The 57,671-nt window shown below is 62.7% G+C and carries 48 protein-coding genes and 1 pseudogene (2 of these 49 running past the window's edge); 21 read left to right on the top strand and 28 right to left on the bottom strand.

The window, feature by feature from the left end:
* The 7 genes from ureC to P3T17_RS01590 all read left to right on the top strand — a co-directional run.
* On the top strand, positions 1-435 hold the final stretch of the coding sequence (ureC, locus tag P3T17_RS01620; RefSeq protein ID WP_429405473.1) for an urease subunit alpha. It extends 1,269 nt beyond the left edge of the window; 435 of the gene's 1,704 nt are visible here — the last part of the coding sequence; the start codon falls outside the window, past its left edge; its stop codon occupies positions 433-435.
* Between the two features lie 30 nt (positions 436-465).
* On the top strand, positions 466-1,161 hold the full coding sequence (gene ureG, locus P3T17_RS01615) for an urease accessory protein UreG (protein ID WP_074264036.1): 696 nt from the start codon (positions 466-468) through the stop codon (positions 1,159-1,161).
* The gene (locus P3T17_RS01610; RefSeq protein ID WP_429404293.1) at positions 1,151-2,077 is read left to right on the top strand and encodes an urease accessory protein UreD; all 927 of its coding nucleotides are present in this window, start codon (positions 1,151-1,153) and stop codon (positions 2,075-2,077) included. The genes ureG and P3T17_RS01610 overlap by 11 nt, the downstream gene beginning before the upstream one ends.
* A 10-nt stretch (positions 2,078-2,087) precedes the next feature.
* A complete protein-coding gene (locus tag P3T17_RS01605; RefSeq protein WP_429404291.1) occupies positions 2,088-2,228 on the top strand; it encodes a hypothetical protein in 141 nt (46 codons plus the stop codon).
* The gene (locus P3T17_RS01600) at positions 2,225-3,055 is read left to right on the top strand and encodes a CbbQ/NirQ/NorQ/GpvN family protein (protein ID WP_074264034.1); all 831 of its coding nucleotides are present in this window, start codon (positions 2,225-2,227) and stop codon (positions 3,053-3,055) included. The genes P3T17_RS01605 and P3T17_RS01600 overlap by 4 nt, the downstream gene beginning before the upstream one ends.
* On the top strand, positions 3,052-4,851 hold the full coding sequence (locus P3T17_RS01595; RefSeq protein ID WP_429404289.1) for a nitric oxide reductase activation protein NorD: 1,800 nt from the start codon (positions 3,052-3,054) through the stop codon (positions 4,849-4,851). Before P3T17_RS01600 ends, P3T17_RS01595 begins: the two co-directional genes overlap by 4 nt.
* 120 nt (positions 4,852-4,971) lie before the next feature.
* Positions 4,972-6,168 (top strand): mechanosensitive ion channel family protein, encoded by a 1,197-nt coding sequence (locus P3T17_RS01590; protein ID WP_429404287.1) that lies wholly within the window; start codon positions 4,972-4,974, stop codon positions 6,166-6,168.
* A 45-nt stretch (positions 6,169-6,213) separates the two neighbouring features.
* On the opposite strand, the gene P3T17_RS01585 is transcribed toward P3T17_RS01590, so the two are convergent.
* From P3T17_RS01585 to P3T17_RS01560, 6 genes are all read right to left on the bottom strand, one after another.
* Positions 6,214-7,623: a dienelactone hydrolase family protein gene (locus P3T17_RS01585; protein ID WP_429404285.1), complete on the bottom strand. Its 1,410-nt coding sequence runs from the start codon at positions 7,621-7,623 to the stop codon at positions 6,214-6,216.
* Between the two features lie 214 nt (positions 7,624-7,837).
* Positions 7,838-9,289 carry a dihydropyrimidinase gene (gene hydA, locus P3T17_RS01580; protein ID WP_429404283.1) on the bottom strand — a complete coding sequence of 484 codons (1,452 nt, stop codon included), beginning with the start codon at positions 9,287-9,289 and terminating at the stop codon, positions 7,838-7,840.
* 99 nt (positions 9,290-9,388) lie between these two features.
* The gene (locus tag P3T17_RS01575) at positions 9,389-10,900 is read right to left on the bottom strand and encodes an NCS1 family nucleobase:cation symporter-1 (protein ID WP_429404281.1); all 1,512 of its coding nucleotides are present in this window, start codon (positions 10,898-10,900) and stop codon (positions 9,389-9,391) included.
* Between the two features lie 135 nt (positions 10,901-11,035).
* A complete protein-coding gene (gene preA / locus P3T17_RS01570; protein WP_429404279.1) occupies positions 11,036-12,355 on the bottom strand; it encodes an NAD-dependent dihydropyrimidine dehydrogenase subunit PreA in 1,320 nt (439 codons plus the stop codon).
* Positions 12,356-12,435: 80 nt separating this feature from the next.
* A complete protein-coding gene (locus P3T17_RS01565; RefSeq protein ID WP_429404278.1) occupies positions 12,436-13,782 on the bottom strand; it encodes an NAD(P)-dependent oxidoreductase in 1,347 nt (448 codons plus the stop codon).
* A gap of 159 nt (positions 13,783-13,941) precedes the next feature.
* Positions 13,942-15,222 carry a Zn-dependent hydrolase gene (locus P3T17_RS01560; protein ID WP_429404276.1) on the bottom strand — a complete coding sequence of 427 codons (1,281 nt, stop codon included), beginning with the start codon at positions 15,220-15,222 and terminating at the stop codon, positions 13,942-13,944.
* A 331-nt stretch (positions 15,223-15,553) separates the two neighbouring features.
* On the opposite strand from P3T17_RS01560, the pseudogene P3T17_RS01555 reads away from it, so the two are divergent.
* The 4 genes and pseudogenes from P3T17_RS01555 to P3T17_RS01540 all read left to right on the top strand — a co-directional run bounded on the left by P3T17_RS01555 (position 15,554) and on the right by P3T17_RS01540 (position 19,906).
* A pseudogene (locus P3T17_RS01555) lies at positions 15,554-16,295 on the top strand (TetR family transcriptional regulator C-terminal domain-containing protein).
* 14 nt (positions 16,296-16,309) lie between these two features.
* On the top strand, positions 16,310-17,164 hold the full coding sequence (locus P3T17_RS01550; protein WP_429404274.1) for an alpha/beta fold hydrolase: 855 nt from the start codon (positions 16,310-16,312) through the stop codon (positions 17,162-17,164).
* Between the two features lie 278 nt (positions 17,165-17,442).
* Positions 17,443-17,685 carry a hypothetical protein gene (locus P3T17_RS01545; protein ID WP_143787484.1) on the top strand — a complete coding sequence of 81 codons (243 nt, stop codon included), beginning with the start codon at positions 17,443-17,445 and terminating at the stop codon, positions 17,683-17,685.
* A 79-nt stretch (positions 17,686-17,764) separates the two neighbouring features.
* On the top strand, positions 17,765-19,906 hold the full coding sequence (locus P3T17_RS01540; protein ID WP_429404272.1) for a phosphocholine-specific phospholipase C: 2,142 nt from the start codon (positions 17,765-17,767) through the stop codon (positions 19,904-19,906).
* 96 nt (positions 19,907-20,002) lie between these two features.
* Here the strand turns inward: P3T17_RS01540 and P3T17_RS01535 are convergent, their stop codons facing one another.
* From P3T17_RS01535 to P3T17_RS01500, 8 genes are read right to left on the bottom strand one after another with little or no spacing between them, the layout of a single operon-like run.
* Positions 20,003-21,304 (bottom strand): MSMEG_0569 family flavin-dependent oxidoreductase, encoded by a 1,302-nt coding sequence (locus tag P3T17_RS01535; RefSeq protein ID WP_429404270.1) that lies wholly within the window; start codon positions 21,302-21,304, stop codon positions 20,003-20,005.
* Between the two features lie 25 nt (positions 21,305-21,329).
* Positions 21,330-21,614 (bottom strand): MSMEG_0570 family nitrogen starvation response protein, encoded by a 285-nt coding sequence (locus tag P3T17_RS01530; protein WP_074264022.1) that lies wholly within the window; start codon positions 21,612-21,614, stop codon positions 21,330-21,332.
* Positions 21,615-21,638: 24 nt separating this feature from the next.
* Positions 21,639-22,817 carry an MSMEG_0565 family glycosyltransferase gene (locus P3T17_RS01525; RefSeq protein WP_429404267.1) on the bottom strand — a complete coding sequence of 393 codons (1,179 nt, stop codon included), beginning with the start codon at positions 22,815-22,817 and terminating at the stop codon, positions 21,639-21,641.
* Positions 22,814-23,800 (bottom strand): sll0787 family AIR synthase-like protein, encoded by a 987-nt coding sequence (locus P3T17_RS01520; protein WP_429404265.1) that lies wholly within the window; start codon positions 23,798-23,800, stop codon positions 22,814-22,816. The genes P3T17_RS01525 and P3T17_RS01520 overlap by 4 nt, the downstream gene beginning before the upstream one ends.
* On the bottom strand, positions 23,797-24,372 hold the full coding sequence (locus P3T17_RS01515) for an MSMEG_0567/Sll0786 family nitrogen starvation N-acetyltransferase (protein ID WP_429404264.1): 576 nt from the start codon (positions 24,370-24,372) through the stop codon (positions 23,797-23,799). Before P3T17_RS01515 ends, P3T17_RS01520 begins: the two co-directional genes overlap by 4 nt.
* Positions 24,373-24,374: 2 nt before the next feature.
* Positions 24,375-25,445: an MSMEG_0568 family radical SAM protein gene (locus P3T17_RS01510; RefSeq protein WP_429405471.1), complete on the bottom strand. Its 1,071-nt coding sequence runs from the start codon at positions 25,443-25,445 to the stop codon at positions 24,375-24,377.
* On the bottom strand, positions 25,438-26,493 hold the full coding sequence (locus P3T17_RS01505) for a Nit6803 family nitrilase (RefSeq protein ID WP_429404263.1): 1,056 nt from the start codon (positions 26,491-26,493) through the stop codon (positions 25,438-25,440). Before P3T17_RS01505 ends, P3T17_RS01510 begins: the two co-directional genes overlap by 8 nt.
* 18 nt (positions 26,494-26,511) lie before the next feature.
* Positions 26,512-26,994: an MSMEG_0572/Sll0783 family nitrogen starvation response protein gene (locus P3T17_RS01500; RefSeq protein ID WP_074264016.1), complete on the bottom strand. Its 483-nt coding sequence runs from the start codon at positions 26,992-26,994 to the stop codon at positions 26,512-26,514.
* Between the two features lie 345 nt (positions 26,995-27,339).
* Between P3T17_RS01500 and P3T17_RS01495 the strand changes: the two genes are divergently transcribed.
* From P3T17_RS01495 to P3T17_RS01485, 3 genes are all read left to right on the top strand, one after another.
* Positions 27,340-28,731, top strand: a complete 1,392-nt coding sequence (locus P3T17_RS01495; RefSeq protein WP_429404261.1) for a PLP-dependent aminotransferase family protein — start codon at positions 27,340-27,342, stop codon at positions 28,729-28,731.
* 379 nt (positions 28,732-29,110) lie between these two features.
* Positions 29,111-30,691 (top strand): methyl-accepting chemotaxis protein, encoded by a 1,581-nt coding sequence (locus P3T17_RS01490; RefSeq protein ID WP_429404259.1) that lies wholly within the window; start codon positions 29,111-29,113, stop codon positions 30,689-30,691.
* Positions 30,692-30,801: 110 nt separating this feature from the next.
* Positions 30,802-32,517 (top strand): hypothetical protein, encoded by a 1,716-nt coding sequence (locus P3T17_RS01485; protein ID WP_429404257.1) that lies wholly within the window; start codon positions 30,802-30,804, stop codon positions 32,515-32,517.
* Between the two features lie 80 nt (positions 32,518-32,597).
* Here P3T17_RS01485 and P3T17_RS01480 read toward each other — a convergent pair whose 3' ends face one another.
* Both P3T17_RS01480 and P3T17_RS01475 read right to left on the bottom strand, forming a co-directional pair.
* Positions 32,598-32,978, bottom strand: coding sequence for a DUF5594 family protein (locus P3T17_RS01480; RefSeq protein WP_429404255.1), 381 nt, complete (start codon positions 32,976-32,978; stop codon positions 32,598-32,600).
* Between the two features lie 80 nt (positions 32,979-33,058).
* Complete coding sequence (locus P3T17_RS01475) at positions 33,059-34,270, bottom strand: dienelactone hydrolase family protein (protein ID WP_429404253.1); 1,212 nt, start codon at positions 34,268-34,270, stop codon at positions 33,059-33,061.
* Positions 34,271-34,579: 309 nt separating this feature from the next.
* Between P3T17_RS01475 and P3T17_RS01470 the strand changes: the two genes are divergently transcribed.
* From P3T17_RS01470 to P3T17_RS01455, 4 genes are read left to right on the top strand one after another with little or no spacing between them, the layout of a single operon-like run.
* A complete protein-coding gene (locus P3T17_RS01470) occupies positions 34,580-36,679 on the top strand; it encodes an FUSC family protein (protein ID WP_429404251.1) in 2,100 nt (699 codons plus the stop codon).
* Between the two features lie 34 nt (positions 36,680-36,713).
* Positions 36,714-36,923 carry a DUF1656 domain-containing protein gene (locus tag P3T17_RS01465; RefSeq protein ID WP_074264010.1) on the top strand — a complete coding sequence of 70 codons (210 nt, stop codon included), beginning with the start codon at positions 36,714-36,716 and terminating at the stop codon, positions 36,921-36,923.
* A complete protein-coding gene (locus tag P3T17_RS01460) occupies positions 36,920-37,960 on the top strand; it encodes an efflux RND transporter periplasmic adaptor subunit (RefSeq protein ID WP_429404249.1) in 1,041 nt (346 codons plus the stop codon). Before P3T17_RS01465 ends, P3T17_RS01460 begins: the two co-directional genes overlap by 4 nt.
* Positions 37,957-39,432: an efflux transporter outer membrane subunit gene (locus P3T17_RS01455; protein WP_429404247.1), complete on the top strand. Its 1,476-nt coding sequence runs from the start codon at positions 37,957-37,959 to the stop codon at positions 39,430-39,432. Before P3T17_RS01460 ends, P3T17_RS01455 begins: the two co-directional genes overlap by 4 nt.
* A gap of 61 nt (positions 39,433-39,493) precedes the next feature.
* On the opposite strand, the gene P3T17_RS01450 is transcribed toward P3T17_RS01455, so the two are convergent.
* The 9 genes from P3T17_RS01450 to ansP form a co-directional block, all read right to left on the bottom strand.
* Positions 39,494-39,940 carry a PRC-barrel domain-containing protein gene (locus tag P3T17_RS01450; protein ID WP_429404245.1) on the bottom strand — a complete coding sequence of 149 codons (447 nt, stop codon included), beginning with the start codon at positions 39,938-39,940 and terminating at the stop codon, positions 39,494-39,496.
* 69 nt (positions 39,941-40,009) lie between these two features.
* Positions 40,010-40,438: a DUF3331 domain-containing protein gene (locus P3T17_RS01445; RefSeq protein ID WP_429404243.1), complete on the bottom strand. Its 429-nt coding sequence runs from the start codon at positions 40,436-40,438 to the stop codon at positions 40,010-40,012.
* A 126-nt stretch (positions 40,439-40,564) separates the two neighbouring features.
* Entirely contained in the window at positions 40,565-41,386 is an 822-nt protein-coding gene (locus tag P3T17_RS01440; RefSeq protein WP_429404241.1) for an alpha/beta fold hydrolase, read from the bottom strand.
* Between the two features lie 234 nt (positions 41,387-41,620).
* Complete coding sequence (poxB, locus tag P3T17_RS01435) at positions 41,621-43,342, bottom strand: ubiquinone-dependent pyruvate dehydrogenase (protein WP_429404240.1); 1,722 nt, start codon at positions 43,340-43,342, stop codon at positions 41,621-41,623.
* Between the two features lie 158 nt (positions 43,343-43,500).
* On the bottom strand, positions 43,501-44,958 hold the full coding sequence (locus tag P3T17_RS01430; protein ID WP_429404238.1) for a mechanosensitive ion channel domain-containing protein: 1,458 nt from the start codon (positions 44,956-44,958) through the stop codon (positions 43,501-43,503).
* Between the two features lie 152 nt (positions 44,959-45,110).
* Entirely contained in the window at positions 45,111-45,941 is an 831-nt protein-coding gene (locus P3T17_RS01425; protein WP_429404234.1) for a transglutaminase family protein, read from the bottom strand.
* An 8-nt stretch (positions 45,942-45,949) separates the two neighbouring features.
* A complete protein-coding gene (locus tag P3T17_RS01420) occupies positions 45,950-46,891 on the bottom strand; it encodes an alpha-E domain-containing protein (RefSeq protein WP_074264002.1) in 942 nt (313 codons plus the stop codon).
* A 104-nt stretch (positions 46,892-46,995) separates the two neighbouring features.
* Entirely contained in the window at positions 46,996-48,411 is a 1,416-nt protein-coding gene (locus P3T17_RS01415) for a circularly permuted type 2 ATP-grasp protein (protein ID WP_429404233.1), read from the bottom strand.
* Between the two features lie 92 nt (positions 48,412-48,503).
* Positions 48,504-50,000: an L-asparagine permease gene (ansP, locus tag P3T17_RS01410; RefSeq protein ID WP_429404231.1), complete on the bottom strand. Its 1,497-nt coding sequence runs from the start codon at positions 49,998-50,000 to the stop codon at positions 48,504-48,506.
* Positions 50,001-50,377: 377 nt separating this feature from the next.
* Between ansP and P3T17_RS01405 the strand changes: the two genes are divergently transcribed.
* Both P3T17_RS01405 and P3T17_RS01400 read left to right on the top strand, forming a co-directional pair.
* Positions 50,378-51,331 carry a LysR substrate-binding domain-containing protein gene (locus P3T17_RS01405; RefSeq protein WP_074264000.1) on the top strand — a complete coding sequence of 318 codons (954 nt, stop codon included), beginning with the start codon at positions 50,378-50,380 and terminating at the stop codon, positions 51,329-51,331.
* 49 nt (positions 51,332-51,380) lie between these two features.
* On the top strand, positions 51,381-52,343 hold the full coding sequence (locus P3T17_RS01400) for a substrate-binding domain-containing protein (protein WP_429404229.1): 963 nt from the start codon (positions 51,381-51,383) through the stop codon (positions 52,341-52,343).
* Between the two features lie 110 nt (positions 52,344-52,453).
* Here P3T17_RS01400 and P3T17_RS01395 read toward each other — a convergent pair whose 3' ends face one another.
* The 3 genes from P3T17_RS01395 to P3T17_RS01385 all read right to left on the bottom strand — a co-directional run bounded on the left by P3T17_RS01395 (position 52,454) and on the right by P3T17_RS01385 (position 56,516).
* Positions 52,454-54,649 (bottom strand): FUSC family protein, encoded by a 2,196-nt coding sequence (locus tag P3T17_RS01395; RefSeq protein WP_429404227.1) that lies wholly within the window; start codon positions 54,647-54,649, stop codon positions 52,454-52,456.
* Positions 54,650-54,897: 248 nt separating this feature from the next.
* A complete protein-coding gene (locus P3T17_RS01390) occupies positions 54,898-55,590 on the bottom strand; it encodes an HAD family hydrolase (protein ID WP_429404225.1) in 693 nt (230 codons plus the stop codon).
* Positions 55,591-55,703: 113 nt separating this feature from the next.
* The gene (locus P3T17_RS01385) at positions 55,704-56,516 is read right to left on the bottom strand and encodes a hypothetical protein (RefSeq protein WP_429404223.1); all 813 of its coding nucleotides are present in this window, start codon (positions 56,514-56,516) and stop codon (positions 55,704-55,706) included.
* Between the two features lie 98 nt (positions 56,517-56,614).
* Between P3T17_RS01385 and P3T17_RS01380 the strand changes: the two genes are divergently transcribed.
* Positions 56,615-57,671: the 5' portion of an ABC transporter substrate-binding protein gene (locus P3T17_RS01380; RefSeq protein ID WP_429404221.1), read on the top strand. It continues 710 nt past the right edge of the window; the window shows 1,057 of its 1,767 coding nt (coding positions 1-1,057); the start codon lies at positions 56,615-56,617; the stop codon falls past the right edge of the window.

Raw genomic sequence — 57,671 nt, 5'->3', positions numbered from 1 at the left:
CTCGAGGACGGCAAGCTCGCCGATATCGTGCTGTGGCGGCCCGCATTCTTCGGCATCAAACCTGAGGTCGTCATCAAGGGCGGCTTTATTGCGTGGGGAGCGATGGGCGATTCCGCCGCTTCGCTGATGACCTGCGAGCCGCTCGCCATGCGGCCGCAATGGGGAGCGTTCGGACGCGCACCTGCCTCGCTTGCAGTCAACTTCGTGAACCGGCTGGCACTCGATGCGGATCTGCACGGCCACTTAGGCATCACGCGCAAGCTGGTCGGTGCGCACGGCACACGAAACCTGAGCAAGCGCGACATGCTGCACAACGACGCGTGCCCTTCCATCTCCGTCAATGCGCAGACGTTCGAAGTGTCCGTGGACGGCCAGGTGATCCGCTGCGACCCGGCGCGCGAAGTCCCGCTTAGCCGACGGTACATGTTGCGTTAGACGCATCGCAGGGCATACAGGAGTGTTTCGATGAGCACCGAGTTTAATTTCTCCAGCGGCGAGCCGTTTGCAACAACGCCGTTTGATAACGCCGCGCAGTCCACTGGCCATGCTGCACGCGCGGCCCGCGTCGGCATAGGCGGCCCTGTGGGATCGGGTAAAACGCGCCTGCTCGAACGGTTGATTCCGCGCTTCGCGGCACGCGGTGTCGACCTCGCGATCATCACCAACGATCTCGTCACGCGCGAAGACGCCGACCGGGTGCGCCGTAGCGGTCTGATCGATCCGGCACGCGTGCTCGCTGTCGAAACGGGTGCGTGCCCCCATACTGCGATCCGCGAAGACCCAACCCTCAACCTGCAGGCCGCGGACGAACTCGACGCACGTTATGCCGGCTTGCGGCTGGTTCTGATCGAATCGGGAGGCGACAATCTCGCGTCATCGTTCTCGCTCGATCTGGTGGACTACTGGATCTTCGTCATCGACGTCGCAGCCGGTGACGATATCCCGCGCAAACGCGGACTCGGCGTGCTGTCCTGCGATCTGCTGGTGATCAACAAGTTCGACCTCGCGCCGTACGTGGGCGTGGATCTGGAACGGATGGTCGGCGAGGCGCGCGAGGTGCGCAGCGGACGGCCCGTGCTGTTGACTAACTGTGCGACAGGCGCTGGAGTGGATGCGGTCGCCGATGCCATCGTCGAAAACGTGCTCTTCGATGCGCTCTGAGACGCTACCGGGGTACGTCGACACGGAACCAGCGCAACTCGATCTGTGTTTCGAGCGTGCGGCGTCCGGCAAGACCTGGCTATCACGGCAGCGCGGCGGTTATCCGTTTCATGTCGGGCGTGTCTTGCCGCTAACCCGGCGAATCGCCTCTTCTTCATGTCGCTCCCATGCCAACGCGGAAGTAATCGTGCAATCCTCGTCGGGAGGCCTGTTCGAAAACGACCGCGTGTTCCAGCGCTTCGTAGCAATGCCGCGCGCGCGGGCCACCGTTCGCACAGCAGCGGCAACCATCGTCCACACGATGACACACGGCATCGCACATTCGCGGGTCGCCATCGAAGCCCATCCGGAATCGCGTTTCGACTATCTGCCGCAACCGACCATCCTGTTTCCCGCTGCCTGCCTTCTGAGCACCATCGACGTCGTGTTGCACCGGGCTGCAACGGTTCTCATCGCCGATACGTGGCTCACGCACGACCCGACGCACCGGGCCGCGCGCTTCGGTGTGCTGGATGCAACCCTCAACGTCCGCAACGCCGACTCGCAACTGCTGGCGCGCGACCGCTTTCGCCTCGAACCCGGCGCTGCGCGCGGCTCGCTTACCGGGGTGCGGCAGACGTATGGTGCGCACGGTGGCCTGCTCGTGCTCAGACTCGACGACAGCGATGCAGGCAACGAAGCACTGACGCGCGCCATCAATGCAGCACTCCAGAAGCTCGACATGCCCCTCACGACCGCTTATGCCGCAGCGGGTGTGCTGCCAGGCGCATGCGGCACGTTCGTCAGGATGCTGGCCGCCGACAGCATCGCCTTGCGCGCGATCTTTTCCACCGCTGTCGAGGCCGTCCATCTGACGCTCGACAGTTTCCACGAAGGGGCGCCGCGCGCGTCCCACGCGTCCCAGAACCGCAACTGAGAGGTATGCCGTGACACTTCGCCGTCCGTCCAGGGCCGATCTGATCGATTTCAGCCAGGCCCGTCATCTGTCTCTGACCGAAGTCGAACTCGACCGGTATCCTGAACCCGTCCTGCGAGCCGCGCACGCGTACGAGCAGGGAGGCGCATGACGAGAGCGCCACTTACGCCGGCCGGCGCGCCGTTGGACGCGTGGCGTGTCGCGCAGGAGCCCTGGTATCAGCCGGTCGATCACGAACTGGCATGGTTCGAAGCCGCTTACCATGCGCGATTGCCGATCATGCTCAAAGGTCCGACCGGCTGCGGCAAGACGCGGCTGGTCGAACACATGGCGTGGCGGCTCAAGCGCCCGCTCGTGACGATTGCCTGTCACGAAGACATGAATGCCGGCGATCTTGTTGGCCGCTACCTGCTCGACGGCAACGGCACTTACTGGCAAGACGGACCGCTTACTCAAGCCGTCAGGCATGGGGCGATCTGTTACCTCGATGAAGTGGTCGAAGCGCGGCAGGACACGACTGTGGTCATTCATCCGCTGACCGATTCGCGTCGAATTCTGCCGATCGACAAGTGCGGCGAGCTGATCACCGCGCATCCGGATTTCACCCTGGTGATCTCGTTCAATCCGCACTATCAGCATGTGTCGAAGAACCTGAAGCCGTCGACGCGTCAGCGCTTTGTTGCGCTCGACCTCAGCTGGCCGGATGCGCAGACCGAAGCCGCGATCGTTGCGCATGAGGGCGGTGTGCCCCACGCAGTGGCCGAAAAGCTCGTGACGATTGCAACGCGCACCCGCATGCTTGACGATCCCGCGTTGCCCGAAGGCGCTTCGACACGCATGCTGATCTACGCGGCGACGTTGATCGCGCATGGCATGGATGCGTTGGCCGCGTGCCGGATCGGCATCATCCAGCCACTTGGCGACGACGCCGATCTGTGTGCCGCGCTGATGGCCACAGCCAGTGGCGTGTTCGGATGAACGCCGGCGCGGCAATGGCGACGGCGACGGCGACGCGCCAGGGCATCGCCAAGACACCTAGCCCGATCACTACGCGTGAGGCCATTTCGCTCAACCGCTTCGAGCGGACGCTCGGTTTGTATCTGCGCGCCGCATGGCAGCTGAACGCTCCTGTGCAGGCACTCGTGCGCAATGAAGAGGCAGTTGCACAACCCTGCCCGATTGTCACCGACACCGCACTGATGTTGCCGCGTGAACATGAGGCCGAGAGTCTGGACGACGCGCGCCATTTCTACCTGGCATGTGCCGCCCATGCAGCAGCCCATCTCACCTATTCGACCGTGCGCTTCGATCCCGCCAAACTGCGGCCGTTGCAGTTGACGCTGGTTGGTGTGATCGAAGACGCACGGGTCGAGCGGCTCGCAATGGCGCGCTATCCAGGCTTGCAGCGCTGGTGGCTGCCATTTCATAGAACGGGTCCGGAGAGCGCGGGCACCGCGGCGGCTCTGATCGCAAGACTTGCGCGCGCTCTGCTGGACCCGGGATACGTCGATCGAGACGGCTGGGTCACGAAGGGCCGCGCCTTGTTCGAAGAGGCGTTCAGGAGAACAGATGGAACGGACCCCACCATCTCGCGCCATCTCGGCAACCTGCTGGGCAACGATCTCGGCCAGATGCGCATCCAGTTCAACGCGAAGACGTATGCCCCGGAAGCCGTCTATCGCGATGACAACAGCCTGCTATGGGACTTACCGCCGACACCCATCGCGCCGGCATCCGGCGATGCAACACCCGAGCGCAATGTCGTGCCACAGGAAAGCGAAGGAACCGGCGAAGTTCCACCCAAAGAGCCAACGCCGCCCAAACGGATCGCGGATACCCCCGGCGACACACCGACAGCCGCCGCTGCGCACGATGAGGAACTGGCCACGCGCGTCGTATCGTTGCATCGCTACCCCGAGTGGGACTATGTGATCCGGCGCTATCGCGGCAACTGGTGCAGCGTCGAATCATTGCGTCTCGACGCCGCCATGGCAGAGCGTCCGGTCCTTGACGATCGCACAACATCGGCACGGCGCATCAGGGCGATGCTCAATTCGACACGGGAGCGCGCCGTCACCGGCAGGACTCGCGAGTTCGAAGGCGATCTGCTCGATCTCGATGCATGCATCGCTGGGCGCATTGATGCGATGCGCGGCGAGCGGGACCGTTTCAAGGGCTTCGTCGTGCCCAGACTGCAAGCGCGCGGTGCGCCGCTCGCGGTGCTGCTGGACCTCTCGGCGTCGAACGCGTTCGACAGGCGCATCGATACTGTGCTCGACGTCGCTCGCATACTTGGACAAGCGCTGAACACGGGTGACCGGCCCTATGCGATGTACGGCTTTCATTCCGATGGGCGGCATCGCGTGCGCTTTCACGTGTTCAAAGACTTCGACGAGATGTGGAGCGCGTCGACCGAGGCCTACCTCGCGCGGATTCGTCCAGGCCTGTCCACGCGCTTCGGCGCGGCACTGCGGCATACCGGTGCAAGGGTTAGCCAGGAGGCCGCGCGCATGGGCTTCTCCAGAGCCAGCCTGTTGACGGTGTCCGACGGCATGCCGTTCGATATCGATGTCTTCGATTCACGCTATCTGCGTGAGGACACGCGGCGCGCATTGAACGAGCTTGCGGTGCGGGGCATCCGGTGCGGATGTCTTGCCCTCGATCCGCAGACACTCGATGACGCGAAAGCACTATTCGGCCGACGCCGGGTTGCACCTATCAACGACCTGCATGGCTTGCCGTCGGCGCTGGGCGCGCTTATATCTGCCACTTGATGAGCCGGCAACACTACAATACCGCTTGATACGCCAAGGCCGGCAGACAGTTCGCAGCGTGCGTATTAAGTGCATGCGGAACCGCGGCGAAGAACGGCCTGCTCACGACTGAGAGGATCTATGTTCGACGGCATCTTCCACATCGTGACGGATCGGGACGGCCACCGTCATTTCTATGTCTATACCGACAGCGCCTTCGTCGCCACGCTTCTCGTCATAGCGCTGCTGTTGTTGATCGCCATCGTCAGCACGCTCGGTTACTACCTCACACGCTTCATCATGCTGCGGATCGTCGCCCGGCTTGCGCGCGGCGAACGCCGCATGTGGCTGCGTTCTGCCGAGAAACACAAGGTATTCGACCGACTCGCGCCGCTCGTGCCGGCGTACCTCCTCTATCTGTCCGCCCCGCTGCTATCGGGTCTGTCGTTTCCAGTGGTCTACCTGCTGGGAGCACCGCTCGAAACGCTCTCCGCGTGCTACATGGTTCTGACGACGCTGCGCGCCGCGTTCGCATTCCTCGCCAGTATTGAAGACCGCTATAGCCACTACCCGCACGCAGCCGAGCGGCCCATCAAGAGCTTCCTGCAGGTCACCACGATTGCCCTGTACATCGCTGCACTGATCGCGCTCATCTCCCTGCTGCTGCATCGCTCGCCAGCCTATTTCCTCACCGGCGTGAGCGCGATGACCGCCCTTCTGATCATCATCTTTCGCGATTCGCTGCTGGGTTTCGTGGCAAGTATCCAGCTGGCTGCCTATGACATGTTGCGCGTAGGCGACTGGATCGAAGTGCCAGGCTTCGTCGCGGACGGCACGGTTATCGACATTGCCCTGAATACGATCAAGGTGCAGAACTTCGACAATTCCATCGTGACGATACCAAGCTATGTATTGCTAACCAATGGCGTCAAGAACTGGCGCGGCATGGTCGAATCGGGAGGACGGCGTCTCAAGCATCCGATTCACATGGACGTCGACAGCATCCGGTTTTGCGACGATGAAATGCTCGCAAAGCTGAGCGCAAGTACTGATCTGATGGCGCCCCTGAGCCTCACGAACGAGGGCCCGCGCCTCACCAATCTCGGCCTGTTTCGCCACTATCTGGTCGGATATTTCCGCCAGCATCCCGCGGTTCGAACCGATATGCCGCTCATCGTCAGGCTCCTGCAGGCAACGGAATTCGGCGTACCGCTGGAGGTATTCCTGTTCGTCAACGACACCGACTGGCATTCTTATGAACGCATCCAGTCGGATATGCTCGACCACGTCTACGGGATTGTGCCGCTGTTCGGCTTACGCGTCTGGCAAAAGCGCTAGCGGCTAACAGCTAACAGCTAGCTGCGGTCCAGCTTCGCAGCCACATTATTTGCCGGTCCACACCACATCGCGATTTACGGCATACAACCGGCACCCGGCGTGTCCGTTTGCGCAGTAAGCCAGTGCGTCGTTGATCGGATCGATCCCCCATGCGTAGCCCCAGGCGCCGTCCGGTGCGATCGCAAAAGCACGCGGAGTGCGCAGGCTCAGAAACTTCGTGTACATCCGGCGACCGCGTTCGCTCAGATAAGGCACGGCGGAGACGTCCGTTAGTGCAGCGAATTTCGTGCTGGGCGGTTCCGACTCGAGCCGCGGCCAGACCACCGTGTTGTCCACCGCATAGAGCTGGCAATAGCGCGTGAGCTTCCAGCACCTGTCCATTGCACTCAGGCTGGGATCGAAACCGCCCGATATGTAAACCGCGCTCGTCGAACCGATTGCGATGGCGCGTGGGAGTGGTGCGGCAAGAAAGTGGCGATACACATCGTCGCGTTGCTTTTCGGTCAGAAACGGCACCGCGTCAAGGTCGTTGATGTCCGCATATGCGCTGGCTGCACGCGCTCGATCCGGCAAGTACTCGGGGTCGACTTCCTGGCTCGGCATGCCGATGCTTGCAAGAAACGAGTCGGCCTTCTGCACCCACAACGGCAGCCCGGCCCCGGAGGCGGTCATCGCATGGGCGTCCTTCTGGAATACACCGTAGTCGACCAGTTCCGCATGGGCACCCGCTGCGGTGTACTGTTTGAACATTGCCTGCCACGTGGGCGTGGCGAAGATCTGGTCGTTCTCGCCGAAGAACCAGATCGAAGGTAATTTCGTCTGCGCGCCGAACTGCTGTGCAGCGCTAATCAGGCTCGCATCCGGGCTTTTGCAGTCGGACTCCTTCACGCCTCCAGCGAAGCTGATAAGTCCCTTGACGTCAGGTGGATTGAGCGAGCCGAACGCAAGCGTATTCCATCCGCCCATGCTCTTGCCGGCCACCACGATATGCGAAGTATCGATACCGGGTAGCTGCTTCACATAGTCGAGCACCTTGCGAATATCGCGCGCCGAATCGAGTCCGAGCGCCGCGACGTCGCAGCCATGCGGCCTCGGATAGCCCTCGGAACCGGCATAGCCACGCATCATCGGCAGCGCAACCGCATAGCCGCGTGAAAGGAAATAGTAGGGAATAAAGTTATCGGCGACGCGCGGCGTGTTGCGCAGATCGTGCGACGCGCCATGATTCACGATCACGAGCGGAAACGGGCCGCCGTGCGACGGCATGAACAGCGTCACCTGCAGATGCAGCGGCGGCGACGATTCGACCGGCACGCTCAGCAACTGTTCGTTGAGCGGCGCGCGTGGCGCGCTATCGGGCTCGATCGTGACGGACGTCGCGGCGAACCCTGGCCGCGTCGATGCCGCAAGCAGCACGCATAGAAACAAGACGAATGACGAAATCGAACGCAACATACGCGGCTGGTTTTAGTTGTTAGCGCGAGGAGGCTTGAATCAGGTTGAGACCAAGGCAGTACCTGCCTGCTCCCGTTTAACGGCAAGCGACGGCAAAACTGAATAGCCGCGAGCGCTCAGGGCGAGCGCCCGACCTCTCATAACGCTAACAACCTCAACCTGGCGAGCGCGCAGCGACATTCACACAAAACCTGCGCGCTCGCCGCGCCGACGACTACCGCTCCACCGCGTGCGGCTCCTTGAGCTTGTTGGCCACGCGGATCGCATCGAAGTAAGCCGCATTAGGCGGACGCTTCAGATACTGGCCCGCGCCGCGTACGGCCCGCAGATCGCCATCGGTCCACGCCAACGCACCGCGCGTCAGCGTGTGTGTCGCGACGCCCTGCACCGTCATACCTTCGAACACGTTGAAATCGACCTTTTGGTGATGCGTCTTGACCGAGATCGTCTTGCTGGCGGTTGGGTCCCAAACTACCAGATCTGCATCTGCGCCCACTTGCACCGCCCCCTTGCGCGGATACAGGTTGAAAATCTGCGCCGCATTGGTCGAGGTAATGCGCACGAACTCGTTAGGCGTGAGACGCCCCGAATTCACGCCGTGATGCCACAGCACCGACATGCGGTCTTCCACCCCGCCGCAGCCGTTTGGAATCTTCGTGAAGTCCTCGCGCCCCATGGCCTTTTGCGAGGCGCAGAACACGCAGTGATCGGTAGCGGTAGTGTGTAACTGACCCGCTTGCAGTCCGCTCCATAGCGCCTCGCGATGCTCGGCAGAACGGAACGGCGGGCTCATCACGTGCGCCGCGGCACGGGTCCAGTCCGGATCGCGATAGACGGCCTCGTCGATCACGAGGTGTCCCGGCAAGACTTCGCCGAATACCCGCAGGCCTTCGCTGCGCGCCCGCGCAATTGCGTCGGCCGCATCTTTCGACGACACGTGGACGATATACACCGGCACCCCCAGCACCTGGGCAATGCGAATCGCCCGGTTAGCCGCCTCGCCTTCCACTTCAGGCGGCCGCGAAAGCGGATGCGCTTCCGGTCCGGTGATGCCACGCTCAAGCAACTGACGCTGCAACTGGAACACCAGTTCGCCGTTTTCCGCATGGACGGTGGGCAGTGCGCCAAGTTCGAGCGAACGCGCGAAGCTGTTCACCAGCACTTCGTCGTCGGCCATGATGGCGTTCTTGTAGGCCATGAAGTGCTTGAAACTCGACACCCCATGCTCATGCACGAGCGTGCCCATGTCGCGATGCACGGATTCGTCCCACCAGGTCACCGCTACGTGAAAGCCGTAATCGGCCGAGGCTTTCTCGGCCCAGCCGCGCCACGCATGAAACGCCTCCATCAACGGCTGGCGCGGACTCGGAATCACGAAGTCGATGATGCTCGTGGTGCCGCCCGACAAACCTGCTGCCGTGCCCGTATAGAAGTCGTCGCTTGCAGTGGTGCCCATGAAGGGCAATTCCATGTGCGTATGCGGGTCGATGCCCCCCGGCATCACATACTGTCCATGCGCGTCCACAATCGACGCACCCGCAGGCGCCTCCAGTTCCGGGCCAACCTGCAGGATCTTGCCGCCGTCCTGCGGGTCCGCGCACAACACGTCTGCCCGCCAGCTACGGTCCGCGTCGATTACCGTGCCGCCGCGAATCAGGATCGTCATCTTGCTGCCTCCTCATTGACTGCTACGTATTCGTTGCCGTTGCTGCTGCATCGGCGAGGCACGGGTGGTTTCAACATCCGTGCCTCTTCCATGCCTGCCTTATGCGCTGGCAACCCGCGCACTCGGCCCTTTGCTGAATTTCATCCACGCGGTGTAGACGATGGACGCGAGTGCAAGACCCACGAACCACGCATACGTGTAGAGCGTATTGAAGAACGCCGGCACGTTAGGGAACGTCGCCGGAAACGCGGTATGCAGAAAACCCGGCAGATTCGGCAAGACCCCCACCAGCAGCGCCACCACGGCGCCGATATTCCAGCCACCGGTGTAACTGTACTCGCCGTTCTCGTCGAACAGTTCGCGCTGATCGAGCTCTGTACCGCGAATCAGAAAGTAATCCACCATGAGGATGCCGGCCACCGGTCCGAGCAAGGCCGAATAGCCCACCAGCCACGTGAAAATATAGCCCTGCGTCGTCGCCAGGATCTTCCACGGCATCATCACGATCGCGATGGTCGCGGTAATCATGCCGCCCACGCGATACGAAATACCCTTGGGCCAGAGGCTCGAAAAATCATACGCGGGCCCGACCAGGTTGGCCGCGAGGTTGCAGCACATCGTATCGAGCGTCAGGATCACGAGCGCAACGCCTACGCCAATGCCGGTCATGCGGCTCGTGAGATCGATAGGATCCCAGATCGCTTTGCCGTAGATCACCACGGTAGCCGAGGTCACCACCACGGAAATGACCGAGAGCAACGCCATCGGCGCGGGCAAGCCGATCGACTGGCCGATGATCTGATCGCGCTGCGAGCGGGCAAAGCGCGTGAAGTCGGGAATGTTCAGCGCAAGCGTGGCCCAGAAGCCCACCATCGCGGTAAGCCCCGGCCAGAACGTCGCCCAGAACAGGCCTTCCTTCTTCCCGCCAGCTACGAACTGCGACGGCGCCGAGAGCATCGAACCGATTCCGCCGGCCTTCGAGGTCGCCCACCACACGAGCGCAATACACATCACCACCTTGATCGGCGCCGACCAGCTTTCCAGCCAGCGGATCGAGTCGGTGCCATGCACAATGAAGTAGATCTGCAGGGCCCAGAACACAAGGAAACACGCCAGCTGCCCAAGCGAAATATCGAGGAACGGCAGCGCATCGCCGTGCAGTGCATTGCCGGTCAGGATATTGAGCAGCGTATAGATCGCGCTGCCGCCAAGCCACGTTTGAATCCCGTACCAACCGCAAGCGACAATCGCACGCAGCATGGCCGGCAATTTCGCCCCTTGCGTGCCGAACGACGAACGCACCAGCACCGCATACGGAATGCCGTGTTTCGCCCCGGCGTGCCCGATCAGCAGCATCGGCACGAGCACGATCAGGTTGCCGAGCAGCACGGTAACAACCGCCTGCCACGGCGACATGCCCTGCTCCGTCAAGCCGGCGGCGAGCATGTACGAAGCGATATTCATCACCATTCCCACCCACAGCGCGGCGAAGTGATACCACATCCATGTGCGCTGCGCGACGCCGGTTGGAGCCAGGTCGTCGTTGTAGAGGCTGCTGGCTTGCGCGCCGGCCGCTAGCTGCGGATCGACGGTTTGCGCTGTCTGCTTCATTGAAGTATCTCCACTTCGTCGTTGTGGCCTGCGCCTCTTCTCGCGATGCTTCAGGAGACGTCAGGCCGGATGGGAACCAGGTTCAGTACGAGCGCCTCGTTTGTTACGGGTTCTTCCTTGTTATGCGTTACTACGTCAGGCCGCCTTCACGGCGGCCTGCTGCCCGACCTGCGGTGCTGCCTGCTGCGCCGGCGCATTCGCGCTCGCCGGGTTGTTCGGATGCGTGGTCCAGTTGGCGTACTCACCGGCGTCGACGCGTTCCATCGTGATGCACTCGTCAACCGGGCAGACGTGCATGCATAAGTTACACCCAACACACTCGGAGTCCACCACTTCAAAATGCCGTACGCCATCCTTTTCGCGCATGATGGCCTGATGCGCGGTGTCTTCGCAGGCGATATGGCACAGTCCGCACTGGATGCACTTGTCCTGATCGATGCGCGCCTTGATGTCGTACTTGAGATTCAGGTACTTCCAGTCGGTCACGTTGGGCACCGCGCGGCCGCGAATGTCCTCGAGCGTGGCGTAACCTTTTTCGTCCATCCAGTTCGACAGACCGTCGGCGAGGTCGGAGACAATTCGGAAGCCGTAGTGCATTGCCGCCGTGCAAACCTGCACGCTGCCTGCGCCCAGCACGATAAATTCCGCCGCATCGCGCCATGTCGAAATGCCGCCGATACCGGAGATCGGCAGATCAGGCGTTTCGGTATCGCGCGCGATTTCGGCCACCATGTTCAGCGCGATCGGTTTGACCGCCGGGCCGCAATAGCCGCCGTGCGTACCCTTGCCGTCGACAATCGGCATCGGCGCCATCACGTCGAGATCCACGCCCACGATCGAGTTGATCGTATTGATCAGCGAGACACCGTCCGCACCGCCCTTGTAGGCCGCGCGCGAACCCATGCGGATGTCGCTGATGTTCGGCGTCAGCTTGACGAGGCACGGCAGCTTCGTGCCTTCCTTGACCCAGCGCGTGACCATCTCCACGTATTCGGGCACCTGCCCCACTGCCGAGCCCATGCCGCGCTCGCTCATGCCGTGCGGGCAGCCGAAATTCAGTTCGACGGCATCGGCGCCGGTGTCTTCGACCAGCGGCAGGATCCATTTCCAGTCGCTTTCGTTGCACGGCACCATCAGCGAGACGATCAGCGCGCGGTCCGGCCAGTCGCGCTTGACCTGGGCGATCTCGCGCAGATTGACGTCGAGCGGACGGTCCGTGATCAGTTCGATATTGTTCAGGCCTGCGATACGTTGGCCGTTCCATTGCACTGCGCCATAGCGCGAGCTGACGTTGACCACGTGCGGATCGAGGCCGAGCGTTTTCCAGACCACGCCGCCCCAGCCTGCTTCGAAGGCGCGGTTGACGTTATAGGCTTTGTCGGTCGGCGGCGCGGAGGCGAGCCAGAAGGGGTTCGGCGAAGTGATGCCGGCAATCGTACAACGCAGATCGGCCATGTTCGGCTCCTTGGGACTTTGTTTTATCGTGAGGTCGGGTGAGTGGCTTTGCCAGGCGCAGTGCGCTCGCTTGCGGATCGCTAGGCGGCCTTGACCGCCGTGCGGGCGAAGTGCGCATCGATGGCGGCGGCGGCAAGCTTGCCGTCCTGCACCGCCTGCACAGTCAGATCGACGCCGCCCGTCGCGGCGCAATCGCCACCGGCCCACACATCGGGCAATGAGGTCTGCCCGTTCGCGTCAACGGCGATCCGGCTGCCATCGAGTGTCAGCAGGTCACGCTCCACGCCCACTGCCACCAGCGTCTGGCCGATTGCCTTTAACACCATGTCCGCCTCCACAACGAAACGCTCGCTGCCCTCAGCCGAGTTACGCTCGAACTCCACACCCGTCACATTGCCGTCACCGCCGATCAGGCGAACCGGCTTCGCATGCGTGATGAGCGTCACTCCCTGGCTTTGCGCAAACTCGCGTTCAGCCCACGTCGCGCTCATCGTCTCCACACCGCGCCGGTAGACCATCGCCACCGTCGTGGCGCCCAGCTTGCGGCTTTGCACCGCGGCATCCACCGCCGTATTGCCACCGCCGATCACGACGACGCGGCGGCCCACCGGCACCGTCGCAAGATCGCTCGCCTGACGCACCTGCTCGATGAAATCGACTGCGTCAAGCACACCGCCGAGCGCTTCGCCTTCCAGCGCCAACTCGCGCACGCCGGTCAGGCCGATCGCCAGAAACACCGCGTCATGTTGCTTGCGCAGCGCATCGAGACTCACGTCGCGCCCAAGCGTCACACCGTTTTTGATTTCGATGCCGCCTACCGAGCACAGCCAGGCCACTTCGCGCTGGGCGAAATCGTCGATCGTCTTGTACGCAGCGATGCCGTATTCGTTAAGACCACCAGGCTTTTCATGCGCGTCGTAAATCGTCACGCGATGCCCCGCCAGCGCCAGCCGATGCGCACATGCCAGCCCCGCCGGACCCGCGCCGACGACGGCCACATGACGCCCGGTGTCGGCCGCGCGCCTGAATAGCACCTCGCCGCGCGCCATCGCCCAATCGGTCGCGTGACGTTGCAGCGCGCCGATCGCCACCGGCTTCTCGTCCTGATGATTGCGCACGCACGCCCCTTCGCACAGGATCTCGGTCGGACAAACCCGCGCGCACATGCCGCCCAACGGATTCGCCGAAAGAATATCGTGGGCCGCGCCTTTCAGATTGCCGTTGCCGATCTTGCGGATAAAACTGGGAATATCGATCTGCGTCGGACACGCCTGAATGCATGGAGCGTCGTAGCAGTAATGGCAGCGGCTCGCCGCCACCGCTGCGGCGGCCGGATCGAGCAAGGGCGAGATATCGGCGAATTCGCAGGAAAGCTGCTCGGGCGACAGCCGATGCGGGGCAATGTCGCCGGTTTGCTTGATGGCCATACACGTTCCTTCTTGAATGTGAGGACGTAGCCGTATCCGCCGGCTGCACGCGAGCGCAGTCGGGACGGCTTGTTTTATAGGTGATGCGGTCAGGCCTTTCTAAAGGCGCCGACGCCCGGTCGAATTACGCGGCGCGGCGCCTCCTTCATCCTTCAAAGCTCATGAAGCCGGTTCGCAGGCACGCTCCAGCATGGCGTGCAGCAGCACATTGGCGCCTGCTTCGATCCATTCGAGCGTGGCGTCCTCGATCTCGTTGTGACTGATACCGTCGACGCACGGCACAAACACCATGGAGGTCGGTGCGACCTGCGAGAGATAACAGGCGTCGTGTCCCGCACCGGACACCATGTCGCGATGCGGATAGCCGAAGCGCTGCGCGGCGGCGCGCACCGACTTCACGCAGGCCGCGTCGAAAGCGACGGGCTTGTAATAGAAAATCTGCTCGAGCTCGGTTTCGAGGCCAATGCCACTCGCGATCTTTTCGACGCCTTCGCGTAGCGCGGCATCCATCTTCGCCAGCACGGCATCGTCAGGATGACGAAAATCCACGGTGAAAAAGACGCGGCCCGGAATCACATTGCGCGAGTTCGGGTGCACCTGCATCATGCCGACAGTCGCACAACCGAACGGCGCGTTGTCGAGCCCGATGCGATTGACGAGATCGACTACCCGTGCAGCGCCGAGCAACGCGTCTCGACGGCGCGGCATTGGCGTCGGGCCCGCGTGCGCTTCCTGGCCAGTCAGCGTGATTTCGTACCAGCGCTGCCCTTGCGCGTCGGTCACGACGCCGATCGTCTTATGTTCCGCTTCGAGAATCGGCCCTTGTTCGATATGCAGTTCGAACGCCGCATGCAAGGGCCGGCCGCCGCACGGCACATCGCCTGCATAGCCGATGCGCTTGAGTTCCTCGCCGATCGTCTTGCCGTCCACGTCCTTGCGCGACAAGCCGTATTCGAGCGTAAACACGCCGGCAAACACACCGGAGGCGACCATCGCCGGAGCGAAGCGCGAGCCTTCCTCGTTGGTCCAGATCACCACTTCGATCGGATGTTCGGTTTCGATGCCGTGATCGTTCAGACTGCGAATCACTTCAAGTCCGCCCAGCACACCATAGATGCCGTCGAAACGCCCGCCGGTGGGTTGCGAATCCGCATGCGAGCCGGTCATGACCGGCAGCGCGTTCGGGTTGCGCCCGGCACGCCGCATGAAGACATTGCCCATCTGATCCACCGTCACCGTGCAGCCCGCCTCTTTGGCCCAGCTTACGATCAGGTCACGCCCCTGCATGTCGAGATCGGTTAGCGCCAGGCGGCAGACGCCGCCTTTAGGTGTCCCGCCGATTTTCGCCATCGTCATCAGGCTGTCCCACAGACGCTTGCCGTCGACCTTGATCGACGTATCGGGTTCAGCATGCTTTAACGCCTCGGATACCGCGTTCATTCGTCTCGCTCCTTTCGATGAACCGACCTTTCTGCTGCGATCACACATCGCGCCAAATAAAACTGGTGCATTTACGGCTGATTTTAGGGCGTTTTCGCACGGCTGCGGTGCACGTGGATCGCCTTCTCACCCGCACCCGGCAAAGGGCTAACCCTGGGGTATCGCCCGCTCGCCCAATCCTGTCCGATTGGACAGGTTGTAGACGATTAACGCCGCCAAATCAATGCTTTTCGTACGTGGGCATATAGAGCGAAAAGCGTGCCATTGCGATGCAGCATGCCGCATTGGCGCGCAGCGAATGAGCGTGTCCAAAATCTTGCGAACGACTAGAATGAAGCGCGACGCGGCATACGAGCCGCGCGAGGCCAACAATGAGACACGACGAAGTGGCAGCCGACATCGCGGGAAACGACGACACCCCCACACCTTTGCGGCGGCGCAAGGCGCACATCCGCGAATCGAACGAGGCCCATCTGCTGGCCTGTGCGGAAGCGGTATTCGCCGAGCGGGGACTGGAAGGCGCCAGCACGGCGATGATTGCCGAACGTGCAGGCTTACCGAAAGCTAACCTGCATTACTACTTCCCAACGAAGCTGGCGTTGTATCGCAGGGTGCTCGAAGATCTGTTCGAAGACTGGCATCGTGCCGCGGATACGTTCGAGGGCAGCGACGATCCGGTTGAAGCGATCAGCGGCTACGTGCGGGTGAAGATGGAGTTGTCGCGGCGGCGGCCATTGGGCTCGAAAGTGTGGGCCAACGAAATCATCCACGGTGCGGAGCATATGCAGGACATTCTCACGCAACGTGTCAAGCCCTGGCTCGAGAGCCGCGTGAAAGTGATCGACGACTGGATCGCACGCGGTCTGCTCGCACCCGTGAGCGCGCAAACCCTCATGTACATGATCTGGGCGACCACTCAGCACTACGCCGACTTCGACGCGCAGATTCTGGCACTCGGTGGCAGACGTGCGCTGACGCAGAAGGCGTTCGAAGCCTCCACCGAGGAGGTGGTGCAATTGGTGATTCGTGCATGCGGTGCGGTATCGCCTGCTGCGAACCGGACTCAACCGTAACGACGTTGTCACGCATGCAAATCCAGGCCGCAACGGACGGCACAGCAACCGCAAGCGAATTCGCCATCTTGCCGGCCACCTCCGCACGCGAGGCGCTGCGAATCGAATACCAGTGGATCAATGCCGAATTGCGCACGGCGCCGATCGCGTTGTTTCTGCATGAAGGACTCGGCTCGATTGCCATGTGGCGCGGCTGGCCGCAACAGCTTTGCGACCAGCTCGGCATGCGTGGTCTCGTCTATTCGCGTCCCGGCTATGGCCACTCGACGCCGCGACCACGCGATACCGTCTGGCCGGTCGATTATCTGAGCATTCAGGCACGCGACGTTTTGCCAGCGTTGCTGGAAGCATTGCGTATCGGGCCCGAAGAACGCGCACGCATGTGGGTGATCGGCCATAGCGACGGCGCTTCGATCGCGCTGCTATACGCCGCTTCGTTTCCGCGCCTGCTGGCAGGCGCTATCTCTATCGCGCCGCATGTGTTCGCGGAAGATATTTCGCTGCAAGGAATCGCCGAGACCAAAGCGGCCTACGAGCACGCCGGCCTGCGCGATAAGCTCAGTCGCTTTCACGCCGATGTCGATTCGGCGTTCTACGGCTGGAGCGACATCTGGTTGAGCCCAGCTTACAGAACGTGGAGCATTGTCGAGGAATTGCGCGCGATCCGCTGCCCGTTGCTTGCAGCACAGGGGCACGACGATCACTACGGCACGATGGCGCACCTCGATACGATCGCCACGTGCGTACCTCAGGCACATCTCCTCAAGCTCGATGCTTGCGGACACTCGCCGCATCGCGACACGCCAGACGCGCTCAACGCGGCGATCGTCGCGTTTGTCAGGTCTGTCGCGACCACGCAAAGTGGTTAATTGCGCAAACATACACAATTACAACTTCTTCCCCAACGTTCATAAATCTTACACAGGTAAGTAGTTATCCTTCGACGGTGCTGAGCCAAGGTGCGTCACCTTGGCCAATGTCCCCCCAATACCGTCAAAGGCCTCCCATGTCTTCCAGGTCTGAGCGAAGCGAGCTGTTCGAATCCCAACCCCCGGGTAAACGTTTGGCGGCAGCACCACGCGCGCGGCTGCGCACGTTCGGAAGAGCGGCATTGGCGGCGTCATTGTGTGTCTGCGTAAGCGTCACTTTGAGCGCATGCAGCAACGACGACGACAAGGCACCTGAAACGGCAACGACGACCTCAGATCAGGTCAACTCCGCGCCGCCCGCGCCCTACGCGATGCCGCAAAACGTTGCCACCCAGGCGGCGCCGGCGGCAGCAGCCGGGCTGCCGCCCAACGCCTTCCAGACACCGCCGCCGACCGCCGCCCAGGTCGGAGCCGCGGCGTCCGACAGTCTTGTAACACCCGTGATTCACACCGTTGATTGAGGTCGTCCGACTCCCCGCGCCGGTTCTACCCGTTTGCTCACCGTCGCGCATATTCCTTCCCTGAAGATCGAAGCCCAACATGACATCAAAAAATCGCCGTGATTTTCTGCGCGCAGCCGCCTCGGCTGCGGGTTCTGCAACCGCGTTGAGCATGCTGCCCCTCGGCATTCGCAACGCACTCGCGATTCCCGCCAACAACGCCAAAGGCAATATCCAGGACGTCGAGCACATCATCATCCTGATGCAGGAAAACCGCGCATTCGACCACTACTTCGGCACGCTGCGCGGCGTGCGCGGCTTTGGCGACACGCGCGCCATCACGCTGCCCACCGGCAACCCGGTGTGGTACCAACCGCTCACCGAAGGCATTACCGCTGACGCGGGCTACGTGCTGCCGTTCCGTCCGAGCGCGCCGAATCTCGGCCTGCAGTTCCTGCAGGATCTGGCGCACGACTGGGACACCACGCACACGGCATGGAACGGTGGCTTGTACAACCAGTGGGTGCCTGCGAAGGGCACCACGACGATGGCGTACATGACGCGCGACGACATTCCGTTCCATTACGCGCTGGCCGACGCATTCACGATTTGCGACGCGTATCACTGCTCGCTGCTGGGACCGACCGACCCGAACCGCTACTACATGTGGACCGGCTGGGTAGGTAACGACGGCAGCGGCGGCGGCCCGGTGATCGACAACTCCGAGCTCGGCTACGGCTGGTCGACGTATCCAGAAGTGCTGCAAAACGCCGGTATTTCGTGGAAGATCTATCAGGACATCGGCACCGGCCTGAACGCGGCCGGTTCGTGGGGCTGGGGCTCCGATGCGTATATCGGCAACTACGGCGACAACTCGCTGCTCTACTTCAACCAGTATCGCAACGCGACGCCGGGCAATCCGCTGTACGACAAGGCGCGCACCGGCACCAACGTGGCAAACGGCGGCACTTACTTCGATATCCTCAAGCAGGATGTGACCAACAATACGCTGCCGCAAGTCTCGTGGATCGTCGCTCCGGAAGCGTATTCCGAGCATCCGAACTGGCCCGCGAACTACGGCGCATGGTACGTCGATCAGGTGCTGCAGGTTCTGACCTCCAACCCGGAGGTGTGGAGCAAGACGGTGCTGCTCATCAACTACGACGAAAACGATGGTTTCTTCGATCACGTGCCGCCCCCGTTCGCACCGGCTTCGAGCGCCAACGGCCTGTCGACTGTCGCCAACACCAACGAGATCTATCTGGGCAACGGCCAATATCCGGCCGGCGAAAATGTGAACGGCCCGTACGGCATGGGTCCGCGCGTGCCGATGATCGTGGTGTCGCCGTGGTCGAAGGGCGGTTATGTGTGCTCGCAAGTGTTCGACCACACGTCGGTGATCCGCTTTATCGAAAAGCGCTTCGGCCACAATCACGACCTCGGCGAATCGAATATCACGCCGTGGCGCCGTGCGGTGTCCGGTGACCTGATGTCGGCATTCAACTTCGTCAATCCGAACGACGCCACGCCGACGCTGCCGAGCACGACTGGCTACGCTCCGCCGGACCAGTTGCGTCATCCGGACTATGTGCCGGTTCCGCCGCTCGTGCAGGCCGTGCCGAAGCAGGAACCTGGCGTGCGCCCGGCGCGTGCGCTGCCCTACGAGTTCTTCGTGCGGCTGCGCAGCGGCGCATCGCAAGGCAAGATCGCACTGGGCTTCGTGAACAGCGGACAGGCCGGCGCAGCGTTCCTCGTCTATTCGACCAACAGCAGCACGGCACCGCTCACCTACACCGTCGAAGCCGGCAAGCGCCTTGACGACCAGTTGCCGCTCAACGCCAACGGCACCTACGACTACACCGTGTACGGCCCGAACGGCTATCTGCGCCGCTTCGCCGGCAAGCCCGTGGCAGCGTCGAACTGGTGGAGCAAATCGGAAGTGGCCAATCCGGAAGTGGCTGAAGGCTACGACGTCGCCAACGGCAATCTGCAGTTGCGTCTCGAGAACCAGGGCACGGCACACTGCGAGTTCACTGTCACCAATGCGTACGATCCGAGCATGGTGATCCGGCAAAAGGTGGCCGGCGGCAAGACGGACGAGATCTATCTCGACCTGCGCGCCGCTTATGGCTGGTACGACCTGACGGTGACCGTCGATACGGACCCGACCTTCACGCGGCGCCTTGGTGGCCACGTCGAAACGGGACACAGCAGCTTTAGCGATCCGGCATTGGGCGCTTGAGCATCGGATAGCGACGCTTAAATCGCTAACCGTCGAAACACTGCCTGAACTGCGAGACTTCTGCGCGGTCCAGGCAGTTTTGTTTTGTCACGCCTCTCAAGCCGCCATCGACGCACACGTCGCGGCCCGCTCACGCTCTTTTGCAAGAAGCGCCTGCACGACGTATTCCGCATCGCGCGCAATTCCCGAGAAGCGGCCCGAGCCCCATGTATGCAACCACGGCAAGCCGACGAAATACAATCCTACGACCGGCGTCACGCCGCGGTGATGGGCCGGATAGCCGCGCCCGTTGAACACCGGCGCATCGATCCAGCTAAAGTCGGGCGTAAAGCCGATACACCAGATGATCGATGTAATACCGCTCGCTGCAAGTTCGAGCGTCGCGCGTTCGTGCGGCGGCTGCCATAACGGCTTGTAGGGAACGCCTGGCGGCGCGCTGATGCCATTCTTTTCGATGAAAGCGTCGATGCTTGCATTGATGCGGTTATACGTGTCGTCCGCATCGTCGAGATTGGCCGCGAGATTCGGCTGAAAATGCAACTGTCCATCGCGCAGATCCTCGAGCCGTCCGTATAATTCCATGCCCTCCGTGGCAAAGCGGCGCAAGTCGATATCGCGTCCACCGTCGCGGCCGGTCACATAGTGATTGGTGTTGTCGCGCACCCCTTCGCGCAACGGATGTTTTTCTACCGGCATATCGTAGTACTGCATATCCGCGAGCCAATCCACCACATCGCGCCCGCGATAAAAGCGTGCGCAGCGCGGCGCCTCGCCTACGGCGAGCACCACCTTGCGGCCGGCCAGATGCAGGTCCTCCGCGATTTGCGCACCGGACTGCCCTGAGCCTACCACCAGCACCGCACCTTCCGGTAGCGCCTGCGGATTGCGATACTCAGACGACTGCAGCTGCACGATCTGCACTGGCAGACGCTCTGCCATGCGTGGCACGATCGGCGTGTGGTAGCCGCCTGAAGCCACCACGACGTGGTCCGCCGTGAAATCACCCTGCGAGGTGGCCACCGCATAGCTGCCATCCTCCTGGCGCTTCACGCGGCTGACCTGCGTGTGCTCGAGCAGCGGTGCATCCACCATCGCAATGAAGCCATCGAGGTACGCGATGATTTCGTCCTTTTTCATGAAGCCATGCGGATCGTCGCCGGAGTACGGGTAGCCTGGCAACGCGCATTGCCAGTTCGGCGTGACGAGGCAGAACGCATCCCAGCGCTGCTTGCGCCAGGTGTGCGTGACGGTCTGCTTTTCGAGCACGAGGTGATCGACGCCGGCCTGCTTCAGGTAATAGCTGACCGACAGGCCCGCCTGCCCGCCGCCAACGACGAGCACGCTGTAATGGCCATTGCCGCGTGGACCCGCGCTCATGGAATGCGCTGTGTTCGACATGATGCGTCCTTGCAAGTAATAACGTTCAGACCAGTTCGATGACTTTCACGGTGGCGTCCGCGTGGTCGCGAAAGCGCTGCGCGTCGTGTTCGATCTGCGCGAGTTGATCCATCGCTGCCGAGCACGCGAAACCATACTTCTGCCGCACCCGCTCCGAAGCAATGTTGAGCGCCTCACGCGAGCGTTTGACGAAATCGTCGAGCGGATACATATGGCCCGGCGTAAAAAAGTCGCTGACTACCTGTGACGGCGAATAGCAGTTCGCTTCCTCGCCATCGGGCCATTGAATGCGAAAGTGCATGACAGGCATGGAAATTCCTTTGTGCAAATGACTTTAGTGCATCGCGAGCGGCTGGCGTGCCAGCCATGCGCGGTAGACGTCGACATGACGGCGCGCGCTCGCGGCCCAGCTAAAGCGGGCGAGCAGCGCGGGCACCGCATGGGTGAAATCGGTGGCATGCTCGCCGTTGAGCACGTGCAGCAGCGCTGCGCCAATTGAATTCGTGTCGGTCGGCGTAGCCCAGCAGCAAGTGGCGCTATCGAGGTATTCCGTGAACGGTGCGATCGCCGACGCAACAACCGGCGTGCCGCAGGCGAGCGCCTCCAGGACAACGAGTCCAAAGCCCTCGCGTATCGATACCATCGCCAGCACGTCGGCGCTGCGAAATAACGCGGGCATCGCAGCATCTTCAAGAGGCCCGGTGACGACGATGCTTTCCTGCGGTCCGATAGATAAACCTAGTTCCGCTGCTCGCTGGATAAAGCGCCGCGTGTACGCATCGTGATCGAGCAGACTGGCCCCGCCCGCGACAACCAGTTGCGCCTCGGCAAACACCGCGCGCACTGCGGCAAATGCATGGAGTAGCGCAAGCGTGTTCTTGCGCGCTTCGACGCCACCCACCGCGAGAATCAGCGGGCCTGCTCCGAGTCCGAGTTGCTGCTGCATGACCTCGTCGGCAGACGATGTATATGACGTGAAACGTGTTGGATCGACGCCATTCGGTACTGTGACCGCAGTAATTCCATAACGGCTGAGCATTTCACGCGTCCATGTGTCGCTCACGCACAAAACCTGATCCGCGTCGCGATACGCACGTTCCTGCCATGCCGCGAGGCGTGGATCGTCGAAGTGATCCAGGTGGTGCACAGTGCGCACGAAACCGCGGATCGCACCTTCTTCCCTGAGTTCCGCCAACGCGTTGCCGCTGATGCTGTCCTCGGCATGCAAGACATCGAACGCGTTCGTTCCGTGCTCAAGCACACTGCGTTTCAAGGCACGAATACGCGCATCGACCAGCGCTACCGTACCGGCTTGCGACCCGATCACGGGCGCATACACCACACGACAAGGCGGCGTACGAAATAGCATCTCGCCGTTCGTAGCTGGCGCGAACACCGTGACATCGTGGCCCTGCGCGCTGAGTGCGCTCGCGAGTTCGAGCGTATGCACAACGCCGCCGCGCGGATTGACCGAATGCGTCAGCAGTCCGATGCGCAATGTGCCCGTGTTCATTGCAGCACCTGATCCGTCGGGACGATAAACGGCTCACCGCTAAAGTCCCACAACACGGCGGCGTCATCGCCGCGATGCGCAACAACCTCGCGCGTTGCATCCACCGTTCCAATCACGGCGCAATCAAGCGCACGCGCCACGAACTGTGCCTGCACGCGCTCGACGTGTTCTTCGCGCACCGCGAGCAGATAGCCGTAGCTCGGAAACGCGGTAACCCAGCGTGCCAGCGGCACGTCAGCCGGTTTAGGAATTGCATCGAGATCGATACGCGCGCCGACCCGCGAGCATTCGAGCAACATCAATGCCGTACCAAGCGTACCTGCCATGCTGATGTCTTTCGCCGCGTCGCACAGTCCGCTCTCCGCCAGCCGCGGCAGCAACTCCAGATCGTCTCGCAGACGCGCAGCCGACGCGCCCACCGAAGCATTCCAGAACGGATACGGTTCTTCGAAGCGGCCACGCAGATCAACCGCCATCAGCAGACGATCGCCGGGACGCGCGTTGAAGCTCGACAGCAGCGCCTTGGCGCGACCGAGAATCGACACCGCCAGTTGCGCCTGATCGCTGCGTGCATTGGTGTGCCCACCCACAATCGGCACCCCGTACGCCACCGAAGCCGCCGCCATCCCCGCGAGCACCTCATGCGCCGCCTCGATGCCATTGCTCCAGAGCGCATCGACGACCGCGAGCGGACGGCCGCCCATCGCGTAGATATCGCTTACGTTGACCATCACGCTGCTGTAGCCCGCGAACCACGGCATCGCCTGCACGAAGTCGCTGACCATCCCTTCGATGGCGAACAACAGATAACCGTCACCATCCGGCAAGGCCGCGCAATCGTCGCCCACGGCCACCGCCTGACCGAGATCGCCGGCGCCGCCCGGCAGCTGACGCGCAAGCGACGACACCACGCCGGCAATATCGGTCTTGTGCCGGAAGCCGCGGCTCTCGCGTAAGCTGGCGACGAGATCCGCCACGCTCATGACGCGCTCCGCGATTTCGCAACAAAGCCACTGCGCGGAGTGGTGCACGGCGGGTAATGCTCGAGTTGTGCCTGCATCAGATGATGCGGACGTCCAAGCATCGTCTCCTGCGCCAGCGCATCCCAATGCAGCGTCTGAAACATCGGCACATTCTGGCTTTGCACGTGCGCGAGAAACGTCTCGCAACCCAGCGCATGAGCGCTCGTCACGGCAAGCCGGATCAGCGTCGCGCCGATCTTGCCGTGACGTCGAAACGCCGCGTGCACCGCTAGCCGTGAGCCGTACCACACACCTGGCGCCTCCTGATGGATGCGCACCGTGCCCACAACCTGCTCGGGCATTCCCGCAATACAGCTCAGCGCCACCAGTTGCTGGGCACGTTCATCGACCTCGTCGCGATCGTCGCCGACAAAGATGCCCTGCTCGATGCAGAACACCGCACGCCGCAGCTTGTAGGCTTCCTCAGCTTCCCACGGCAGCGTGGTCCATTTGATGCGAAATTCGGTCGGCGTGTACAACACCGGTGTGAGATCGAGTTCTTCGGATGCGCCCGCAATCGCTTCGCCAAACATGATCACACCTCGTACGAAGAGAGCGACGAACACGCGCCGCACTTGCCGCAGCCGGCCTTGATGTCGCTCGAGCGAAGGCCCGCTTCCGAAAGCATCGCCCCGAGCGGCTGCAGAACCGACTTCATGAATTCGGGCGTAGGCGCCGGGTGATCCTCGAGCGGCGTGCCGCTGATCGGCACGAATGGCACCACGAACGGATAGACACCGAGCTCGATCAGCTCGCGCGACATCGTCAGAATGGCTTCCGCCGTATCGCCGAGTCCGGCGAGGATATAGGTGCTCACCTGGCCACGTCCAAATACGGCCACAGCCGCCTTGAACGACTCCATGTAACGCGACAGCGGCACGCTCGACTTGCCAGGCATGATGCGTTCGCGCAATGAAGGTGTCACTACTTCGAGATGCATGCCAAGCGTATCGACACCGCTCGCTTTCATGCGGGCGAACCAGCGGTCGTCGTCCGGCGGTTCGCATTGCGCCTGAATCGGCAGATCGACTGCCGCGCGGATCGCAAACGCGCTTTCGCACAGGATCTGCGCGCCGCGGTCGCTGGTGGGCGGCGTGCCGGTGGTCAGCACCATATGCTTCACGCCGTCGAGCAGCACGGCCGCGCGCGCCACCTCGGCGAGCTGCTCCGGGCTCTTGCGGGCAATCGTGCGGCCTGCCGCCAACGACTGGCCGATCGCGCAGAACTTGCAGGTCTTGCGACGGCTCTCGTAGCGGATGCAGGTTTGCAGCACCGTGGTCGCCAGCACGTCGGCACTATGCAGCGTGGCGATGTGCGAATACGGCACGCCGTCGAGCGTCTGCATGCCATAGAAACGCGGCGCCTTCGGGAAGCTGATATTGGCGATCGGAATCGTGCCGCGCAGCAGGGAACTGATACCGCTCGCGTCGGCAGGCGCCGCGACGAAGGGAGAATGCCATGCGGTGTTGGTATGCACCGGCACCATGATCGTCACGCCATCCACCGTCACGGCCTTGTGGTCCGACGGCCCAGCGCCGCCGCGCCGGCTGGCGACGCCTGTACCCGGATCGGCGAGCCGCAGGCCCACCGATTGCAACTCAGTCATCAATTGCCGGCTCGCGGCTGGCAGGGTCTCGTTGGCGTTCATCGCGGCATCCCGTGGTTGAGTTGAAATCAGTGGCTGTTTCAGGGGCAAAAGCGTTGGCAGAAGCGCCCCATGAACGCATCGGCGAGACGGTCGTGGCCGGCCGTTCGTTGATCGCGAGACTGAGCAGTTCGGGCCGCGCGTAGTGGCCCACCGAATCCATCATGCGTTTGCGCTTGGTGATCAGCGCCATGTCGAGATCTGCGATCACCATGCCTTCACCTTCGCGCAGCGGCGCCGCGAGATGCTGCCCTTCCGGCGAGACGATCGCCGTATTGCAGCCGCCGCGCAGCGCCTTCTGCAGACCCGTGTCGCTGGTGACCGAAGCGATCTGCGCTTCGGTCAGCCATCCCGTCGCGTTGACGACGAAGCAGCCCGACTCCAGTGCGTGATGCCGGATCGTTACTTCGATCTGCTCAGCAAAGATCGGCCCCACCAGCGAGCCCGGAAACTGGCTGCAATGAATCTCCTCATGCTGCGTCATCAGCGCATAGCGCGCGAGCGGGTTGTAGTGCTCCCAGCACGCGAGCGCACCGACTCGCGCATAGGCAGTCTGCACCACCTTCAGCCCTGCCGCGTCGCCTTGCCCCCAGATCATCCGTTCATGAAACGTCGGCGTGATCTTGCGGCGCTTGAGCAGCAACTGGCCGTCTACGTCGAAGATCAGCTGCGTGTTGTAGAGGCTGCCGTGATCGCGCTCGTTGACACCGAGCACGACCACCATGCGATGCAGGCGCGCCCGCTCGGCGACGGCCTGCGTCACGGGCCCCGGCACCACGACCGCCTCTTCGTACAACTTCATGTGATCGGCACCGGAGGCCACTGGCGGCCGCACGAACGAAAAGTACGGGTAATACGGCACGAAGGTTTCAGGAAACACGATCAGTTGCACGCCTTCGCGTGCCGCCTGATCGATTGCTTCGCAGACCTTGTTGAGTGTGCCGTCGCTGCGCTCGAAGTCCGGTGAAATCTGGACCGCGGCGGCACGGACGATGCGTTTTTCAGACATGGTGATGGCCGCCCGTGCTCAGACCGTCCAGGTGTGGATAATCAGCGCGTTGTCCTTACGATGCAGAAGCTGGATGTCGAGCACGTCGAGCGGGCTGATCGGGCGGATGCCTTCGATCAGCGAAGCCTCACCGTGTCCATACAGCGCCTGCAGCGCGAAACGGCACGCATACACCTTGCCGCCCTCTTCCATGAACTTGGTCAACTGTTTGTTGAAGTTCAGATGACCAGGGAAGGCTTCGTCGCCGAGCGTAGGAAAGCCGCGTTGCAAGCCGAGCGTGACGCCTGGCCCGTAGAGCAGCACTGACGTCTCGAAGCCTTTGCGTTGCAAACGGGTGGCCTGCAGCAGGTTGACGAAGCCGATCGAGCCTTCAAAGGCCACCGTGTGAAACGTGACCAGCGCTTTTTCGCCCGGCTCGGCCTTCACATCCTCGAAGACCTTCTCTTCGTAGTCGACGAGGTAATCGCCCTTCTGATGCAGCGGTTTGTTGACGGCAGGCATGGCACTCTCCAATGTGGTTTGCGTGAACGGTAAATGTCGCGTGGTAGCACGGCGCCACAAGACGTCTGCGCCGCGCTTACTAACGCAACGGCCGTGCCATTGAAAGCGTGCGCCGATGCGATCACTTTCCAATCAAACAGACGATCATTCGTTAAGCGCCCCGAAAAAATTTTTGGCCTGAAGCTTGCGTATAGCGAGCGCAGCCAATAGAAGCGCCGTTTACCGCGTTGACCGCACCAGCCAGGGGCAATAGCACGATGCCAATGCGCACAGCCGGTGCAGTCATTCACCAGAAACGATCAATCCGATCATTGAAAGCGATCACTTTTTAGCCGCACAAAAACGATGAGTAGCCCGACACATCACTGGATCAAACGCCTCGCCGAAATCCGCAAGCCGGCTTACCTCGCGATTCCCGATCTGATTGAAGAAGATCTCGCCACCGGGCGGCTGCGGCCACGCGACCGGCTGCCGGGCCTGCGCGATCTGGCCGGCGAGCTGTCGCTCAACTACACCACGGTGGCACGCGCCTACGCCGAAGCGAAGAAGCGCGGCCTGCTCGATTCGCGCGCCGGCAGCGGCACTTTCGTGCGCGGCCGCACCGCCACGCTGCCACTCTCCGGCGGCAGCAGCATCGAGATGACGATGAACACGCCACCCGAACCGGCGGAATACGCCGCGCGTTTGCGCGAATCGGCGGCACGGCTGATGGCCGATAGCGATCCCTATCAGTTGCTGCGCTATCAGGACTTCGGCGGCTCGCCGGCCGACAAGGCGGCCGGCGCCGAGTGGCTCAAACGCCGCCTGCCCAACTGCCCGGCGGAAAACGTGCTGGTGTGCCCCGGCATTCATAGCGCGCTGGTGGCGCTCGTTTCGCAACTCGCGCGGCCAGGGGCGATGATCTGTCTCGACACGCTCGCCTATCCAGGCATCAAGGCGATCGCCGCGCAACTGGGCGTGCGCCTGCAGGCGCTTGCACGCGACGACGAAGGGCCGCTTGCGCATGCGTTCGAAGCGCTCTGCAAGACCGACAAGCCGAGCGCGTTCTATTGCAATCCGACACTGCAGAATCCCAGTACCCTCACGCTCACCAACAAGCGCCGCGAAGCGCTCGCGGATGTCGCGCTACGCTACAGCGTGCCGATCATCGAAGATGACGCCTACGCCATGTTGCCGCTGCAGGCGCCCGACACGCTGGCGAGTTTCGCGCCTGAATTGACCTACTACGTCACAGGTCTCTCCAAAAGCCTTGGGGCAGGCTTGCGCGTCGCCTATCTGCAGGCGCCTACGCCACGTCAGACGCAACGCCTCGCCGGCGCACTGCGCGCAACCACTGTCATGGCAAGTCCGTTTACGGTGTCGCTAGCGACCCAATGGGTGATCGACGGCACTGCGCAAGAGATGCTCAACGCCATTCGCAGCGAGTCCAGAGCCCGTCAGACGATCGCGGCACGCGTCCTCGATGGCTGGTCTTACGATGCGCATGCGGATGGCTTTCATCTGTGGCTACCGATTCCGGGCGTCGACGGTTGGAGTTCGTCCGAGCTGGCGCTGCAGTTGCGCAACCAGGGCATCGCGGCCGTTGCCAGTGCCGCGTTTTCGACCGATGGCAATCCGCCAAATGCTGTACGCGTCTGCCTTGGTGGCTCGAAGAATCGCGAAGAGTGCGAGGAAGCGTTGCGCATCATCGCCGAAACGCTCGAGCATCCGCATCATCTGCATTCAGCAATCATGTGAGCCGCGAGCGCAAAGAGAGGCGCTAAACGCAGCGCCGAAAGCCAATCAAAAGGCCATGTTCGTAACACACCGAAAGTAAGCCACGTCCGCGACAGTTCAAGTTTGCGGTGGCGCCGCCGTATACCCGCATGAGATGTCGTGCCTCGCATCAGCAACGACGATGCAAGACACGCTCAATAGTCTGAAGATTGACTCGCTGCAGGGCGTGACGCTACCGCCCCGCCATAAACAGTTCAAATACTCATCACGGCCCTTCCGGACTCGCGGCGCACTTCACCGTGCCGTAACATCCGACCGCCCCTACCGGTCCTGGCTGCTGCGCCGATGCCACAAGTGTGGGCGACAAGCAGCAATCCGCTTAACGTATCCAGGAGTAGTTGTGTCGTTTTTTAGAAATCTGAAAATTGCCGCCAAGCTGGCATTGCTAGGCGCCGTACTGTTGGCGGCGACGATGGTGGTCGGGCTGGAAGGATGGCATGCGCTCTCGAAGACGCACACGCTGCAGACCGAATCCGCCTTGACCCTCGAGCAATACAGCCAGGCGGCCGACACCGCCCGCGTCGCCCAGGTCGAGTTCAAGAAGCAGGTTCAGGAATGGAAAGATCTGCTATTGCGCAGCACCGATGCGACCGCACTCGCCACTCATCAGCAGGCGTTCATCGCGCAGAGCGACAAGACCACCGCCGCGTTGCAAAAGCTCAGAAGCCAGTTGGCTGCGTTGAGCGTGAATCCCGATGGCGTCGACAATGCGATTGCCACGCATGAGTCGCTGCAGACGAGCTATCTTGGCGCACTCCAGCATTTCGACGTCGCCAACCCCAACAGCCCGCATATCGTCGACGCACTCGTCAAAGGCATCGACCGTGCGCCGACCAATGCGATCGACGCGATTGTCGCTTCGGTCATGCAACAGGCGCAGGCTTCGAACCAGCGCATCGAACAGGCCTCCCTCAACGCTTACCACCTCGCGTGCACCCTGCTGCTGGTCGTCGTGCTGGCGGCACTCGTGGCCGGCGCCGCGGCGGTCTGGTTTCTGAGCCGCAGCATCACCGTGCCGGTCAGGCAAGCCGTGGGCGTAGCGCAAGCGGTGGCCGCAGGCGATCTGCGTGCCGACGTGATCGTCGAGAGCAGCGACGAAACAGGCCAGTTGCTGATTGCACTCAACGACATGAATCAGCGGCTGCGCCATATCGTCAGCGAAATCCGCGAGGGCGCCACGACCATTTCTGCCGCCACCCAGCAGATTGCCGCGGGCAATCTGGATCTGTCCGCACGCACTGAGCAGCAGGCGGCGTCGCTCGAAGAAACCGCCGCATCGATGCAGCATTTCACAGACTCTGTCCAACAGAACGCAAGTCATGCGCGCAACGCAACCACGCTTGCACAAACCGCGGCACAAGCGGCGCGTGACGGCGGCGTCGTGATGAGCGACGCAGTGCGCACGATGGCGCAGATCAACGCGGCGTCGAAGCGGATCGTCGACATCACCGGTGTAGTCGAAGCCATTGCAGCGCAGACCAATATTCTCGCGCTCAATGCCGCAGTCGAAGCGGCTCGCGCGGGCAGCCAGGGACGCGGCTTCGCCGTGGTCGCAAGCGAAGTGCGCAGTCTCGCGCAGCGCTCGGCGGACGCCGCGCGCGAGATCAAGGAACTGATTCGCGACTCGGTGTCGACCATCGAAGTCGGCACACAACTGATCCATCGCGCGAGCGACACGATGGATGGCGTGGTGGAAAGCGCGGGTAGCGTCACACGCATTGTCGAAGCGATTGCGACCGCTACGGTCGATCAGGCCACCGGCATTGCCGAGGTGAACGACGCTGTGAACCAGATGGATCAGGTCACACAAAGCAACGCGGCACTCGTCGAGCAGGCCGCCGCGGCCGCCGATGCAGTGCAGAACAAGGCGTCTGGCCTCGTGGAAAGCGTCAGTTTCTTTCGATTGGGAGAGACTGCCTGACGAATCTGAAAGCGCTACGTCAATAATCGTTCACGAAGCGCTGCTACGGTAGCGCGGTTGTCCTGCAGGTCCGTCACTAATATTCCCCCAATGCCGTACGGAGACTACAGATGCAAACCGCTGCCCGCTCGCGCCTGCTCACCGGCGCTCTTTCCCGCTTCAATTCCCGTTCTGTTCTCAAAGCGCGAAACCCATTGGTAGCGCTCACGCTGATCGCTGCAAGCGCCGGTGCATGTGCGCAGCAATTTCCCTTTGGCGGCCAAACCCCGTTCTTTCCCGGCTTGCTGGTGGTTAGCCGCAGTGTGTACGACAATCTGTCGAGCAATGTCCAGGTGGGCACGATCCTGCCGCCGGACTGTGCCAACACGACCGGAGGCTGCAGCACCGGCGCCACCGTCGACGGCACCTATCCGTACGTCTGGAACAACGTACTGTCCGACTCGAACTTCGGTATCACGTCGCGCATCTATCTCGATCAGCTGACGCCTTCGGGCGAAATGGTCAGCTCACTCGAAGTCCCCAACAGTCTGCATCCCCAGCGCGATTCGAACGGCCAGTTGGTCACGAGCTTTAGTTCGAAATCCGAACTGGCGTTGCATCTATCTACCGACGGCCGCTACCTGAGCTTTGTCGGCTACGTTGCGCCCGTGAACGCGATCGATGCCTCGAACGCGAATACGCCCGGCGAAGTCGATCCGACCAATCCGGATGGGCAGAACGTGTTTCGCGGGATTGCACGCGTGGATGGTCTGGGCAATTTCCGCTTCACCGAAACGAATGCCTTCAGCGGCGATAACGGACGCGCCGCCATTCTGAACGACAGCAACGGCCACGACTTTTTCTACGCCACCGGCAATGCCGGCAACGGTTCGAACCCGCAGCCCGACGGCGTGATCATCGGCACAGGCGCGCAGATCGTGGAAGCGTCTAACCAGTCCGAGGCGCAGCAAGACCCGGGCGCACCGACACCGCTCGGCAGCTTCTCCGTCACCGAACTCGGCGCCAAAGCCGACAAGATCGGCAAGGACGACAACTTCCGCGGCATCACGATCTACAACAATGTGTTGTACTACACGAAGGGCAGCGGCAGCAACGGCGTGAATACGGTGTACTTCCTCGACACCACCGGCAAGGCCTGCCCGTCCGGCACAGGCGTGCCGGCGGCCAATGCGAAGCTGCCCACCACGCCGCTTTCCTTTGATTCCGCGACGCTGCAAACGAGCGGTCTGCCCAGCAATATGTGTATCCTGGCAGGCTTCCCCACGACGCTCACCAAGCAGCTGACGACGCCCGCCTTCCCGTTCGGCATGTGGTTCGCCAACGCCACGACGCTGTATGTTGCAGATGAAGGCGACGGCTACACCGGCGGCACCGATCTGTTCACGCATGCCGCCGCGCAAACGGGTGCAGGGCTGCAGAAATGGATCTACAACGCCTCGGCGAAAAAGTGGACGCTGGCTTATACGCTTCAGGCCGGTCTGAATCTTGGTACGGAGTACACAGTACCGGGCTATCCGACGGGTTCGAATTCGGCCACAGGCCTGCCGTGGGCGCCTGCTACCGACGGCCTGCGCAATCTGACCGGCCGCGTCGAAAACGACGGCACGGTGACGATCTGGGCGATTACGTCGACAGTCAGCGGCAATGGCGATATTGGCGCTGATCCGAACCGCCTGGTGGTGACGCGCGATGTGCTGAAGAACACGACCGCCGCTGGCGCCGCCAGGGAGAAGTTCGTGACGCTGCGTAGTGCCGGCTTCGGTGAAGTGCTGCGTGGCGTGTCGTTCACGCCGGGTAGCATTGCCACGAACGGGAATCGGTTCTAACGGGCCCAGGAGGACGGGACTCGTCCTCTGAACCCGACAGACCCGGCGGGTACGGCGCCGGTTGCTTCACAGCACCGGCGTCAGGACTCGAAGTCCAGACCGCCGATCAATATCTCAGGCTCGGCCTGAGTATGCGAGCGAAAATCGACCTCGCGCGCGTTGTGCCATGCATCGAGCTTGCGCGGAATCGCATCCAGATAACTGGCGAAGCGCGCCTCGCCACCCTCTCCCATCAGACGCTCGATTTCGTCGCTGTCCCAGGTCAGATGCAGATTGAGCTTGTGCGGATAATGCCGCACCACTTCGATCGGTTCGGCCCATATCCTGACGCTGGTCGGATGGCCGTGGCCGTGATACGGCAACACTTCCGCGTGCACACCCGTGTCGAACAAGGCGGCGATGGTCGCTGCAATGCGGGGGGCGAATTCGTGGTCGAACCTGGCTACGGTCTCCGGATTCATATCGATCTCTCCGTCGAGCTTGGCGAGCCATCGTAGCACGAGGGAGACGGGCCGCGTACGGGCCAGACCGGCACGCGTCCCTACTGCACCACCCGCTGCCCCAGCGCATAGACCTCGCACTCCGACCACCTCGATCTGCAATACGCCAATGCATGCTCGGCGGCTTCCTGCGGTGTGCGCTCGATCAGCGTATTCGAGCAATGCCCGCCTGCGGCGATCACAAATGCCTTGCCTTCGTTACGCGAGGCGCCATACAGCGCGAACCGGTCCCGGCAGCCCTCATTCAGACCAGGCGGTTGCGGCAGCACAGCGGGGGCAGGCAACTGCACGACGATCTGGGTCGGCAGATTCAACGTCTTCAGGAACGGTTCGACCGTCGGCCACCAGACTTCAGCGGGGGCATCGTAGAGCAGTTCATGACCGTCGTCGCCAAACGGTGGCAACACCGCAAGCTGCGCCGACGCGCCGTGCGAGGTATAGGCCGCAAGCATTTGCCGCGCGAGATCAGGGTTGAAATAATGATCGTTCTCCGACCACACCCACTGGCTCGGCATCTTCGCCGTCGAGCCGTACTGCTCGACCGCCTCGATCAGTTGATCCGGCCGGCACACAAAGTCAGGGCGGCTCGAGCCACGGCCGCCGGCAAAATCGAGCACCCCAACCACGCCTTGCGGATTGCGCGCCGACGCCGCGAGCACGGCAAGACCGCCGGTCGATTTGCCGAGCAACAGCACGCGCTGAGCGTCTACCCAAGGTTGCGCACGCAACGAGTCCAGCGCGCCCAGCAAGTCGTCGGCCGACGCCTTACCGGGCGAGAGATAGTCGGGGCTGCGGCACGGACCTCCGCTCTCTGCATACGGACCGTCCGAGTGTCCGAAGCCGCGGCGCAAGACGATCACGGCGGCGTACCCTCGTTGCGCAAACGCCACCGCGGCGGTCAGCAGCAGTTCCGGCGCACGGTCTCCAACACCCGTCGCAGCGACGCGCGGCGTGCCGGGCGTCATCAGCACCAGCGGCCAGCGCCCGGGGCGGTCCGGGCGTACCACCAAGGCTTCGAGGTTGGGCTTCGTGCCATCCGGCAAGGTGATCTGCAGTGCGATGGGTTCACGCACGAGACCCGGCAATAGCGCGGTTTCGTCAGACGAGGCATTCGCCGGCGCCTGCTGCGCCCATGCCTGCAGAGGCACACTCGCCATGACGAGCAGAAGACCACAGCAGCGCATGAAGCGCACGCCCAGGCCTCGAAGCTGGATACAGCGTTGCCAGATGGATTGGGCAGTCCGGTCGCTCATTGTTAAATGCCTATGCGCGTTTCGAGCCATACAGCGTGGAGGGATAGCGTGCCGCCTTGTTCGCCGCATGAGAGTGTAGTCTGCGACCCTTCAGGTGGTCTACACCGCGCTGCGGACGAATCGCGTGCCGCCAGGCCGCCGCCCAGGTCTTCAGTACCCTTGAGGCCCCGGCGGCTACCGGATACATTACCGCTGGAGAACTTGACCAGCGTGGCCTCCATCGGCATGCAATGTCGCACGATCGCGACAGACTCATTTATCATGCAAGCTTCATGCACCTCCACCCGGCGTGCCACCGCATAACAAGCCATGGTCTACCCCTCACTGCGCGACTGGCTGTTTTCGGTCAAGACCTTTGCGGCAGCCATGCTCGCCCTCTACCTCGGGCTCGCCTTCCAGTTGCCGCGGCCCTACTGGGCCATGGCGACGGTCTACATCGTCTCCAATCCTTTCGTGGGCGCGACCCGTTCGAAGGCGCTGTACCGGGCGCTCGGCACCGCCCTTGGGGCATCGGCGGCGGTGCTGTTCGTGCCGCCGTTCGTCGAATCCCCGTATCTGTTCAGCGTGGTCGTCGCCCTGTGGACCGGCACGCTGCTGTATCTCGCGATCTCGGACCGCACCGCGCGTAGCTACGTCTTCATGCTGGCGGGCTACACCATGCCGCTGATCGCGTTGCCGGCGGTCTTCAATCCCACCGCCGTCTTCGACCTCGCCGTCACCCGCACCGAGGAGATCCTGCTCGGCATCGTGTGCGCGAGCGTCGTAGGCGGCGTCGTTCTGCCGAACCGCCTCGCGCCGACCATCATCGAGCGCACCGAAGGCTGGTTCCGCGACGCCGCCATCTACGCCACCGAGACGCTGTCGGGGCGCATTGCGGGCGCCTCGATCTCGGCCTGCCGCCAGCGCCTCGCCGCCACCGTCAATAGCCTCGAACTGCTGCTGAGCCAGCTCGCCTACGATCACACCCGGCCCGACGTGCTAAGCCGTGCTCAAGACCTGCGCGGCCGCATGCAACTGCTGCTGCCCATCATGTCGTCGCTGGCCGATCCTCTGATAGCGTTGCTTGGCGACCAACGCACGCCTCCTGCCGGACTCGAGCCGCTGCTCGCCGATGTCGTCAAGTGGTTCAACACGCCGCTGCGTCCCCCGAAGGAGCATGAGCGGCCCGACCTCGAAGCCGACCTCCTGCGCGAGCGTATCGCCGCGTTGCAGCCGCCGCCTGCGGCGTTCGCCACCTGGGAAGGCGCGGTCCTTTCGAATGCCTTGTGGCGGCTCAAGCAGGTCATCGACGTCTGGCAGGACTGCCGGACGCTGCGGCGCATCGTCGTGGAAGAGGACGGCACCTGGCAGCCGCGCTTCCGGCACTGGCGGGTGGGCGGAACGGAGCGCTATTTCGACCGCGGCATGATGCTGTTCTCCACGGGTTCGGCGGTCGGTGCGATCGTTCTTGGCTGCGTACTGTGGATCAGTTCCGGCTGGAACGACGGCGCCGGCGCGGTCACGCTCGCCGCCATTGCATGCTGCTTTTTTGCGGCGCTCGACGAGCCCGCGCCGCAAGTGTTCAAATTCTTCACTGCGACCTCGGCCAGTGTCGTGCTGGCGGGACTTTATCTGTTCGTTGTGCTGCCGAACGTGCACGATTTCCCGATGCTCGTGATCCTGTTCGCTGGGCCGTTCATCCTCGTCGGTACGCTGATCCCGCGTCCGCAGTTTAATCTCGCGACCATGCTAGTGGCCGTCAATACCGCGACCTTCATCAGCATTCAGGACGCCTACGATGCCGACTTTTTTATCTTCGTGAACAGCAACCTCGCGGGCCTCGCGGGTCTGTTGTACGCGTATCTGTGGACCCGCGTGACGCGGCCGTTCGGCGCCGAGCTTGCGGCCTCCCGTCTGATGCGTTCGAGCTGGGCCGACGTGGTGTTGAGCGCCTCGACCAGGCCGATTGAAGACCAACGCAATCTGGCGGCGCGCATGCTGGACCGCCTGATGCAGTTGATCCCGCGTCTCGCCGCGACTGACGACAACCGCCATCCGTCCATCGAGAGCTTCCGCGATCTGCGCATTGCCTTTAACGCGGTCGACCTGCGCCGTCTGCGTCTGAAGCTCGGCAGCGAGACGTCTGCTTCGATCGACCATGTGCTCGACGGCATCCGCGGTCACTTCGAAACCTGTGTCGCGCGCCGCAAGCGCCAGCCCGTGCCCGAGAGCCTGATGTCCGCGATCGACACGGCGCTCGCTCGGGTCGGCGCCCTTGGGCTCCTCAATACAGCGAACAGCACGGCCCTCTATACCAAGCAGTTGCGCGATGCGCAGCATGCGCTGGTCGGGTTGCGCCTGTCACTGTTTCCGGCCACGATCGCTTCGCTTGGCCCACCTGCCGCGCCCAACCAGGAAGCTGCCACATGATGCGACCACTGACCTCACTTCAGGATTACGAACCATGATCGGCGAAGTCGATGTCTTCGGCGTGTTCGTGCCGGCCGTGCTGGTGCTGATGTTCGTCGCCTATGTGCTCGGCCTCGCGATTCGCACGGTGCTCGAGCGTACCGGCTTTTATCGTCTTGTGTGGCACCGTTCCATTTTCGATCTCGGCATCTATGTGCTGCTGCTGGGTCTTGTCGTCCTCGTTTCGCACCGGTTCATAACGTGAAAAAAACCTGGTTCTCCATCGGTCAGATCCTGCTGACCCTGATCGTCGTCGTGATCGCGGGCCTCGTGCTGTGGAAGATGATCAACTACTACATGTTCTCGCCATGGACACGCGACGGCCGCATCCGTGCCGACATCATCCAGGTGGCGCCCGACGTGTCCGGTCTGATCACCGAGGTCGACGTCGTCGACAATCAGCAGGTCAGGCAGGGGCAAACGCTGTTCGTGATCGATCAGGCGCGTTACACGCTCGCGCTGCAGCAGGCGCTGGCCACGGCGCAACAGCGGCGCGCGACGCTCGATCAGGCCCGTCGCGAAGACGTGCGCAACCGTCAGCTGGGTGACCTCGTCGCGCGCGAAGTAGCGGAAGAAAGCCGCTCGCGCGTCGAAACGGACGAGGCGGCGCTCAACGATGCGCTGGTCGCCGTCGATACCGCGCGTCTGAATCTGCAACGCACTCACATCGTCAGTCCGGTGGACGGCTATCTGAACGACCGCGCGCCGCGCACCGGCGAATTCGCGTCGTCAGGCCGGGCGGTGCTGTCGGTCGTGGATATGCATTCGTTCCGCGTGGACGGTTACTTCGAAGAGACCAAGCTGAGCGGCATCGATATCGGCCAGGCCGTCGATATCAAGATCATGGGCGAGCCGGGTGTGCTGCGTGGGCACGTGGCGAGCATCGTGTCCGCGATCGAGGACCGCGACCGCGGCGAAGGAGCAAACCTGCTGCCGAACGTGAACCCGGCCTTTAGCTGGGTGCGCCTCGCGCAACGCATCCCCGTGCGCGTCGCGCTCGACGATGTGCCGAAGGACTTCCGCATGATCGCCGGACGCACGGCGACCGTGTCCGTGCGCGGACTCGCGCCGTCCATCGGTTCGCAGGGCGCGGTGGACCATAGGACTGCTTCGGGTGTGCCGGCCGCATCACAGCCAGCCGCATCACAGCCAGCTTCAACACCGCCGTCTCCGGCGCAGCCGGCTGCAGTTCCGCCCGCCTCGGCGGCGGCCGCGCAATCCGCCGCGAGCGCCGCGCGATGAAGCCGTTGCGCACCCTACCCGCTCTGCCGCTGGCACCGCTGGCGGCACTTGCGCCGTTGTTCGCATTGGCCTTGTGCGCATGCACCGTCGGTCCAAACTATTCGTTGCCAAAGGCTGCGGTCATCAACGCGCCGTTCGCCGACGCGGCGTTGCCCGACGTCGACGGTCAGCACGTTTCGCAACAACCGGTGCCGTCCGACTGGTGGCATCTGTACGACGACCCGGTTCTCGAACAGCTCGTGAGCGACGCGCTGAAATCGAACACCGACCTGCGCGTCGCCGCCGCGAATCTCGCGCGTTCGCAGGAAGCGCTCGGCGTTGCCGAGGCGCAAGGCGGTTTCTCCGGCGGCGCGGAGGCCGCATTCGCACGGGCGCAGGAGTCCGGACAGCAATACCTGATCTTCGGCAAGATCCCGGTCTCGAACGAAGGCGACTTAGGCATTCGTGTCTCGTATGAATTCGATCTGTTCGGCAAACTGCGCCGCGGCGTGGAAGCAGCGAATGCCGAGAGCGAAGCGACCCGGGCAGCCGGCGATCTCGCGCGTATCACCGTGGTGGCCGAAGTGGTGCGCGCCTACATCGAGAACTGCTCGGCGGCGGATGAGCTGGCCATCGCGCAGCAATCGCTCGCGCTGCAGAAGCAACGCGTGGACGTTTCGCGGCGTCTGCGCGATGCCGGCCGCGGCAATCAGCCGGACGTGACGAGCGGACAGACGCAGGTCGAGTCGCTGGCGGCGGATATTCCGCGTTACACCGCGCGGCGCAAAATCGCCCAATATCAGCTCGCGATGCTGCTCGCGCGCGCCCCCTCCGATCTGCCGCCTGCTGTCCTCGCGTGCAACAAGGTTCCGCAGATCAAGCAGGCGCTGCCGGTCGGCGATGGCGCCGCTTTGCTCAAGCGCCGCCCCGATGTGCGCGAAGCCGAGCGCCAGCTTGCGGCGTCGACAGCGCGGATCGGCGTCGCTACCGGCGCGCTGTATCCCACCGTGAGTTTCGGCGCCTCGACTGGAACAGTTGGCCTCGCTGAAGATCTCGTGACGTCGCAAACCGATTACTGGAGATTTGGACCCCTGATCAGTTGGACCTTCCCGACCAACGGTGCGCGTGGGCGCGTGCGCGAAGCGGAGGATGCCAGCACAGCGGCGCTCGCGCATTTCGACGGCGTGGTACTCAATGCACTGCGTGAAACGGAGACGAGTCTCGCCACCTACGTGGCTGACTACACGCGCGCCGAGGCTTTACGGGCGGCGCTCAAGTCGGCTACGCAGTCGGCGGGTGAAACGCATCGCCTGTATGTCGGCGGCCGCGAGTCGTTTATTTCGGATCTCGATGCAACCCGCACGCTGACCTCGACCCGCGCCCAGGTCGCAGCAGCGGAGGGACAGGTGGCGGTCGATCAGGCCAACCTGTTCCTCGCGCTCGGCGGTGGCTGGGAGCCGGAGTCGGAGGCGGAGCAGACGCCCGCGAAATAAGCTTGGATCACGCGGGCTGCCTGAAGCACCCGGGCCGTCCACCCCTCACCGATACACCGCCTCAGTGATGCTCCGAATACTCGGAACGTGTCACCGGCATCGAAGCGACGTGCGCGTACTGGAACGCAGGCATCGCCTTGATCGCTTCACGCGTGCCGCCCGCCAGCGTCAGCTTGCCCTTCACGAAGTCGAGCTGGTCGATCGGAATCGCCACATCGTGTTGAGAGACGCCGGCAAACTGATGCGCCGCGATAATCGCGAACGAGGCCGACTTGTCCGGCGCAATGATGATGTCGTGCACCACACCGATCTGCTCGCCGTTGTCGTTGACTACCGGCTTGCCGAGAATCGCCTTCTTCACGCTCCATCCGCGTACGATCAACTCCGACTCCGATACGCTGATGCCGACCGTTTGTGAGCCCGCCACCTGGGCATGCGCCTGAAGGCATGCCGCGCTCAGCGTGGAAGCAAGCAGGAGAGCCATCGCGAGTTTCGATTTTTTCATCATCGTTCTTCCTGATAGAAAAAGGACGTCACAGCATCACAACTGGAGGACACAACCAAAGGGCACACCGTGTCAGGCCGGCGTGTCGTCGTCCTGCGCGAGTGCTGCGGCAAGCACCATTTCGTTGCAGTTGGCCGGGCGGTTGCGCCCGCGCGCGCGAGGCTTGAAGACCGTGTCGCCCCGCTCGATCCGTTGCCCTGTCAACGCGCAATAACCGGAGCTGCGGGCCACGACCTGATTCCAGACCTGATCGATGTAATGGCACATTGTTGGATCGCACCAGGACACCAGCGCGAGGCCCTCGTCCTGACGCTCGATCGACGTAATCTTGCTATCGCAGTCGGCGGCCGGTACACCCTGCTGCGCGCCGCGCGGTTTGCCCACACCGTTGGCCGGGTGTGACCCGCTGCCTGCTTGCCAGGGCTGCGCCGCGAACATTTCATCATTGATGCCATGCGATAGAAGCGAGACGACCTGGCTCCACGGGGTAACTTGTTCCATGTCGGTATGCCTCTCAGTTAACCAAGGGGAAATGGGCCGGACTCCTCCGGCCGCCGATCATTTGACGCTAATGCGGACAATACGGCACAGCACGGTCGATGCTGCGTTGAACTTGCTTATGTCGGTTTACGACTGGAGGAACGCGAGCAGATCGGCGTTCACCTTGTCGGCTTCGGTCGTGCACATGCCATGCGATGCGCCCGGATACACCTTGAGCGTGGCATTCCTGATGATCTCGACGGACTTGCGGCCCGAAGCATCGATCGGCACGATCTGGTCGTCGTCGCCTTGCAGGATCAGCGTCGGCACATCGATCTTCTGGAGATCGGCGGTGTAGTCGACTTCCGAGAACTGCTTGATGCACTCGTACTCGCCGAGCACCGAACCAAGCATCCCCTCGCGCCAGAATTCGTCGATCACGCCTTGCAAGACCTTTGCATTCGGCCGGTTATAGCCGTAGAAAGGCATCGCCAGATCCTTGAAAAACTGCGAGCGATTGCTGGCGGTGCTGGCGCGGATACCGTCGAAGACTTCCTTCGGCAGACCAATCGGATTGGCTTCGGTCTTGAGCATGAGCGGCGGGACCGCGCTGATCAGGACCATTTTCTTGACACGCTTCGTGCCATGACGGCCTACATAATGCGAGATCTCTCCGCCGCCGGTGGAGTGGCCGACAAGCACCGCATCCTTCAGATCGAGTTCGTCGATCACAGCGGCCAGATCGTCCGCATAGGTGTCCATATCGTTACCGGTGCCAGTCTGGCTCGAACGGCCGTGGCCGCGGCGATCGTGGGCAATCACGCGGTAGCCCTTTTGCTGCAGAAACAGCATCTGCACGTCCCACGCATCCGCGTTGAGCGGCCAGCCGTGCGAGAACACGACAGGTTGCCCCGTGCCCCAGTCCTTGTAGAAAATCTTTGCGCCATCCTTGGTAGTAACGTAATTCATGGAACGTACTCCTGTGTGCGAGGTGATGGCCGGCGCCGCCGTTCAAGGCGGCGCCGGTGGCATTGGCAACGGTGGAAAACGCGGAAAGCAGGGAAAGCGTGATAACGGCTACGATTCTTGCGCCGGTTTGTCAGGCGCCAGCAAGTTCAGTATAGGCTGTACTCCCAGCATGACAACCCGGTGTCCGCTTTCGTCTGGATTAATGTTCGGATGTACTACCACCCGCCCGTCGTATCAACGCAAGTTGGTTTTTGCCAGTTCGACGATCTCGTCACCACGTCCGCTCAGAATCGCGCGCAGCATATACAGACTGAAGCCCTTCGCCTGCGACAGCTCGATGGTGGGCGGCATGGCAAGCTCATGTTTGGACGTGACGACGTCGACGAGTGCCGGTCCCGGATGCGCGAACGCCTTTTGCAAGGCCGCCTCGACGCCTTCCGATTCTTCCACCCGAATGCTGAAAATACCCGCGCCCTGAGCGATCGCAGCGAAGTCGGTCTTGCTGAGATCGACATTGGTATCGAGGTAGCCGCCCGCCTTCAACTCCATCGAAACGAAGCCCAGCAGGCTGTTGTTGAACACCACCACCTTGATCGGCAGGTCGAGCTGGCGCGCGGTGAGCAGATCGCCGAGCAGCATCGACAGACCACCATCGCCCGACAACGACACCACCTGGCGCTGCGGATGGCCCGCCTGCGCACCGAGCGCCTGCGGCATGGCGTTGGCCATCGATCCATGATTGAACGAGCCATGCAGTTGCCGCTTGCCGTTCATCGTCAGATATCGCGCTGCCCACAGCGTCGGCGTACCGACGTCCGCGGTGAAGATCGCATCTTCGCTCGCCACCTGGTCGATCATTCTGGCCAGATATTGCGGATGAATCGGCCTGCCCGGGCCTGCCGGCGTGGCCAGTTCGTCGAGCCCCTTGCGGGCTGACACATAGTGCTTGCGGGCGTTGTCGATAAACTTGCGGTCCGTCTTGCGCTGCAGCTTGGGCAACAGCGCGCTCACCGTTTCCTTGACGGTACCCACGAGGCCGAGCGCGAGCGGCGCACGCTTGCCCAGTTGCGAGCCCTTGTGGTCGATCTGCACGACCTTGGCCTCGGGCGGATAGAACGGCCGATAAGGGAAATCGCAGCCCAGCAGAAGCAGCGTGTCGCACGACATCATCGCGTGATAGCCGGAGCTGAAGCCGATCAGGCCGGTCATGCCGACGTCGTACGGATTGTCGTATTCGATAAAAGGCTTGCCGCGCAGCGCGTGGACAATCGGGGCGCCGAGCGTGTCGGCCAGCGCAACCACTTCGTCATGCGCTCCCGCCACGCCACTGCCGCACATGATCGTCACGGCTTCGCATCCGTTAAGCATACCCGCAAGCCGCTCGAGATCGGCTTGCGCGGGCACGATGGTGGAGGGTTCGCTGGTACTCCAGCGCGGCGTTTCGGCGGGCCCATCACTCAGCGCGATATCGCCGGGCAACACGATCACGGCCACGCCGCGCTCCTCGATGGCGGTGCGCATCGCGCGCTCCAGCACGCGCGGAAACTGCGACGCGTTGGAGACCAGTTCGACGAAGTGGCTGCACTCCTTGAACAGATCCTGCGGATGGGTTTCCTGAAAGTAGCCGAGGCCGATTTCCGTCGACGGAATATGTGCGGCGATCGCCAGCACCGGCTGATGATTGCGGTGGCAATCGAACAGCCCGTTGATCAGATGCAGATTGCCGGGGCCGCAGCTACCGGCGCAGACGGCGAGCTTGCCGGTCGAGGCGGCGTCTGCGCCTGCTGCGAATGCAGCGACTTCTTCGTGACGCGTATGCATCCAGCGGATCGAGCCGAGCTGGTCGAGGCTGTACGCCAGTCCGTTGAGACTGTCGCCAGTCACGCCCCAGATGCGCTCGACGCCTGCGGCTGCGAGCGTTTTCGCCAGATAGTCGGCGATGGTGTGGCGGGCCATAAGCTACTCCTTGACGACCGCGTCGATCGAGCCGTGCGAATCAACCCGCGCGCCTGATGTGGGCGGCCCTGTTAGTGGATGGTAAGGAAGGGCCGACAGCAAAGCCGCCCGCCCCGGGAACTTCACACCTTGCTACCTTCAGAGTACTTGCGGGGTTCCTAGATCGTCAGATCATGCAACTTGCGCATGCCGTCGCGCAACCAGTCGAATAGCGAACGCTCGGTCACCACCTGAGCTTCGGGCGGGCTGCCGAGTTGAAGCAGTTTGTCTTCCCGCTGTGACAGCACTTGACACATCTGCTGCCCGATATCAGGGCGGCGCTTCAACACGGGCGTGAGATCCGTTTTGTTCAGACGGTAGATCACAGTCTGCGTCAAGGCGATGAGTTTGGCGCGCACCGGCAGTCCTGCCAGCACGCCGGCCTCTCCGACGGCGTCGCCCGGGCCGAGACGGACCGGCTCGACGACGCCCGAAGGCGTGGTCACTTCCACCGACACGACGCCCGATTCGACAATCATCAGATAATCGGTCACCGCGTCGGATCCGACCACGAGGTCGCCGGCCTGGTATTCGTGACGCGACATCTTGCTCGACAGCCCCGCCAGTTCATCGACCTGCAGCGTGCGAAACAGTTCGACGCGTCCAAGCAGACGCTGCAACCGGTCGACACCCGATTGCGGCGGTGCAGGAACGCCCAATGGCCGCAGTTCGATGCCGGCTGCATCGAGATGCCGATAGCAAAGATCGTAGAGTTCGTTTGTGACAGCGGATTTTTTCGCCATGTCGTCGACGTATGCCGTCACTTCATAGCGAATCGAATCGACCGAGGCCGACTTGACCAGCGCGTACGGCGCAGGCGTTTTCAGCACCGTGCCGATGCCCACGAGAGCCTGCTCCAGCGCGCCGAGCACCCGCGCAGGGCGCTCCTGTGGAGAGATTTCCAGCGTAATCGATACGCCATGCAACGTCGAAGGCCGGCTGTTGTTGACGATCTTGGCTTTGGCGGCCACGCTGTTCGGCACGATCACGATGTTGCCCTGCGACGTCAGCAGGTGCGTGGCGCGCCAGTTCATTTCCATGACCTGGCCTTCCACGCCGTCGACGCTCACCCAGTTGCCGATGTGGTAGGGCTCGGTCGTATTGAGCACGATGCCGGCGAACACGTCGCTCAAGGTGCTCTGGATGGCGAGACCCACCACGATCGCGAGCGCGCCCGAGGTGGCCGCGAGGCCGCGCACCGGAATGTTCAGCACAAAGGCGAGTGAAGCGACCGCGGCGGCGAGAAACACCAGCGCGCCCAGTACGTCCTGGAAGAGCCGCTCCTTGTGCCAGCTACGCGAGACGAACACCGCGTCGAGCGACTGCGTGAGCAGGCGCGCGCCATTGAGCCACCAGAGCACTTCCAGAATCTGCGCGCCCAGATGACGCAGCCACGACTCCGGCCACGGTGCAGGCGATAGCGGATTCATGCCGTAGCCGAACAGCACGGCACTGTAGAAGGCGAAGATCACGAGGCGTAAGACGAGACGCAGCGTGCCCTGGCGCGGCAAGCCGGCGCGCCAGAGCGCAATGTCCACCGCCAGCAGCGCGAAACCGATAACGAGCGGATCTTTCACGACACTCTTCCCCTATGCAGTAGGCGGGTGCATGACGGCTCAGTGTGAAATCGTCAAGCGTAAGCGTACGGGGAATTGCCGATCTTTGCTTCGTTCGGTGTTGATGAGGTCGGCTTGACGGGGCCGCCCAGACGCGGCCCGCGTTGATGCGCTCAGCCCTGACTCTGACTTTGGCTCTGGCCCGACGCCGGCAATACCGTGACCGTGACGGTTAGCGACTCCGCCCCCTGCCCCGTCCGCACGCCCGACACCGGCATCGCGTCGCGGTAATCGAGGCCGGTCGCGATACGGACGTAGCGGTCGTCCGGGCATTTGTCGTTAGCCGCGTCGAACCCCACCCATCCCAGACCGTCCACATGCGCTTCGGCCCACGCGTGACTGGCACCGTGCTGCTCCAGGTCATCCATCAGCAGATAGCCCGAGATATAGCGGGCCGGCACGCCGAGGCTGCGCGCCGCGGCGATAAAGACATGCGTATGGTCCTGGCAAACCCCATGTCCTTCGCGCAACGCCGTCTCGGCATCGGTGCCGACCCCGGTGGCGCCGGGCACATAGGCAATCTGCTGGTGGATGGCGTTGGTCAGCCGGTGCAAGGTGTCCAGTTGCCCGTCGCCCGCGCGCACGGTAGCGGCGAGCGCCTGCACGCGCTCGCCTGCCTGGGTGAGCGGAGTCTCGCGCTCGAAGATCCAGGGCGGCGCAATCTCGTTGATGAAGCCGTAGATGCCGGCCATGTCCTGGGTCTCGACCGTGCCTTCGGCGACGATCACGATCTCGCTCTTGTTGCGCTCGTGCCGCACGAGATCGACGCGATTGCCCAGACCGTCAGTCCAGCTTACGTTCGGTTCGACGCCGTCGACCGTCACGCGCCAGTCGAGCACGTTCTGCCCCGGGCCGGACTGCGGACGCAGCCGCAGCCGCTGCAAGGCATAAGGAACCGGTTGGTCGTACTGGTAGTGAGAAGTGTGGCGAATGGCGATACGCATGGCCGTACTCAATCGAAGTTATAGGTCTCGGCAATTTCAAAGCCGAGCCGGTTGTTCTGCGCGATAAAGCCGGTGAGAAACTCGTGCAGGCCACGCGAGAAAATCCGCTGGACCGAGTTGTCCCTGAGCGTGGCGAGAGTCCTGTCGGCGGTCGAATGGCAACTGTGCGTCGCACCGTAGTCCTGCGCCAGGAATCGCAGGTTCTCGACGATGTTCTGGTAGCAGAAGTTCAGCGAACGCGGCATGCGGCCGTTGAGAATCAGATAGTCGGCGATGTTGACCGGCTTGTACTGCACGTCGTAGACCCAGCGGTAGGAGCGGTGCGCGTCGACCGAGCGCAGGATCGACTCCCACTGGTAGTTGTCGAGCGTCGAGCCGACGTACGACACCGAGGGCAGCAGCAGATGATATTTGACGTCGAGAATGCGCGCAGTGTTGTCGGCGCGCTCGATGAAGGTGCCGATGCGCGCGAAATTGAAAATCTCGTTTCTGAGCATGGTGCCGTGAAACGAACCACGGATCAGCGCGGCCTGACGTTTGATGCGGTCGAGCGTGCCCGGCAATTCGCTGGACGGAACCGGCGCCGCCAGCAGGCGCCTGATCGTCATCCACGCTTCGTTCACGCTTTCCCACGTCTCGCGCGTGAGCGCCGTGCGCACCATGCGCGCATTCGAACGCGCCACTTCGATACTCGCCAGCACGCTCGACGGATTGTCGATGTCGCGCAGCAGGTAATCGGAAACCGTCTCGGCCGTGCAGACGTCGTGCTTCTGTCGAAAGCCCGCTTCCGTGCCGGAGGTGACCACCACCGACGACCACGTGGCCGGCGCGTCGGTGCTACGCGTGAGCGACATGCGCAGTCCCGCATCGACCACCCGTGCGATGTTTTCCGCGCGCTCGATATAGCGGTGCATCCAGTAGAGCCCGCTTGCTGTGCGTCCAAGAAGCATGTGCTGTCCCGATCCTGTTTCTGTTTGTTGCTGTCCGTTGCCTGCCTGATGCCTTGCGTGCTTCCTGCCGGCCTCGCGGCCCCTGGTCGGCCCTTAGTCGGCCCTTAGTCGGCCAGCACCCACGTATCCTTGGTGCCGCCGCCCTGGCTCGAATTCACGACCAGCGAACCTTCTTTCAGCGCCACGCGCGTCAAGCCGCCCGGTGTGATGCGAATCCGGTCCGACACGAGCACGAACGGCCGCAGATCCACGTGGCGCGGGGCGAGTCCCTTCTCGGTCAGGATCGGCGTGGTGGAGAGCGCGAGCGTCGGCTGCGCGATGTAGTTGTTGGGCCGCGCGCGCAGCTTGGCCGCGAAGTCCTCGCACTCCTTCTTCGATGCCGCCGGTCCCACCAGCATGCCGTAGCCGCCCGAGCCATGCACTTCCTTCACCACCAGTTCGTGGAGATGGTCCAGCACGTATTTGAGGCTGCTCGGCTCGGAGCAGCGCCACGTCGGCACGTTTTCGAGAATCGACTGGCGGCCCGTATAGAACTCGACGATCTCGGGCATATACGAATAGATCGCCTTGTCGTCGGCAATGCCGGTACCCGGCGCATTGGCAATCGTGATATTGCCCGCGCGATAGACATCCATGATGCCGGCCACACCCAGCACCGAATCGCCGCGGAACGTCATCGGGTCGAGATAGGCGTCATCCAGGCGCCGGTACAGCACGTCGATTGCACGGAAGCCTTCAGTCGTTCGCATCGCCACATGACCGTCCACCACCTGCAGATCGCTGCCTTCAACCAGATGCACGCCCATCTGATCCGCGAGGAACGCATGCTCGTAGTAGGCGGAGTTGTGAATGCCGGGCGTGAGCACCGCGATGGTTGGATTGTCGTGATTGCCGCCTGGCGGGCAGACGGCCGCGAGCGACTGGCGCAGCAACTGCGGATACGCCTCCACCGGTTGCACCTTGACCTGCTGAAACAGCTCGGGGAAGAGCTGCATCATGGTCTCGCGGTTCTCCAGCATGTAGGACACGCCCGAGGGGGTGCGCGCATTGTCCTCGAGCACGTAGAACTGGTTCTCGGCAGTGCGTACGATATCGACGCCGATGATGTGCGTATAAACATTGCCCGGCGGACGGAAGCCGATCATCTCCGGCAGGAACGCCTCGTTCTGCGAGATCAGCTCCTTGGGAATCTTGCCGGCCCGCACGATCTCCTGACGATGGTAGATATCGTCGAGGAATGCGTTGAGCGCCATTACGCGCTGCTCGATGCCTTGTGACAGGCGCGTCCACTCCTGCCCGGAGATGATGCGTGGAATGATGTCGAAAGGAATCAGGCGCTCGGCCGCCTCTTCCTCGCCGTACACGGCGAACGTAATGCCGGTCCTGCGGAACACGCTCTCGGCGTCCTGCGCCTTTTGTGCGAGGTTCGCGGGATTCTGGGCATCGAGCCATTGCTTGAGCCGTGCATACGGCGCGCGTACTCCGTCAGCTGAGATCAGCATCTCGTCGAATGGCGTCACTTCGGTTCTCCGTCGTTATTGCAGGTCGTGCATGTATTGCCAGTGTAGCGGGTCTGGCGGCATAGCGAAATTGGCCGAAATAGTGGTCGCGACTAGCGGGGGTTGTCCTCGAGAACGCTCTGAGTCAGGGTGACCGACGGGATCGTCGGCTTCATCATCGCTCCCGCGCGGCGGCGCACGCCGTACCAGCCGGCCACCAGCAGCAGCACCACAACCGGGATCGAGGCGACCGTCCACGTGCCGTTAGGATAATCGAAGGCCATCAGCACCAGCACACCCAGCAGAAACGCCAGGGTAAGCCACGAGGTGACTGGCGCACCGGGCATCCGGAAGGTCACCGGCTCCGCTTCGCCGCGCGCTACCGCCTGACGGAATTTCATCTGGCAGACCACGATAAAGCCCCAGGTGCTGAGAATGCCGAGCGAAGCGATATTGAGCACGATCTCGAACACGCTCGACGGCACGAAGTAGTTGAGCACCACGCCCACGATGTAGATCGCCACGGTCACGAGGATGCCGGCATACGGCACCGACTGCGAACTCATGCGCGACAGGAAGTTCGGCGCGGAGCCGCCCATCGACAGCGCCCGCAGCACGCGGCCAGTCGAATACAGGCCGGAGTTCAGACTCGACAGCGCGGCGGACAGCACGACGATGTTCATCACAGAACCCACGCCCGGCACGCCGAGCTGACCGAAGAAGGTGACGAACGGGCTCTGCCCTGCCTTGTACGCACTCCACGGCAGCAGGCACACCAGCAGCACCACCGCGCCTACGTAAAACAAGGCGATCCGCCAGATCACGCTATTGATGGCGCGCGGCAGCACCTTGCGTGCGTCCTTGCACTCGCCCGCGGCGGTGCCCACCAGTTCGACGCCGGCAAAGGCGAACACCACCCCTTGCACCAGCACGAGCGCAGGCAGCAGACCGTGCGGAAAGAAACCGCCGTTCTCGCTGATCAGATGCACGCCGGTGCTGTTGCCGGCCACGTGCACGCCTGTGCCGAGAATGATCGTGCCGATCACGAGGAACAGCGAGATGGCAGCCACCTTGATGAGGGCAAACCAGAACTCCATTTCGGCGAACCATTTCACACCGATCAGGTTCATCGCCGCGACGATGCACAGCGCGATCAGCGCGAACACCCATTGCGGCACCGACGTAAAGGCGCCCCAGTAATGCATGTATAGCGCGACGGCCGTAATGTCGACGATACCGGTCATCGCCCAGTTCAGGAAATACATCCAGCCGGCTACGAACGAAGCCTTTTCGCCGAGAAATTCGCGCGCATACGACACGAAGCTGCCGCTGCTCGGACGGTGCATCACCAGTTCGCCGAGCGCTCGCAGAATCAGAAACGAGAATACGCCGCACACCAGATAAACAATTGCCAGCGACGGACCCGCTATCTGCAAACGCGCACCGGCGCCGAGAAACAGGCCCGTGCCGATCGCGCCGCCAATCGCGATCATCTGCACCTGACGGTTACCCAAAGTCTTGTGATATCCCGCTTCGTGCGATTCCAGCCAGCTTTTCTTATCCAGTTCACCGCTGCCGGAGGGATGCGGTTGGTTTTCCAGTGTGGACATAATCAGTTCCATCCTTTGAGGCGGGTTCGCTGTTTCGGAATCCCGGAGATAGTCCGTCGGGTTAATAGGCAATGGCGCACACATGAATTTCAACGAACCGGCACGGCCTTTCTAACCGGAATTAACAATTGCCGGTTACAGAATCCATTCAGCGCGCATTTATCATGTCGGCACTGCCTTGTGTCAGCACTGCGTAATACATGGGCAGGCAGTCGAACGGTATGTAGCCCAATTTATGGCGGCAACGCTCATGCATATTTCGACTAACACCCATCGAAAAAAAACATCGGTATGCTGGAAGCGCGAGGCGGTAGGCTAGAGAGTCGCCGGTATCCGACGGATGGCGGTTGTCGATTGATCCAATAAAAGTGATAAATATGGAAGCAAAGTGGTTGGAAGACTTTCTTTCTCTTTCTGACACGAAGAGTTTTTCCCGTTCGGCGCGCAGCCGCCATCTCACCCAGTCAGCATTCAGTAGACGAATCGTGGCGCTCGAAACCTGGATGGGCACGCGCCTGTTCGACCGTAGCGTCAATCCGATCACCCTCACCCCGGCAGGCAGGATGTTTCGCAGCCTGGCCGCGGACATCCTGCGCAGCATGCACGCGGCCCGCAATCTGGTGGGCGGCTATGAGCAGTTTGCGGAGAACGATCACGTGGTGCACTTCGCGGTGGCCCACACGCTTGTGTTCACGCTCTTCCCCGACTGGCTCAAACGCCTGACCAACGAGTTCGGCAACATCATGGCGCGGGTCCAGGCGGTCAATGTGCCGGAGGGCGTGCAGCATCTGGTGGCGGGCGACTGCGATCTGCTGATCGGCTATCACCACCCGCAATTGCCGATTGCGCTCGACCCCAATCACTTTCCGTTTCTGACGCTCGGAGTCGAACGGATCGTGCCGGTGTCGGCCGCCGGTCCCGACGGCAAACCGCTGTTCGAGCTGCCCGGCAAGACCGGGCGGCCGCTGCCGCTGCTCGCCTATTCGTCGGGTGCGTTCCTCGGCAACGTCGTGGAAATGCTGTTGATGAATGCCACCGAGCCCTATTCGCTGTACCGCTGCTTTGAAACCCACATGTCCGAGGCCTTGAAAGGCATGGTGGTAGCGGGTCATGGCATCGGCTGGCTGCCCGAAAGCTGTATCACCAAAGAGTTGCACGAAGGCACGCTGGTGCGAGCCGGCTCCAACGCCTGGGCGACCGAACTTGAAATCCGCCTGTACCGGCCGGTCAAGCAACGCGGCCAGGCAGCCGAGCAGTTGTGGGCCTATATCAGCAACCAGTCGATCGAGCCAAGAACCGAGGTTTTGCCGGAGATGCTCACGCCGGGCTAGGCTGTATCATTCCTGTGCGCTAACCATCGCGCACGACAAAAGGAAGCCAATGGTACAGAAGACACGCCGGCGCGTGCTCGTAGCCGGCGCGCTCGCAGCCGCCGGCCTGACAGTTGCGAAAATTGCCGAGGCCACACCGACTGGCAAGTTGACGATCGCCCTCGTTCTGAAGTCGCTCGCGGACCCGTTCACGGTCGCCATGGCGAGCGCCGCGCAGAACTACCAGAAGCACTTTGCCTCGCAGTTCGACCTGAACGTGCTCGGCACGTCCACGGAACTCGACACCGCTACCCAGATTCGCATGGTCGACGATCTGATCGGCGCGCATACCAGCGCCATCGTGCTCGCTCCGACCGATTCGAAGGCGCTGGTGCCGGTGGTAGCGCGCGCCATCAACGCGGGCGTCATCGTGATCGCCATCGACAATCCGCTCGACGAAGCGGCCCTCGATGCGCTCCACCTCTCGGTGCCGTTCGTCGGTCCGGACAACCGCAAGGGTGCGGAGACGATAGGCGATTACGTGGCCACCAAGCTCGCTCGCGGCGACGAAGTGGGGATCATCGAAGGTGTCACGACCGACCGCAACGCACAGCAACGCACCGAGGGCTTCAAGGCTGCCATGGACGCGGCCGGCATGAAAGTCGTGGCGGTTGCGCCGGGCGACTATACCTATGCCAAAGGCAAAGCGGCCGCTGCGACGATGCTGGCGCAGCATCCGCGACTTCGCGCATTGCTGTGCGCCAACGACAATATGGCGACCGGCGCGGTCGACGCGGTTCGCCTTGCGCATCGCACCGGCAGCGTGTACATCACTGGCTACAACAACAATCCGGACATCAGGCCGCTGCTCAATAGCGGCAAGATTCTCGCCACGGTGGATCAGTTCGCGGCACGCCAGGCCGTGTTCGGCATCGACGTGGCTCTCAAGGCGCTTACCGAGATGACCCGCCAGGAGGACCTGACGCCTCTTGTTGAAACGCCTTTGCAGCTGGTGAAGAGCGGGGATCGTTGAGGGTGTGGGCAGACGCGCGCTGCGGGGCTACCGCGTGCGACTCAGAGGCCAATCCGGCACAGCCTATCCCTCGCGCACCGTTTGCATCGGCGTGCGTCCCGCGCAAACGCTCAGGACAGCACCGGTTTGCCTGCCACCTCTTCCATGACGCCCGTGTTCTCCACCAGCAGTCGGCGCAGATGCGAGACCTGATTCACCGCGTCCGCTTCGACCAGCGACAGGTGCCGGCGCGGAAACGCTTCGAACTCCGAGCGCGGCTCGACCTGCGCCCGGTCGAGCAAATACGCGTCGAGCTCCTTGCTTACCGCCGAAATCCACGCGATCAACGCACCGTCCGCCTGGGTCTTGTTGGCGGCAAGCCGCATCCGCGTCGCCGTCCCTGCAACGCGCCGCAACAGCGCGAGCGCCGTGATCGCAGCGCGGTCGGCCAACGAGCTTTCCAGCTTCTCGAGCCGCAGGCGGTTGAACGCCTCTTCCGCGTTGTTGCTCGCGAGGCCCGCTGCACGACGCATTTTCTCCACTTCGGTATCTTCGCCGCCCGCATGCTCGAGGGCGCTCACCAGATAGTTCAGGTTTGCCCCGACCGCGTCGGCAAGGCGAACGCGAAAATCCACCGGCTCGCGGCTCGGCCATAACAGGAACGTCGCGACGAGTGCGATCAGGCAGCCAAGTACGTTATTGCCGAGCCGGGTCACCGCATACATCCACTCGTGGCCCGCTGGCGCGGCGAAGTCCGCCACCAGCACGAAGGTCGGCGTGAGGAACAACACGAACAGGCTGTAGCTGACGGTACGCAGCGCCATGGTCGCGCAGACGAGCGGGAACACCACCAGCGAGATGCCGATCGGTGCATGAATCGCGAGGCCGATCGCCGCTGCCAGCAGACCACCGGCGATGCTGCCCGCCGCCCGCTCGATGCTGCGCGGCCAGGTGCCGGCAATCGACGGCTGCAGGATCAGCAGGATCGCCATGGTCGCCCAGTAGCCGAACGGCACGTGCAGGATCCGCACGATCACGAAGCCTGCCGTGGCGGCCACGCCGACGCGCGCGCCGTGCCGCAGTCCGATCGATTCGAACGATGCGTTGGCCTTGAGCGTCATCCAGGCGCGCGACAGGTTGCCGACGGCAGCCTCGAACCAGCCGGTCTCGCGCCGCGGGGGCGGTTCGAATTCCAGTGAGCCCGAGCGCAGCTTGAGCGCCAGCGGCTCGCCGAGCGCCACTTCGAGCGCGCGGGCCAGCTTGTGCAGACGGCGTTGCAGTGCGGCCGGCGTGGACCTCGCGTCGCTGCCGGCCTGATCGTCCGCCACGCGGCTGCTTCGAGCCGCCTGGGTGCTGGCGTCTTCGCTGACCGCGCGGCCGATCCGCAGCAGCACCTCGGCCACTGCCGACAGCGTGCGCGCTGCGCGCTGCGGTTCGCGCAGATTGTGGTGGCCGCGCTCGCACGCGTCGGTGACGGCGATCAGGTAGGCGAACACGCGCTCGGTATCCGCGAGCGCGAGCAGCAGGTGCTCGTAGGTTTCGCGCTTGTCGACGCGCAGGTTCGGCACCTTGGCCAGCACCTTGCGGGCTCTTTCGAGCGCCGCGCGCGCCTGACCGCGATAGGTGGCGGCATGGCGCGCCCATTGCCCGAAGTCCGCGGTGTCGCGTCGGAGCAGACGTGCGCTATCGAGCGCGATATCGGCGAGCCTGCTGTAGACGGCGCGCAACGCCATGCGGCTGGGTCCAAACGGATGGATGCGCCACACGGTCAGGCTCAGCACTACCGCGAACAGGCATCCGAACAGATAGATAGAGAGAAACAGCAGACCGTGCTGCAGGTTGTGCATCGGCCTGTCGACCATCACCACGCAGGCGGTCGCCGCCAGAATGCCCACTTGCGAGGCCGCTGCGCCCCACACCCGGGCGAGCGCGCCGGCCGTCGCGAATAGCAGGATCGCCGCCGTCGCGGCCAATGTGCCGGCGCCGGAGGCGAATGCCGTGAGGCCGCCGCACAGCGTGGAGAGCAGCGCGAAGCTCATCATCGAGGCGAAGCGCATGCGGTTGGTCCCCGCCGCGTCGGCGAGGCAGGTCCAGAAGGCGCCGATGGCCGCCCATGCAAACAACGGGTCATGCAGCAGATTGCCGAGCACCAGCATCGCAGTCGATGCGCACGCGGCGCGCAGGCCCTCGGACAGGTTCGCCTCGTCCACCGCGAACGACACCATCCACACCGGGCGCCGCCGCGACGCGTAGTCAGCGACCGCATGCAAGGTATTCAACCGGCGGTTAGCCGCGTGCTTTGCCCTGCGCTGAAAATGACCAAACATTGCGCCCTGGAATCGAAGAACTGGGTTGGAGCGGCGCATCAATCGCGGGCGTGGTCACGATTCCACGGGCGATCGTTGCAGAAAGCAACATAATAAGGGTTAACCCTAGAAACAATTATGAGTTCGCTGCATGCCAAGGATGCCTTTTGCCCATCCGCCCGGCAATCCCGATTCCGTCGTCCACGAGTCCAGTTTTCAGACGCCGGGGTTTGTTATGGACTGGCTATTCCTTTGTTCCTTGCTATTCGTCAGGCGTTCACCAGCCGCCATTGCGCGAGCAAGGCCGGCAACTGCTCCATGTCCTCGAACACCAGCGCGACGCCGACTTCGCGCAACGCGTCCGGCGTGCTGTGGCCAACGTTGGAGGGTGCGTAGCCGAACACCGTCGCGCCCGCTGCCAGGCCGGCCGTTGCACCGGTCACCGTGTCTTCCACCACCGCGCAGCGTTTGGGGTCCACCCCCAGGCTGCGTGCCGCCGCCAGATACACATCGGGATGAGGCTTGGTGTGCGGCATTTCGTGTCCGCTGAAGACGCGGCCTTCGAAGTAATCGAGCATGCCGGTCTTCTGCAATTGCATCTCGACCTTGTGCCGGTCGGCGCCCGACGCAACCGCGATGCGGCCGTCCAACGCTGTGTGGAGGGTCTTTACCGCCGCTGCCGCGCCATTGATCGCCACGAGCTCCAGCTCAAGCGCCGCGTTGCGGCGCTCCCTGAACTGCGTCAGCCACGCCTCCGAGATGGCGACGCCCGTGTTGGCCTCAATAAGCGACGCCTCGTCGCGCACCGCCTTGCCCATGAACACGCGCATCGTTTCTGCGACGCTGATGGGCCAGCCAAGCTCGCCGAGCATCTGCGAGAGCACGCGGTTAGTGATGAGTTCTGAGTCGACGAGCACGCCGTCGCAATCGAAAAGTACCGCGTCGAAGGGGAAAGAAGGCATTCTGACTATCGCTGGAAAAGGTCTCGAAGCGATAGAGGATACTTTAGGTTGGGGTTCGGCGTGAGTGGCGCGGGTCGTTGCGTCGACGGCCTTTCGGAAGACCGTCGATCGCGTTAGTCCTCTCTCGAAGGGCCGATCGACAGAATGTCGCGGTAGCTGCCGTGCATGGATAGCAGGATTAACGCGCTGATCAGCGGTGTCAGCACGAGCGCGCGGATCGGCATCGGCGCAACCGGCACGAGCATCGCGTCGGCAGCCAGTACTGCGGCGTACACCAGGGCGACCGGCCCGTTATGGAACATGGCGCGCAAGCTCGTCAGCATCGCCTCGAACGGCGGACGTTGCTGCAGAACGATCAGCGCCGGCGCAAACCACACTGCCGCAATGGCGACTGCAAAAGCGACCGCGTGCAGAACCGGGCAGAGCGCAGCCGTCCGATCGTTAGCATGGCCAAAGATGATCGACAGGCTGTGCGCGCCGCCTGGCATCATCGACGCCGTCAGCTTCACATGAAGCAGTGCGAAGGAAAGCACATATCCCACTGCCACAATCGCCGCGGCAGCCAGCACCACGGTGAGCAGCGCATCGCGATGACGTATGAGCGCCGCCAGAGTCGAGCCAAAGCGCCGCCGTTGCACACCACCGATGCCTGCCGGCGTGAGCAGGATTGCTCCGCCAAGCACCGCCGGCAGCAGCACGGCTAGCCGTTGAAACGGCACGGCAAGTTCAAGCGCCGTTGCGAGATCGGCGCTGGCGAGAATCGTTGCAAGCCACATCAAGGGTTGCGCACAGGCGAGGCTAAAACCATAGGTCAGCCACGCCCATATGCGGGCGACGCGGGCGCTGCAAATCTCGTGACGTACGGGGCCTCGCGCGCTTCGGGCGAGGCCGCTCTTGTCGTCAATGTAGAGTTCTTGCCGATTCATGATCGTGTCCTTTCCTTTTTCCACCGCGCGAAGACCCACATCGCAGTTGGCCACGCGTCGCTTTGCGGCACGCTCGCCGCCTTCGAACCCACCGCCTGTTGACGGTATCGACATCATGGTCGACAAAGAGGAAAATAAAAACGGACGACTTCAGGAAATTAATTTCCTCTTTTATGCGCCTTATCGACCAGTTCCAGAAACTGCACACGTTGCTGGCAAAAACGCCGGAGCAGCCCGGCTTACCCGCGCTCGCAGAGACCTTGAACTGCAGCGAGCGCAACGCGCGGTTGTTGCTGCGCAAGATGGAGGAGAAGGGTTGGTTGCACTGGGAAGCGGCGCGTGGCAGGGGCCATTTTTCGCGCCTGACGATGCTCGCCTCGCCCCAACAGGTAGCCTTGGATCATTTATCGGGCTTGCTGGCCGACGGTGAACTGGAAGAAGCATTCGCAAGCCTCGATGGCGAACAGCGCAAGCTGCTAATGGCACGACTTCCGGACTTCCTGCATGCACCGCAGGCCAGCGGCTCGCGTAACCGGCTTCGGATACCCCTGAGTTACCCCATCGAGGCGCTTGATCCAACCGGCATTACCACCAACATGGAAGGTCATCTGGTCGGCCAGATATTCTCGCGACTCACCGAATTCGATCGGACTACGCAGCAACTGATGCCCGGGCTTGCCCATTACTGGGAACCCGAAGACGACGCGAAAACCTGGCACTTCTGGCTAAGACCGGGCCTCAGCTTCCACGACGGCAGCGAAGTGGAAGCGGAAGACGTACGACAGACCCTATTGCGCGTACGCGACAAAGCGGGAGATGCCGCCTACCTCTACGAGCATCTCGACGCGATAGAGATTGGCGACGGCCGAAGGGTCACGTGCCATCTGAAATTCACCGACTATCTGTGGCCCCACTCCCTCGCTGCCCCCTCGGCATCGATCATCCCGAGAAACCGGAGCAGCGACTTCTCGCTCATGCCGGTGGGCAGTGGCCCCTTCAAAGTGACGCGCCGTAGCGAGTACCGGCTAACGCTGACGGTGTTCGAAGACTACTATCGTGAGCGTGCGCTGCTCGATGAGATCGACCTTTGGGTCATTGCGCCATCGGAAGAAAGATCGGCATTCGATCTCCATTTCGGCTACACCGGCTCCAGCT

The sequence above is a fragment of the Paraburkholderia sp. GAS82 genome (assembly GCF_050436285.1).
In the GTDB taxonomy this organism is placed as follows: domain Bacteria; phylum Pseudomonadota; class Gammaproteobacteria; order Burkholderiales; family Burkholderiaceae; genus Paraburkholderia; species Paraburkholderia phenazinium_B.
Note: the sequence above shows the minus strand (reverse complement) of the source record. Positions and strands in the feature narration are given on the sequence as shown.

Coding starts and splice junctions, on each gene's coding strand:
- ureG (WP_074264036.1), top strand. CDS start 466: ATGAGCACCGAGTTTAATTTCTCCAGCGGCGAGCCGTTTGCAACAACG.
- P3T17_RS01540 (WP_429404272.1), top strand. CDS start 17,765: ATGACATCAAAAAATCGCCGTGATTTTCTGCGCGCAGCCGCCTCGGCT.
- P3T17_RS01390 (WP_429404225.1), bottom strand. CDS start 55,590: ATGCCTTCTTTCCCCTTCGACGCGGTACTTTTCGATTGCGACGGCGTG.
- P3T17_RS01535 (WP_429404270.1), bottom strand. CDS start 21,304: ATGTCGAACACAGCGCATTCCATGAGCGCGGGTCCACGCGGCAATGGC.
- P3T17_RS01485 (WP_429404257.1), top strand. CDS start 30,802: ATGCAAACCGCTGCCCGCTCGCGCCTGCTCACCGGCGCTCTTTCCCGC.
- P3T17_RS01400 (WP_429404229.1), top strand. CDS start 51,381: ATGGTACAGAAGACACGCCGGCGCGTGCTCGTAGCCGGCGCGCTCGCA.
- P3T17_RS01405 (WP_074264000.1), top strand. CDS start 50,378: ATGGAAGCAAAGTGGTTGGAAGACTTTCTTTCTCTTTCTGACACGAAG.
- poxB (WP_429404240.1), bottom strand. CDS start 43,342: ATGGCCCGCCACACCATCGCCGACTATCTGGCGAAAACGCTCGCAGCC.
- P3T17_RS01550 (WP_429404274.1), top strand. CDS start 16,310: ATGCAAATCCAGGCCGCAACGGACGGCACAGCAACCGCAAGCGAATTC.
- P3T17_RS01385 (WP_429404223.1), bottom strand. CDS start 56,516: ATGAATCGGCAAGAACTCTACATTGACGACAAGAGCGGCCTCGCCCGA.
- P3T17_RS01425 (WP_429404234.1), bottom strand. CDS start 45,941: ATGCGTATCGCCATTCGCCACACTTCTCACTACCAGTACGACCAACCG.
- P3T17_RS01565 (WP_429404278.1), bottom strand. CDS start 13,782: ATGGCCATCAAGCAAACCGGCGACATTGCCCCGCATCGGCTGTCGCCC.
- P3T17_RS01520 (WP_429404265.1), bottom strand. CDS start 23,800: ATGAGCGTGGCGGATCTCGTCGCCAGCTTACGCGAGAGCCGCGGCTTC.
- P3T17_RS01465 (WP_074264010.1), top strand. CDS start 36,714: ATGATCGGCGAAGTCGATGTCTTCGGCGTGTTCGTGCCGGCCGTGCTG.
- P3T17_RS01500 (WP_074264016.1), bottom strand. CDS start 26,994: ATGCCTGCCGTCAACAAACCGCTGCATCAGAAGGGCGATTACCTCGTC.
- P3T17_RS01480 (WP_429404255.1), bottom strand. CDS start 32,978: ATGAATCCGGAGACCGTAGCCAGGTTCGACCACGAATTCGCCCCCCGC.
- P3T17_RS01445 (WP_429404243.1), bottom strand. CDS start 40,438: ATGGAACAAGTTACCCCGTGGAGCCAGGTCGTCTCGCTTCTATCGCAT.
- P3T17_RS01595 (WP_429404289.1), top strand. CDS start 3,052: ATGAACGCCGGCGCGGCAATGGCGACGGCGACGGCGACGCGCCAGGGC.
- P3T17_RS01495 (WP_429404261.1), top strand. CDS start 27,340: ATGAGTAGCCCGACACATCACTGGATCAAACGCCTCGCCGAAATCCGC.
- P3T17_RS01475 (WP_429404253.1), bottom strand. CDS start 34,270: ATGAGCGACCGGACTGCCCAATCCATCTGGCAACGCTGTATCCAGCTT.
- P3T17_RS01450 (WP_429404245.1), bottom strand. CDS start 39,940: ATGATGAAAAAATCGAAACTCGCGATGGCTCTCCTGCTTGCTTCCACG.
- P3T17_RS01600 (WP_074264034.1), top strand. CDS start 2,225: ATGACGAGAGCGCCACTTACGCCGGCCGGCGCGCCGTTGGACGCGTGG.
- P3T17_RS01515 (WP_429404264.1), bottom strand. CDS start 24,372: ATGTTTGGCGAAGCGATTGCGGGCGCATCCGAAGAACTCGATCTCACA.
- P3T17_RS01440 (WP_429404241.1), bottom strand. CDS start 41,386: ATGAATTACGTTACTACCAAGGATGGCGCAAAGATTTTCTACAAGGAC.
- P3T17_RS01585 (WP_429404285.1), bottom strand. CDS start 7,623: ATGTTGCGTTCGATTTCGTCATTCGTCTTGTTTCTATGCGTGCTGCTT.
- P3T17_RS01525 (WP_429404267.1), bottom strand. CDS start 22,817: ATGAACACGGGCACATTGCGCATCGGACTGCTGACGCATTCGGTCAAT.
- P3T17_RS01575 (WP_429404281.1), bottom strand. CDS start 10,900: ATGAAGCAGACAGCGCAAACCGTCGATCCGCAGCTAGCGGCCGGCGCG.
- hydA (WP_429404283.1), bottom strand. CDS start 9,289: ATGACGATCCTGATTCGCGGCGGCACGGTAATCGACGCGGACCGTAGC.
- P3T17_RS01455 (WP_429404247.1), top strand. CDS start 37,957: ATGAAGCCGTTGCGCACCCTACCCGCTCTGCCGCTGGCACCGCTGGCG.
- P3T17_RS01505 (WP_429404263.1), bottom strand. CDS start 26,493: ATGTCTGAAAAACGCATCGTCCGTGCCGCCGCGGTCCAGATTTCACCG.
- P3T17_RS01470 (WP_429404251.1), top strand. CDS start 34,580: ATGGTCTACCCCTCACTGCGCGACTGGCTGTTTTCGGTCAAGACCTTT.
- P3T17_RS01610 (WP_429404293.1), top strand. CDS start 1,151: ATGCGCTCTGAGACGCTACCGGGGTACGTCGACACGGAACCAGCGCAA.
- ansP (WP_429404231.1), bottom strand. CDS start 50,000: ATGTCCACACTGGAAAACCAACCGCATCCCTCCGGCAGCGGTGAACTG.
- P3T17_RS01510 (WP_429405471.1), bottom strand. CDS start 25,445: ATGACTGAGTTGCAATCGGTGGGCCTGCGGCTCGCCGATCCGGGTACA.
- P3T17_RS01560 (WP_429404276.1), bottom strand. CDS start 15,222: ATGAACGCGGTATCCGAGGCGTTAAAGCATGCTGAACCCGATACGTCG.
- P3T17_RS01590 (WP_429404287.1), top strand. CDS start 4,972: ATGTTCGACGGCATCTTCCACATCGTGACGGATCGGGACGGCCACCGT.
- preA (WP_429404279.1), bottom strand. CDS start 12,355: ATGGCCGATCTGCGTTGTACGATTGCCGGCATCACTTCGCCGAACCCC.
- P3T17_RS01395 (WP_429404227.1), bottom strand. CDS start 54,649: ATGTTTGGTCATTTTCAGCGCAGGGCAAAGCACGCGGCTAACCGCCGG.
- P3T17_RS01420 (WP_074264002.1), bottom strand. CDS start 46,891: ATGCTTCTTGGACGCACAGCAAGCGGGCTCTACTGGATGCACCGCTAT.
- P3T17_RS01530 (WP_074264022.1), bottom strand. CDS start 21,614: ATGCCTGTCATGCACTTTCGCATTCAATGGCCCGATGGCGAGGAAGCG.